This is a genomic window from Hansschlegelia zhihuaiae (genome assembly GCF_004103825.1).
GTDB lineage: Bacteria > Pseudomonadota > Alphaproteobacteria > Rhizobiales > Methylopilaceae > Methylopila > Methylopila zhihuaiae.
In genome coordinates, this window is the sequence record NZ_RYFI01000004.1 from 57359 (window position 1) to 105152 (window position 47794).

The 47794-nt window shown below is 67.3% G+C and carries 41 protein-coding genes and 2 tRNA genes; 15 read left to right on the forward strand and 28 right to left on the reverse strand.

Annotated elements, in window-relative coordinates; genetic code table 11:
• Together EK403_RS05640 and EK403_RS05645 are read right to left on the reverse strand one after the other, a co-directional pair.
• On the reverse strand, positions 1-408 hold a 408-nt coding region (locus tag EK403_RS05640), incomplete at its 3' end, for an AAA family ATPase (protein WP_164919507.1).
• Between the two features lie 5 nt (positions 409-413).
• A complete protein-coding gene (locus EK403_RS05645; protein WP_128776534.1) occupies positions 414-1646 on the reverse strand; it encodes a metallophosphoesterase family protein in 1233 nt (410 codons plus the stop codon).
• 106 nt (positions 1647-1752) lie between these two features.
• Between EK403_RS05645 and EK403_RS05650 the strand changes: the two genes are divergently transcribed.
• The 3 genes from EK403_RS05650 (at position 1753) to EK403_RS05660 (ending at position 3435) form a co-directional block, all read left to right on the forward strand.
• Entirely contained in the window at positions 1753-2190 is a 438-nt protein-coding gene (locus EK403_RS05650) for a PaaI family thioesterase (protein WP_128776535.1), read from the forward strand.
• Between the two features lie 93 nt (positions 2191-2283).
• Positions 2284-2733: an RrF2 family transcriptional regulator gene (locus tag EK403_RS05655; RefSeq protein WP_128776536.1), complete on the forward strand. Its 450-nt coding sequence runs from the start codon at positions 2284-2286 to the stop codon at positions 2731-2733.
• 27 nt (positions 2734-2760) lie between these two features.
• Positions 2761-3435 (forward strand): Crp/Fnr family transcriptional regulator, encoded by a 675-nt coding sequence (locus EK403_RS05660; protein ID WP_128776537.1) that lies wholly within the window; start codon positions 2761-2763, stop codon positions 3433-3435.
• A gap of 150 nt (positions 3436-3585) precedes the next feature.
• On the opposite strand, the gene EK403_RS05665 is transcribed toward EK403_RS05660, so the two are convergent.
• Both EK403_RS05665 and EK403_RS05670 read right to left on the reverse strand, forming a co-directional pair.
• Positions 3586-5460: an ABC transporter ATP-binding protein gene (locus EK403_RS05665; protein ID WP_245479530.1), complete on the reverse strand. Its 1875-nt coding sequence runs from the start codon at positions 5458-5460 to the stop codon at positions 3586-3588.
• Positions 5457-6641 carry a glycoside hydrolase family 1 protein gene (locus EK403_RS05670; RefSeq protein ID WP_245479531.1) on the reverse strand — a complete coding sequence of 395 codons (1185 nt, stop codon included), beginning with the start codon at positions 6639-6641 and terminating at the stop codon, positions 5457-5459. Before EK403_RS05670 ends, EK403_RS05665 begins: the two co-directional genes overlap by 4 nt.
• Positions 6642-7074: 433 nt before the next feature.
• Here EK403_RS05670 and EK403_RS05675 point away from each other — a divergent pair, with 433 nt between their 5' ends.
• Positions 7075-8100 carry a glycosyltransferase gene (locus tag EK403_RS05675; protein ID WP_245479532.1) on the forward strand — a complete coding sequence of 342 codons (1026 nt, stop codon included), beginning with the start codon at positions 7075-7077 and terminating at the stop codon, positions 8098-8100.
• The gene (glf, locus tag EK403_RS05680) at positions 8093-9280 is read left to right on the forward strand and encodes a UDP-galactopyranose mutase (protein WP_128776539.1); all 1188 of its coding nucleotides are present in this window, start codon (positions 8093-8095) and stop codon (positions 9278-9280) included. Before EK403_RS05675 ends, glf begins: the two co-directional genes overlap by 8 nt.
• Positions 9281-9367: 87 nt before the next feature.
• Here glf and EK403_RS05685 read toward each other — a convergent pair whose 3' ends face one another.
• Positions 9368-9682: a hypothetical protein gene (locus tag EK403_RS05685; protein WP_128776540.1), complete on the reverse strand. Its 315-nt coding sequence runs from the start codon at positions 9680-9682 to the stop codon at positions 9368-9370.
• A 160-nt stretch (positions 9683-9842) separates the two neighbouring features.
• Between EK403_RS05685 and EK403_RS05690 the strand changes: the two genes are divergently transcribed.
• From EK403_RS05690 to EK403_RS05705, 4 genes are all read left to right on the forward strand, one after another.
• Positions 9843-11528 carry a carboxylesterase/lipase family protein gene (locus EK403_RS05690; RefSeq protein WP_128776541.1) on the forward strand — a complete coding sequence of 562 codons (1686 nt, stop codon included), beginning with the start codon at positions 9843-9845 and terminating at the stop codon, positions 11526-11528.
• Positions 11529-11926: 398 nt separating this feature from the next.
• Positions 11927-12607 (forward strand): FkbM family methyltransferase, encoded by a 681-nt coding sequence (locus EK403_RS05695; protein WP_128776542.1) that lies wholly within the window; start codon positions 11927-11929, stop codon positions 12605-12607.
• Between the two features lie 118 nt (positions 12608-12725).
• Positions 12726-13391, forward strand: coding sequence for a hypothetical protein (locus tag EK403_RS05700; protein ID WP_128776543.1), 666 nt, complete (start codon positions 12726-12728; stop codon positions 13389-13391).
• 865 nt (positions 13392-14256) lie between these two features.
• Positions 14257-15267 (forward strand): GSCFA domain-containing protein, encoded by a 1011-nt coding sequence (locus tag EK403_RS05705; protein WP_128776544.1) that lies wholly within the window; start codon positions 14257-14259, stop codon positions 15265-15267.
• 358 nt (positions 15268-15625) lie between these two features.
• Here the strand turns inward: EK403_RS05705 and EK403_RS05710 are convergent.
• Positions 15626-15702 (reverse strand) — tRNA-Pro (locus EK403_RS05710).
• Positions 15703-15854: 152 nt separating this feature from the next.
• Here EK403_RS05710 and EK403_RS05715 point away from each other — a divergent pair.
• Both EK403_RS05715 and EK403_RS05720 read left to right on the forward strand, forming a co-directional pair.
• Entirely contained in the window at positions 15855-16163 is a 309-nt protein-coding gene (locus EK403_RS05715) for a hypothetical protein (protein ID WP_128776545.1), read from the forward strand.
• A 30-nt stretch (positions 16164-16193) separates the two neighbouring features.
• Entirely contained in the window at positions 16194-16376 is a 183-nt protein-coding gene (locus EK403_RS05720; protein WP_128776546.1) for a CsbD family protein, read from the forward strand.
• 48 nt (positions 16377-16424) lie between these two features.
• On the opposite strand, the gene EK403_RS05725 is transcribed toward EK403_RS05720, so the two are convergent.
• The 3 genes from EK403_RS05725 to EK403_RS05735 all read right to left on the reverse strand — a co-directional run bounded on the left by EK403_RS05725 (position 16425) and on the right by EK403_RS05735 (position 22057).
• Positions 16425-19955: an ATP-binding protein gene (locus EK403_RS05725; protein ID WP_128776547.1), complete on the reverse strand. Its 3531-nt coding sequence runs from the start codon at positions 19953-19955 to the stop codon at positions 16425-16427.
• 78 nt (positions 19956-20033) lie between these two features.
• Positions 20034-20801 carry a hypothetical protein gene (locus EK403_RS05730; RefSeq protein WP_128776548.1) on the reverse strand — a complete coding sequence of 256 codons (768 nt, stop codon included), beginning with the start codon at positions 20799-20801 and terminating at the stop codon, positions 20034-20036.
• Positions 20798-22057: a GSCFA domain-containing protein gene (locus EK403_RS05735; protein ID WP_245479533.1), complete on the reverse strand. Its 1260-nt coding sequence runs from the start codon at positions 22055-22057 to the stop codon at positions 20798-20800. The genes EK403_RS05730 and EK403_RS05735 overlap by 4 nt, the downstream gene beginning before the upstream one ends.
• 276 nt (positions 22058-22333) lie before the next feature.
• On the opposite strand from EK403_RS05735, the gene EK403_RS05740 reads away from it, so the two are divergent.
• Positions 22334-22765, forward strand: a complete 432-nt coding sequence (locus tag EK403_RS05740; protein WP_128776549.1) for a cupin domain-containing protein — start codon at positions 22334-22336, stop codon at positions 22763-22765.
• Positions 22766-23035: 270 nt separating this feature from the next.
• On the opposite strand, the gene EK403_RS05745 is transcribed toward EK403_RS05740, so the two are convergent.
• From EK403_RS05745 to EK403_RS05800, 12 genes are all read right to left on the reverse strand, one after another.
• Positions 23036-23111 (reverse strand) — tRNA-Lys (locus tag EK403_RS05745).
• Positions 23112-23191: 80 nt separating this feature from the next.
• The gene (locus tag EK403_RS05750; RefSeq protein ID WP_128776550.1) at positions 23192-24697 is read right to left on the reverse strand and encodes a tripartite tricarboxylate transporter permease; all 1506 of its coding nucleotides are present in this window, start codon (positions 24695-24697) and stop codon (positions 23192-23194) included.
• Between the two features lie 12 nt (positions 24698-24709).
• Positions 24710-25177, reverse strand: a complete 468-nt coding sequence (locus tag EK403_RS05755; RefSeq protein WP_128776551.1) for a tripartite tricarboxylate transporter TctB family protein — start codon at positions 25175-25177, stop codon at positions 24710-24712.
• 73 nt (positions 25178-25250) lie between these two features.
• Positions 25251-26225 carry a tripartite tricarboxylate transporter substrate binding protein BugD gene (locus EK403_RS05760; protein WP_128776552.1) on the reverse strand — a complete coding sequence of 325 codons (975 nt, stop codon included), beginning with the start codon at positions 26223-26225 and terminating at the stop codon, positions 25251-25253.
• 195 nt (positions 26226-26420) lie between these two features.
• Positions 26421-27314, reverse strand: a complete 894-nt coding sequence (locus tag EK403_RS05765) for an amidohydrolase family protein (RefSeq protein ID WP_128776553.1) — start codon at positions 27312-27314, stop codon at positions 26421-26423.
• Entirely contained in the window at positions 27304-28614 is a 1311-nt protein-coding gene (locus tag EK403_RS05770; protein ID WP_128776554.1) for an MFS transporter, read from the reverse strand. The genes EK403_RS05765 and EK403_RS05770 overlap by 11 nt, the downstream gene beginning before the upstream one ends.
• 93 nt (positions 28615-28707) lie before the next feature.
• Positions 28708-30525 carry a calcium-binding protein gene (locus tag EK403_RS05775; RefSeq protein WP_128776555.1) on the reverse strand — a complete coding sequence of 606 codons (1818 nt, stop codon included), beginning with the start codon at positions 30523-30525 and terminating at the stop codon, positions 28708-28710.
• Positions 30526-30692: 167 nt separating this feature from the next.
• On the reverse strand, positions 30693-32243 hold the full coding sequence (locus tag EK403_RS05780; RefSeq protein WP_128776556.1) for a 2-isopropylmalate synthase: 1551 nt from the start codon (positions 32241-32243) through the stop codon (positions 30693-30695).
• A 313-nt stretch (positions 32244-32556) separates the two neighbouring features.
• Positions 32557-33261, reverse strand: coding sequence for an NUDIX hydrolase (locus EK403_RS05785; RefSeq protein ID WP_128776557.1), 705 nt, complete (start codon positions 33259-33261; stop codon positions 32557-32559).
• Positions 33258-34106, reverse strand: a complete 849-nt coding sequence (pdxY, locus tag EK403_RS05790; RefSeq protein ID WP_128776558.1) for a pyridoxal kinase PdxY — start codon at positions 34104-34106, stop codon at positions 33258-33260. Before pdxY ends, EK403_RS05785 begins: the two co-directional genes overlap by 4 nt.
• 101 nt (positions 34107-34207) lie before the next feature.
• Positions 34208-34729 (reverse strand): DedA family protein, encoded by a 522-nt coding sequence (locus EK403_RS05795; protein ID WP_128776559.1) that lies wholly within the window; start codon positions 34727-34729, stop codon positions 34208-34210.
• Between the two features lie 170 nt (positions 34730-34899).
• Positions 34900-37950, reverse strand: a complete 3051-nt coding sequence (locus EK403_RS05800) for a beta strand repeat-containing protein (protein WP_128776560.1) — start codon at positions 37948-37950, stop codon at positions 34900-34902.
• A gap of 361 nt (positions 37951-38311) precedes the next feature.
• On the opposite strand from EK403_RS05800, the gene EK403_RS05805 reads away from it, so the two are divergent.
• Together EK403_RS05805 and EK403_RS23575 are read left to right on the forward strand one after the other, a co-directional pair.
• Positions 38312-39568, forward strand: coding sequence for a M10 family metallopeptidase C-terminal domain-containing protein (locus EK403_RS05805; RefSeq protein WP_128776561.1), 1257 nt, complete (start codon positions 38312-38314; stop codon positions 39566-39568).
• 176 nt (positions 39569-39744) lie between these two features.
• Positions 39745-41025 carry a M10 family metallopeptidase C-terminal domain-containing protein gene (locus EK403_RS23575; RefSeq protein WP_128776562.1) on the forward strand — a complete coding sequence of 427 codons (1281 nt, stop codon included), beginning with the start codon at positions 39745-39747 and terminating at the stop codon, positions 41023-41025.
• Positions 41026-41067: 42 nt separating this feature from the next.
• Here EK403_RS23575 and EK403_RS05815 read toward each other — a convergent pair whose 3' ends face one another.
• Positions 41068-41607, reverse strand: a complete 540-nt coding sequence (locus EK403_RS05815; RefSeq protein WP_128776563.1) for a hypothetical protein — start codon at positions 41605-41607, stop codon at positions 41068-41070.
• Between the two features lie 228 nt (positions 41608-41835).
• Here EK403_RS05815 and EK403_RS05820 point away from each other — a divergent pair, with 228 nt between their 5' ends.
• On the forward strand, positions 41836-42735 hold the full coding sequence (locus EK403_RS05820; protein WP_128776564.1) for an AraC family transcriptional regulator: 900 nt from the start codon (positions 41836-41838) through the stop codon (positions 42733-42735).
• A 71-nt stretch (positions 42736-42806) separates the two neighbouring features.
• On the opposite strand, the gene ilvC is transcribed toward EK403_RS05820, so the two are convergent.
• From ilvC to ilvN, 6 genes are all read right to left on the reverse strand, one after another.
• A complete protein-coding gene (ilvC, locus tag EK403_RS05825) occupies positions 42807-43826 on the reverse strand; it encodes a ketol-acid reductoisomerase (RefSeq protein ID WP_128776565.1) in 1020 nt (339 codons plus the stop codon).
• A 37-nt stretch (positions 43827-43863) separates the two neighbouring features.
• The gene (locus EK403_RS05830) at positions 43864-44511 is read right to left on the reverse strand and encodes a TetR/AcrR family transcriptional regulator (RefSeq protein WP_128776566.1); all 648 of its coding nucleotides are present in this window, start codon (positions 44509-44511) and stop codon (positions 43864-43866) included.
• 101 nt (positions 44512-44612) lie between these two features.
• Complete coding sequence (locus EK403_RS05835; protein ID WP_128776567.1) at positions 44613-45161, reverse strand: disulfide bond formation protein B; 549 nt, start codon at positions 45159-45161, stop codon at positions 44613-44615.
• A gap of 12 nt (positions 45162-45173) precedes the next feature.
• Complete coding sequence (locus tag EK403_RS22235) at positions 45174-45329, reverse strand: DUF5993 family protein (protein WP_164919508.1); 156 nt, start codon at positions 45327-45329, stop codon at positions 45174-45176.
• 101 nt (positions 45330-45430) lie between these two features.
• A complete protein-coding gene (locus EK403_RS05840) occupies positions 45431-46969 on the reverse strand; it encodes a M20/M25/M40 family metallo-hydrolase (protein WP_128776568.1) in 1539 nt (512 codons plus the stop codon).
• Positions 46970-47137: 168 nt separating this feature from the next.
• The gene (gene ilvN, locus EK403_RS05845) at positions 47138-47689 is read right to left on the reverse strand and encodes an acetolactate synthase small subunit (RefSeq protein ID WP_128776569.1); all 552 of its coding nucleotides are present in this window, start codon (positions 47687-47689) and stop codon (positions 47138-47140) included.
• Between the last annotated feature and the right edge of the window lie 105 nt (positions 47690-47794).

Here is a 47794-nt window from a genome sequence, read left to right on the forward strand (position 1 = left end):
CAAGGCCTCGCCGCCTTCGCGCAGCGCGCGCGTCGTCAGGCCGAAGGCGCGTTCGAAGACCTCGCGCGAAAGCCCGCCGAGGAAAGGCGCGAGCAGATCGTCTGGAAGCGCCTTGTCGTCGGAGTCGAGGATTGTGCCGGCGCGTCCCTTTCGCCGGCGGAAAGTCGCCTCTCGGCCATCGGCCGCCACGATGTGCGCGCCAAGCCTGAGATTTCCCGTCGCATGCCGAAAAGCGAAATCGGTTCGCTCCGGAAAACCGAACAGAAGGTCGGAGACCGCCGCGAGCGCCGAGCTCTTGCCCGCCTCGTTCGGCCCGAAGACGACGTGGAGCTTCGCGTCCGGCCTAAAGTCGAGCGACCGGCCTTCGAAGACGCCGTATTTCTCGAGGTCGAGACGAAGCAGACGCATGGGCCTCAGGCCCCGAGCCGGCCGAGCGCCAGTGCGCGCGCCTCGGCGATCAGACCGTCGAGTTCCTCGGCGAGGCCGGCGGCGTCTATGCCCGACGGCAGCCGGTTCGCGACAGCCGCGACCGCGTCGGCGACCCGCGCCCTGATCTCCGCATCGTCGTCGAGCCCGGCCATCAACGCGGACAGGTCGAGCGATTTGAGCTCCGGAGCGGCTTCGGAGGCGCGGGCCGGGGGCCCAGTCCGGAGCTTCAGCTCCTCGAGCCAGAGATCGGCCTCGACGCGATGAGCGGCCGCCTGCGCCTCGGCGGCGAGGCGGCGCGGATCGGCGGCGAAGCGGCCATGAAGCGGCGTCGCGCCAGAGAGCGTCAGGCGCAGCGCCACCGTGCGGCCCTCCGCGGCGGCCGCGACCGGCTCGACGGCCCGCTCCACCAGCCTCAGCGCCTCCGGCTCGTCCCCGACGCCCGACAGGTCGACCTCGACGCTCGCCCAGCGCGCGCGGTCGACCAGCAGGCGCTCGACCGCCCTCACCCGGCCGTCCTCGACCTCGACGAGCGCCGCGCCCTTCGGGCCGCATTCGCGGACGTTGCGGCCCTGCAGGCAGCCCGGGAACACGATCCAGGGGTCGCGCGCCAGCACCTCGTGCTCGTGCACATGGCCGAGCGCCCAGTAGTCGTAGCCCTTGAGCATGAGGTCATCGAGCGAGCATGGCGCATAGGGCTCGTGCGCCGCATAGCCCGCGCAGGAGGTGTGCAGCACGCCGATGTTGAAGCAGCCCGCGACCGGCGCCGGATAGGCGCGCGCGAGATTGTCGGGCGCCGCGCGCTCCGCGAAGCTCTGGCCGTGCAGCGCGACGTCGAGCCCGTCGAGCCGGAGCGTCGAGGGCTTCCGCGAGGCGAATTGCAGCACGCTTTCGGGCAGCGAGATGGTCCTGGTCACCACGCTGTCGGCGTCGTGGTTGCCCTTGAGCAGCACGACCCGGATCCCCGCGCGGTCGAGCCGCGCCAGCTCGCGGGCGAAGAACAGGCCGATGGAGTTGTCCTTCCACTCGCCGTCATAGACGTCGCCCGCGATGACGAGGAACGCCGCCTCGAGCTCGATCGTCCGGCGGACGAGTTCGGAGAACGCTTCGCGCGTGGCGAGCGCGAAGCGCTCGGCGCTCTCGGCGTCGGCGCGCGCGAGCCCCGCGAACGGGCTGCCGAGATGCAGATCGGCGGCGTGAATGAAGCGGAACGTGCTCAAGCGTCCTCCGGACGCGACCATCGCAGCCGCGACCCCGATTCGCCATTGCGGACATTGCGCGCCGGCGGCCGCTGGGGTGAGATCGGCTGATGATCATGGTCTCCGCATGAACGATCGGCCCGCCGCCGCGCCGGCCCCCGAGTCGCTCGGCTGGGAGCGCTTCGAGGACAAGGGCTTCATCGACCATGTCGGCCCGCTCTATGTCCGCCGCAGAGCCGACGGTCTGCGCGCCTTCGCGTTCACCGCGCAGCCCAAGCACGCGAACCTCATCGGCGTCGTTCATGGCGGCATGCTGATGACGCTCGCCGACCGCGCGCTTGGCGTCGCGGCCTGGGATGCGGCGGGGGGGGGGGCCTGCGTCACCATCCAGTTCGACATGCAGTTCCTGTCGGCGGTCCGGATGGGCGAATTCGCCGAGATGGCGCCCGAGATCGTGCGCGCGACCCGCTCGCTGGTGTTCCTGCGCGGCGCGCTGATGGTCGGCGACCGGGCGGCCGCCGCGGCGACCGGCGTCTGGAAGATCCTCAAGGGCGCGTCGGACTGACGGACCGCTATCCCCCCAGCTTTGTCGAGTGGCTATATTGTGGCCGGAGCGCCGATCGCATATCGGTCGCACAGTTTCTGGTAAAGCACGGCGATGCTGACGAAAAAGGCCAAATACGGCTTGAAGGCGATGGTGGATCTCGCGCGGCTCGACCCCGGCCAATCGACCTTCGTGGCCGACGTCGCGGGCCGCAACGCGATCCCGAAGAAGTTTCTGGACGCGATCCTCGGCGAGTTGCGCAACGCCGGCATGCTGACCAGCAAGAAGGGCAAGGCCGGTGGCTACATGCTGGCGCGGCCGGCCGAGAAAATCACGATCGGCTCGATCATCCGCACGCTCGACGGCCCGCTCGCGCCGATCTCCTGCGCCAGCCGCTCGGCCTATGTGCCGTGCGAGGACTGCCAGGACGTCAGGACCTGCCAGGTGCGCCTGTTGATGCTCGACGTGCGGGACGCGATGTCGCGAATCCTCGACGAACACACGCTCGCCGAGATGCGCGACATCGGCGACAATGCGATGGCGGGCTTCGTCTACCAGATCTGACGGAGCGCATGGCGGGGGGGCGGACGCATGCAGCGCCGGACGCTCGATGTCACGGTCGACGGACGTCCTTCCGCGCTCACGGCCGCCGATCTCGGGCTCGCAGGCGCCGAGCCGCGGGCCTTCGCGCTGCCGCGCGGCGCGAGGCTGTTCGCGCGGGGCGACGCGCTCTCGACCGCGCATCTCATCACGGACGGGCTGGTCGCGATGATCGCGCGCACGCCGGGGGGCGGATCGGCGGAGGCGGGGCTGATCGGTCCCGGCGGGCTGGTCGGCCACACAGTGTCGTTCGGCGCTGAATATGCGACCGCCGACGCGCTCGCGCTGACCGCGGTGCGGGGCCTTGCGCTCGAGGCCTCCGCGCTGGTCGCGCTCGCGCAGGAGCGGCCCCGGCTGCGCCGCGAACTGGACGACTATGCGCTCGCGCGCTTCACCGAGGCCGAGCGGCTCTGCGCCTGCTCCGCCCTGCACATGGTCGAGCAGCGACTCGCGCGCTGGCTCCTCCAGGCGGCGCGGCTGCTCGGCGACCGGCCGATCGAGATCACCCACAACCAGTTCGCGGAACTGCTTGGCGTGCGCCGGGCGAGCGTCACCACGGGCCTCCACATGCTCGAGGGCGAGCAGGCGGTCCGCTGCCAGCGCGGACGCATCGAAATCCGCGACGCCGCGCGGCTCGAAGCGGCGTCCTGCGGGTGCCATTCATAGTGGCTGCACGGCGATAGCCGCCAACGAGATTGGTCACGCCCTCCACCGCTGCCGCGGGTGAGGCGCTGACGGCGCCGCTTCCGATCCTCCTCCGCAAGCAAGCGGAGGAGGGGAACCATGCGAAGCATGGTGGAGGAGGCAGCGCTATCCTCAGGAATCGTCGTGCTGCTGCTCGAGCGCCACGTCGACCGAGATGCCGCGGATCTGCAGGCCCCACATCCGAGCGAAGACGCCCTTCTCCTTCTTGAGCAGTTCCTCGATCGAGCCGTCCTCGGCGACCCGCCCGTTCATCAAGACGACGATCCGGTCGAAGCTCGTCAGCGTCGACAGCCGGTGCGCCACGGCGATGACGGTGCGGTCCTTGGTCAGCCGGTCGAGGGCCTTCTGGACCTCGATCTCCGACTCGGTGTCGAGCGCCGACGTCGCCTCGTCGAGGATCACGATCGGCGCGTTCTTAAGGATCGCGCGCGCGATGCCGACGCGCTGGCGCTGGCCGCCCGAAAGCTTCGCGCCGCGGTCGCCCACGATCGTCTCGTAGCCTTGCGGCAGGTCGTCGATGAAGTGGCAGTGGGCCGCGGCCGCCGCCTCGCGGACCTCCTCGTCGGTCGCCTCCGGGCGGCCGAAGCGGATGTTCTCCATCACGGTCCGGTGGAACAGCGAGATCTCCTGCGGCACCACCGCGATCGCGAAGCGCAGCGATTCCTGGGTCAGCGTCCTCGCGTCCTGGCCGTCGATCAGCACCCGCCCCGCCTGGATGTCATGAAGCCGCTGGACAAGGTGGATGATGGTGGACTTGCCGGCGCCCGACGGGCCGACGACGCCGACCTTCTGGCCGGCGGGGATGTCGAGCGTGAAGTTCCGGAGGACCGGCTTCGTCTCGGCGTATCCGAAGGTCACGTTCTCGAAGCGGATCGCGCCGCCGCCTCGTTTGAAGGCTTTGGCGTCCTCATCGTCCACCACCTCGTGGGGCACGCCCACGACCCGCAGCGTCTCGCCGAGATAGTTGACATGCTGCTCGATCTCGACGAGCGCGACCGCGAGATCGCGGGAGCCGTGCAGGATGCGGAACACCAGCGTCGACACCACCACGACGTCGCCCGCGGTCACCGATCCCGCCTTCCAGAGCAGGAGCGCCCAGACCAGCATGGAGCCGGCCATGATCCAAAGCAGCACGTCGTGGATGACGCGCGCCTTCTCGGTGAACATCCAGCTGCGGCGCTGGGCCGTGGCTTCGGTGTCGAAGGTGTAGCGGAGCCGCGTGCGCTCCCGCGCGCCAGCTGCGAACGCCTTCACCGCCCAGATGTTGGTGAGAACGTCGATCATCTCGCCGCCGGTCGTGCCGGCGAGTTCGGCGTATTTGCGGTGCAGCGGACGCCCGCGCACGCTGTAGAAATAGAGTCCCGCCGTGATCGCGACCGCGAAGCCGGCCAGCGCCAGCGCCATCCAGACATTGATCGTTAGGAAGATCGCGAAGGCGCCGATGAAGTTCACGATCGGCGGCGCGAAATTCCAGGTCAGCTTGTTGATCATCGCCGAGAAATCGCCGGCCGTCGCCGTAATGCGATGACCGAGCGACCCCGCCCGCTGCTCCTGGAAGAAGCGCATTGGGTGGCCGGTGGCGTAGTTCAGCAGGTCGAGGCGGATGTCGACGCCGACGCCGACCGAGGTGCGGCAGCCGAGCCAGCCGGAAACCCGCCAGAGCGCCGCCTCGAGGGCGAACAGGCCTACGAAGAAGGCGAGCGCGAACCACACCGCCGTGTTGCCGGCCGGCGGCTTCTCCATCGCGTCGACCAGCAGCTTCATGCCGTATTGCGAGGCGATGCCGCTGAGCGAAGCACCGACCACGACGGCCGAGAGCCCGATGAAGTGCCCAGGCCAGATCTTGACGTAGCGCCAGAGGAAGGCGAGCGGCGACCGCATCGACCTCGCGAGGTCGTCGTCCTCCCTCATCCGCTCAGGTTCGTAAGGAAGCTCGATCCCACGGAGCTCCTGCCGGACGTCCTGGCCTAAGGTCGCATCCGTCATGAGGCCTCGCGCCGCAGCGGCGTCATGCGCTCGTCATTGGCCGCCGCGAACTCGCCCTCGAACCGGACGCGCTGGCGCCTGAGCTCCTCGGCGAGCGGGGCGTAGACGCAGCGGTCGCCATTGGCGTCTGCGTCGCCGAACAGGCCGACATCGCAACAGCGGTCGTTCTCCCAGCCCGGATAGTCGAGCACCGGATAGAAGCACATGCCCTCGACCGGCGCGCCGGCCTCGCGGGCTGCGGCGACCTCCTGGGCGACGTAATAGAGCCAAGCCGGCCGCGCGGTGTTCTCGGCGCCGAACTCCGAGACGATCACGGGGCGGCCGTAGCGCTCGCAGGTCTCCTTCAGCATCTCGCGGAAGGGCCGGTAGTTGTACTGGCCGAGCGGGATCGGCGGGCCGCCGAGGACCCACTGATTGTCCGGATAGAAATTGACGCCGACGATGTCGAGCTTGTCGGGCGAGCCGCCGAGCTCGGGGTTGAGGCGGCCGACCAGCATGTCGTGGGCGGCGAACTGGACCTCGCAATAGTTCGCCGCGTCGGCAATCGCCTGCTCGCTGTCGCCGTTCGGCGCGACATTGATCGACGGCTCCGCGACGATGAACCGCGCCCGGGCGTCGACCTCGCGGACGGCGTCGACCGCCGCGATCGTCGCCCGCGCGAGCTGACGCTTCAGTTCGTCGCCCCGGCCGCGCGCGGTCGGGTTGAAGCGGCCCATGTCGCCGCCGGCCCAGGCCCAGAACGACATCTCGTTCACCGGACAGAAATACCGGACCTCATCCCCCTGCTCGGCCAGGAACCTCGCGGCCGCTTTGGAGAAACGAGCGAATCGCTCGGGAAACGCCGGACTCCAGATGTCAAGCCCATCCGGGTAGCCGTAATGGCAGAGATCCCAGATCACCTGCACGCCGGCTTCCGCGGCGGCCGAGGCCATCGGCGCGACGCTCGACCAGTCATAGAAGCCCGGCGCCGTCTCGATCAGGTGCCAGCGCATGCCGTCGCGCGCCGCCCGCATGCCGTGCTCTCGGATCCGCGCATAGTCCTTCGCGACATGCGCGTCGTGGCGGGTGGAAGCCAAGAGATCCAGACGCTTTCCGTCGGCGCGGCGCTGCGTGGCGCATTCGAACCCGGCCAGGAAAAAGCTCCGGAGGCCGGCCTCCTGAGGCAGGACGCTGGTGGTCAAATTGATCTCCTCGAATTCCCCTCGCAGGCGCCGTCCAATATGGGGCTCCACGGCCATCCGCACGATGCGCCGCATATAATGTGCGGTTCCGTACATAAATTCGGCCGCGGGGAACCGCGTCTCACGATCAATTGTTTCGGATGCGTCGCCCGGCCGAGCGGGGCCAGCTCGAGCATCGCCATTCAGTTTCGGTTCACACCGCGTTTGATATCGATCGGGCGTCATTCACTAACGCGTGGGAGACGCAATGCAAACGACGGCAAACCTTGCGCCGAATATCGGATCGGATGATCCCCTACTAGTAGAAGACGCGACCGTCGTGTGTTTTTCCCATCTTAGGTGGGATTTTGTCTATCAGCGTCCGCAACACCTGCTGAGTCGGTTCGCAAAGCGGCATAAGGTCGTCTTCATTGAAGAGCCGATTTTCGAGGACGTGACAGAATCCGAGCTGCGGCTGACACCGCGCAGCGACGGAATCGAGGTCGGCGTGCCCGTGCTGCCCCATGGCTTGAGCGACAGCGGCAAGGTGCTCGCCCAGCGCCAGCTCGTCGACAAACACCTCGCCGGGCTCACGACCAAGCGTCGGATCTTCTGGTACTATACGCCAATGGCGCTGCTGTTCAGCCGCCACCTCGACGCCGACGTCATCGCCTTCGACTCGATGGACGAGCTCTCGGCCTTCAAGGGCGCGCCCCCCGAGCTGCTCGCCCTCGAAGACGAGATGATGGGCCGGGCCGATGTCGTGTTCACCGGCGGCCACAGCCTGTTCGAGGCCAAGAAGCACCGCCACCACGACATTCACGCCTTTCCGAGCTCGATCGACACCAGCCATTTCGGCCGAGGCCGCTCGCCCGACCGGAAGGAGCCCGACGACCAGGCCTCGATCCCGCATCCGCGGCTCGGTTTCTTCGGCGTGATCGACGAGCGCTTCGACGTCGACCTGCTGCGTGAGGTCGCCTCCGCGAAGCCGGACTGGCAATTCATCATGATCGGGCCGGTCGTGAAGATCGACCCGGCTGACCTGCCGAAAGCCGACAATATCCACTGGCTCGGCAGTCGAGACTACAAGGGCCTGCCGGATTATATCGGCGGGTGGGACATCGGCTTCATGCCGTTCGCGCTAAACGAATCCACGCGGTTCATCAGCCCCACCAAGACGCCCGAATTCCTCGCGGCCGGCGTGCCGGTCGTGTCGACGCCGATCCACGACGTGATCCGTTCCTACGGGGACGAGAAATATGTCGAGATCGCGAAAGACGCCGCCTCCGTCGTGAAATCGGCCGAAGAGCTGATGGCGATGCAGCGCGGTCCCTGGCTCGAGCGGGTCGATCAGAAGCTCGCGGAGTCCTCGTGGGATCAAACGTTCGAAAGGATCTACGAGCTTGTGGTGAAGGCGCATGACCGTCGTCACGCACGTTCCGAAGGGGCTAATCCGGGAAAGGAAACCTTCCGTGTATGATTGGCTGATCGTCGGCGCAGGCTTCGCAGGCAGCGTCCTGGCGGAAAGGATCGCGTCCGAACGCGACCAGTCCGTCCTCATCATCGACCGCAGGCCCCATATCGGCGGCAACGCGTACGACCGGCATGACGACGCCGGCGTGCTGATGCACCAGTACGGGCCGCACATTTTCCACACCAACTCCGACGCGATCTTCGACCACCTGTCGAAGTTCACGGAGTGGCGCCCTTATGAGCATCGCGTGCTCGGGCGGATCGACGACAAGCTCGTCCCGATCCCGATCAACCGCACGACGATCAACGCGCTCTACGATCTCGACCTGAAGACCGATGAGGAGGCGCAGGCTTTCCTCGACTCGCGCGCCGAGCCGGTCGAGGAGATCCGGACCTCCGAGGACGTCGTCGTGTCCAAGATCGGGCGCGAGCTCTATGAGAAGTTCTTCCGCGGCTACACCACCAAGCAGTGGGGGCTCGACCCGTCGGAGCTCGACAAGTCCGTGACCTCGCGCGTTCCGACGCGCACCAACACGGACGACCGCTACTTCACGGACACGCATCAGTTCATGCCGAAGCATGGCTACACGCGGATGTTCGAGAGGATGCTCGACCACCCGAACATCAAGATCATGCTGAATGCGGACTATCGCGAAATCCGCGACGAGATCCCGCATCGCCGGCTGATCTTCACGGGTCCGATCGACGAGTTCTTCGACTTCCGCTTCGGCCGCCTGCCCTACCGGTCGCTGAAGTTCAAGCACGTCACACTCGACCAGGAGCAGTACCAGCCGGTCGGCACCGTGAACTATCCGATGACCGAGGACTACACCCGGATCTCGGAATACAAGCACCTGACCGGCCAGGAGCACCATAAGACGACCATCACCTACGAATATCCGTCGGCGACGGGCGATCCCTACTACCCGATCCCCCGCCCGGAGAACCAGGCGCTGTACAAGAAATACCAGGCGCTCGCGATGGAGACCGAGAACGTCCACTTCGTGGGCCGTCTCGCGACCTACCGCTACTACAATATGGACCAGGTGGTCGGTCAGGCGCTCGCGGAGTTCCGCCGCATCCAGGAGACGGTCCCGCTCTGGAGCGCGCTCAACGGCAAGTCGCACGCCAACGCAGACGAGCGGCTGGTGGGCGCGCAGTTGGAAAACGGCCGGCTGCTGAACTAATCGCCTGCAGCCAGGCCGCCTAGTGGATCGGGCGCCGCCTTCAAAGGGCGGCGCCCTTTTCGTTTGGGGAGGAGACGGCTGCTCGCCTCAGCCGGTCGCCCTCGGCCGTTGGTCAAAACCCGCCTGCCGCTCCGCGCGCTCCATGAGCTCGAGGCGTTCGGTCGGGACCACTATGCCCTCGGTCGACACCACACGGATCGCGCCGGCGCCGTCGGCGGTGAGTTTGCGGACCATTTCGGCCGCCTCCGCGGCGGACATGCAGTAGGCGGTGCGAGGGCGATCGCCTGTTCGACTCAGTACGTTGTACGGCACTTTCTCCTCCCGGAAGGTCTTTTCCCAGAGATGGGGCGCGACAAGGCCGAGCGTTACGTCTTTTGACGAATCAGCCGGAATTTTTTCCATCGTCAGGTTTGCGCCCCTGCCCGCCAGTTCTCTGAATGCGAAGATCGAGTTCGCTCACCGCCGAGCGTTCGCACCGACGCGGCTGGAAAATCGCCGCGGCGAACGCTCGCGCGCGTCCGCTCTGACGCGGCCCCAAGACAAGAAAGAACAGGGGGAGGAAATGACGAAAATCGGTGGTTCTCGAGGTGGGCCGAAGGCCATCCTCGCCGCGGCGCTGCTCGGCTTGGCGACGACGCTCGCCGCGGCGGCGTCCGCCGCGCCGCAGCCCGCCCCGGCGCTCGGACCCAGGGTCGCGACCGACAAGGGAGACGTGCGCGGCTTCGTCGAAGACGGCGTCGCCAAGTTCTTCGGCATCCCCTACGCCAAGCCGCCGGTCGGCGCGCTGCGCTGGACGCCGCCGCAGGAGCCGGAGCCGTGGAGCAAGCCGCTTGAGGCGACCAGCTTCGGCCCGCAATGCCTCCAGGTGACGACGCTTGGGCCGTTCGCGGGCCCGCAGAACACCAATGAGGACTGCCTCTACCTCAACGTCTTCGCGCCCGACGCGCATCTGCGCGGCGGCGGCAAGCTGCCGGTGATCGTGTGGATCTATGGCGGCGGCAATGTCGACGGGGCGAGCGACGGCTATGACGGCTCGAAGCTCGCGCGCGACGGCAAGACCATCGTGGTCACCATGAACTACCGCATGAACCTGGTGGGCTTCTTCGCCCATCCGGCGCTCAAGGCGGAAGGTCATCCGATCGGCAATTACGGCATCCTGGACCAGCTCGCCGTGCTGAAATGGGTCCAGGCCAACATCGCGAAGTTCGGCGGCGATAAAAGCAACGTCTCGCTGGGCGGGCAGTCGGCAGGCTCGATCGACGCCGTGATCGGCATGACCTCGCCGCTGTTCAAGGGACTGTTCCACCGCGCGATCCTCCAGAGCGGCATCTTCGCCAGCATTCCGCTGGCGACCGCGGAGACCAGAGCCGTCAACATGGCCGCGGCCGCGGGTTGCGGAAACGGCGCGGACGCCCAGACCGCGAAATGCCTGCGCAAGCTGAGCGCCCAGCAGATCTTCGACCTCGCCGGAACGGCGAGCGCGAACAGCGCCTATGTCGCCGGGCCGATCGAGGACGGCGAGATCATTCCGGGCCCGATGCTCGCCAGGGTCGCGTCCGGCGACTTCAACAAGATGCCGGTTCTGAGCGGGGGCGTGTATGACGACGGCGCCTTCGGCCTCGGCGTCGCGCAATATTTCCGCCCCGGCCAGACGCCGGCGACGGAAGCCGACTACGACGCGCGGATCGCGGGCTTTGGCGGCGCCCAGTACTCTTCGGGGACGCAGCAGAAAGTCAAGAAGCGCTATCCGCTCTCGGCCTATGAGTCGCCGTATTTCGCGCTCAACGCGATCGGCAGCGACATCACGCTCTGCACCAAGCGGAACGACAACCGGGTGCTGGCGAGCCAGACGCCGCTTTTCATGTACCAGTTCGCCGACCGGACGGCGCCGACCTTCTTCCCCAAAATGCCGGGCTTCCGAGCCCTCGCCTATCACACCGCCGAACTGCCTTACCTGTTCCCGGGCTGGCATGGCGGCGACCAGGGCATCCAACGCGAGCTCACCAAGAAGCAGCACAAGCTGTCGGACGAGATGGTCGAGGCCTGGTCAAACTTCGCCTGGACCGGCAATCCGAACGGCCGCGGCGAAAGCCCCTGGCCGCGCTACAGGGGCGCGCCCAACCGGCTCGGCATCATGGAGCTGAACATCCCGTTCTCGACGGTGATCAGCGACGCCGAGTTCAAGGCCCAGCACAAATGCGACCTGTGGGACTCCGTCCTCACCTATGTCGCGACCGTGCCGAAATAAGCGCTGCGACGGAGCCGGCGGGGGCGCATGCCCCGCCGGCTTCGCTCCGGGCCTTGCTCACCAAGTCTCACTTACTCCGCGGATTTCGGGGACGCGGCCGGCGAGTGCGTGTCCGAAGCGAGCCGTCACGCGGCACGGCCCCAATGAAATCGAATCTGACGCTCGACCGACGCCGACCGCTGCCGTCGCGCCGCTCCATGATGCGGGCAGGTCGGGCGCTCCTGTTTCGGGAGGGCGAGTTTAACCACGGTCGACAATCCGCAGGGGCGGAGGCGACTTGAGACCGAGGGCTGGCTCACTTGGCTCGTCCGGGGTGGGGAGCTATCATTTGAGCCCCAAGGGGGACCGTGTCTGATAGGTCGTGCAGCCTAACACACGATCTTTGATCGGAGGTTCGCTTGTCTGTCGTAGATCACGCCAGCCTGCTAAGAAGATTAAGCGAGAACGGCTGGGAGTTGAACGTCCTATATGACGTCGGCGCCAACATTGGCCGCTGGTCCATCGAAGCCCAAAGGGTGCTGCCCGGCGCGCGTTTTGAGTTGTTTGAACCATTGGTCGGGAGGTACAAACCCGTCGACGACGCTGTACGCTTTTCTCAAATACGCGACTATGGCTTGCACCCAGTGGCCCTGTCTGACGAGAATAAGACAGACAATATCAAGCTGTTAGGAAACATGGGCGTCGGAAGCAGCATCCTGTTGCTGGACGCGGATCGGCGGAAAGATATTCCGCTCATTGAGTGCGACTATGCTCGAATGGACGATATTGTAGCAGCAAAGGGGCTACGCGCTCCGGATTTCATAAAACTCGACACTCAAGCGTCAGAACTCAGGATCCTGAAGGGAGCCGTCGAAACCCTTAAAAAGAACAAATTCGTCCTGGTGGAAACGTGGATGCGGCGATCTTATGGTCCTGAAACGCCGCTGTTTCATGAATTGGCGAACTTTATGTACGAGCAAGACTATATTCTGTACGAGATAATCCTCAGTGAGGGCCGCGACCCGGACGGAACGCTACGCTGGTTTGACGCGGTCTTCCAGAACAAGGCGTTCAGCAGGTTTGATGCGGCTCAGCTCTAGCAAGACAAGTAACGTGTCGCACCGGGCGCAGCGTCGGACAAAGTCGAGACCAGCATTGCGCCTTCAGCCGACATATGCCCGTTAGTCGCACAACCATGTAGCCAAGGGCGCAGCCGCGATGGCCGGGAAATCGATTGTTGCAGGAACCGCGGCTGTCGGTTTCACGGCCGGCCTCCTGATCGGGAGCATGCTTGTCGGTTCCTCTCTGCCGCCCGTAGCGACCGAACCTTATCTCGCGACCTATGGAAGCTTGATCGCCGCGGTGGCGGCCGTCGCCGTGGCGAGCGCTCTCATATGGCAAATTCTGAGCAGCAGCGCGCAGCACAAGAGCGCGATGTTAACAGCGAAAGAGCGCTCTCAAGCCGAGTGGGAGGCCGCCGACGGCGAGCTGGCTGTTCTGGCCGAACGGGTTGCGGCTGATCTCTCACCGCGTATCGAGGCGATGCTTGAGCGCAACCCTGATCTTGCTCCCGCTTTGGAGGCGGGCGAAGCGCCTGCCAGCATCTCCTTTCCCGAAATGTGCCGCTTTGCCCTGGAGCCTCCGAATCACACCGCCGTTTTGACCTCTCGATCGTCGCCAAACACGGCAAGACAGTTCTTCAAGATGATCGACGAGCTTAGGAAGCTACTTGGCATTATCGCGCCGTATCAAATCGCGCTGCCTCCGGAAGAGAACCGGAACGTGGTGGGGCGGCTTGGAGCGGAGTATGTCCAGGTGGCGCGCCATGTCCTTTCACTCTGCGCCAAAGTCCGAGTCGAGGCCGAGCGCTGGCGCCCGAGGTGAGCGCGCAGACGGCCCGAAGGCCCGAGACGGCGGGACTATGTCCTGTGGCGGTCGAATGAGAGACGGGCTCACTGAGGAGATCCGGCGACCCTATCGGCAAGATCCGGCGCTCATGGGCGACCTCGCGGGAGGCGGCCAACGATAGAAAGGGGCTTGAAGACCAAGCGGCCAAGGTAACGATCCGCCGGAGGATTCTTCCGCGCCCGAAGCGCCACATTGGGGTGATCTGCAGAGCGCCACGGCCATCACCCGTCCGGACTTCCAGAGGGCGTCGCCATGCGGTCTGAACAGGTCTTCGGGCGGTTTCGGGGGCGCTCGCGAAAGCCCCGTCTCCTAACCCTTTGAGCCGACTGGTCGGAGTGGCAGGATTCGAACCTGCGACCTCTCGTCCCGAACAAACAGTTTTGGATACGCTCCTGTTTCTCCTCGGCAAAAACGAGAACACGATGGCGAACGTCGTGATCGGTTCGCGCCAAAGCGTCTCCTTTTCGGCGTCCTCGTTGGCCTGCGCATCGATCCCGATAGGTGTCCGCAGGGCCGGGCTTTGGGGATCGCCGGCCTGACGTAGCCGTCCCACGGATTGCCAGTCACCGCCGGCTTCCAGTCGCCGCCAGGATCGCTGAGGTCTTGGACGCGGGATGTCCCGACTCTGCCGCGCGTGACAATCAAAAGATCGTGACTTGGGCGGAGACAGTCGAACCGAACAGCAAAGCCGACTTCAAGATCAAGGCCCGGCGAGGGTCGGGCTCGTGTCTTTGATGCAAGCGATTTTGTTGCAACCGTGGAGCGGCTATGGGTAGGCTAGACACTAATGACGCGAACTAGAGGTTGAACCAACCCGAAATGTCGAAGGGGGTGGCTTTCCATGGTTGGCAAGGTGATCTCGAGCACGGAATACGCAGCCAATTTCAAGAGCAACCCGAACTGGCGCTGGGGCAAGGGAGACGCCGGCGACTCGCCCACGGACGCCTGCCAGCGCATCGGCCGCGCCACTCTTCCCATCTGGCGGCCCCGCACCGACGTGAAGGTCCCGGCCGGTGCGAGCGTCTCCGCAATGGGCTCCTGTTTTGCGCGCCGGATCGAAACCGTCTTCCAGGAGGAAGGGTTCACGGTCCTGAGCCGACCGCAGGAGCTGCCCGAGCTCGACCAAGGGGTGTACGAATCCCAGCTCACGAACCGCTTCAACACGGCGTCGATGTTGCTCGAGTTCCGACGCATCCTGGAAGGCCCCGAAGTTCTTCCTGACGACGCCCTGCTGATCCCGCAGAAGGGCGGGACCTTCATGGACGGGCATCATCACAGCGTTTACAGCGGCACCGTCGAGGCGATCATCGGCCGCCGACGGCGTTTCTATGACGACTTCCAGTCGGTCAAGCAGGCCGACGCGATCGTGCTCACGCTCGGCCTGACCGAGGCTGCCTTCGACCCCGCCTCCGGTCTCTACCGCAACGCCTCGCCGACGCCGCGAGAGGTCGCGAGAAAGGCGCCGATCGAGATCCACGTCCTCGACTTCAAGCAGAACATGGACAACGTCGAGGGCATCTACCGCCTCATTCGGACCCACTGCGTCAGGAACCCGAAGATATTCCTGACCGTGTCTCCTGTCCCCCTCGGCGGCACCTTCCAGTCCGAGGATGTGCTGGTGGCGAACGCCGCGTCGAAGGCGACGCTCAGGACGGTCGCCCACGAGATCACATCGGCTTACGACGACATCATTTATTTCCCGAGCTACGAGATCGCCACGAACGTCGACCAGAAGACGGCATGGCGCGCCGACATGCGCCATGTCCTGCATCCCGTCGTTCAGCAGATCGTGGCGCAGTTCAAGGCCGCGCATATGGGCGACCCGCAGCAAAGCGCGATAGCCGCCGAGTAGTCCTCCGGAGACGGCGAACGTCGGCGCCTGAATTTCGATCTCCGGGACACGCACATCTGCGGTCTGAGCACGTGAGGTTTTTCACCTTGACGCCCGGTCAAGGTGGGACTGTCGTAGGCGTAGCGGTTTAGGCCGAAGTTGGCCTGAGCTGCGGCTCGTCGATCGACGAATCCTCGATGCAGAACGGAGTGGATCTATGGGAGGCGTCGTCGGGCTCTACAACATCACGGATGAGGCGCTGCAGTCCGTCCGCGACGCCACCACCGGGACTTCCAGAAGAAGCCGCCGAAGGCTTTTTGGTGCCCCGTTATCGTAACGGCTTCCGTAACATTAGGCACGGAACACATACTGAGCCGACTGGTCGGAGTGGCAGGATTCGAACCTGCGACCCCCTCGTCCCGAACGAGGTGCGCTACCAAGCTGCGCCACACTCCGAGCCGGCGGCGGCCCTTATAGGATCGCGGCTCGCGCTCCGCAAGCGACCTCATGGCGCTCACGGGCGGCCGCGCGGAACCGCCGCGCGCAGCGGACGTTGATTTTTTCGAAGGCGGTCAAGAAGACCGTGATTTTTGACGGAAGGCGGCCCAATGGAGACGCGCAGAACCACCGGCAAGGCGGATGAGATGACGGAAGCCGTCGGATCGACCGGCCGTCGCGCCGCGTCGCAGGCGCGTAAGGCCGGCGCCGACATCGGAGACGCGATCGACCGGAACTCGGCGTCCGGCGCGGCCCATGTCAGGCGCGCCTCCCGCAAGAGCTCGGCCGCCTACGAGGCCGCGACCGACGAGTTCGACGATCGCATGGGCTCCCTCGAAGCGCAGATTCGCCGCAACCCGCTCGCGGCCGCCGGCGCAGCTCTGCTGGTCGGGGTCGTTCTTGGACGCTTCGTGCTCTGACTTCGGCCTCGACCCGGAAGATCGCTCGAGATGGTCAACAAGAATACGGTCAAGGGCGCGGCCAAGGAGGTCGCGGGGAAGACGAAGGCGGCCGCCGGCAAGGCGACCGGCGAGAAGGCCGTGCAGGCCCGCGGCAAGGCGCTCGAAGCCGAAGGAAAGGCTCAGAAGACGATCGGCAAAGCGACGACCAGGGCCCGCTCGGCCCTGAAATGAACCTCACGCGCGCCGTAGGCGTCGGTCTCCAGAGCGGCGGGCGGGAGATCAGCCATAGGACCGTTTCGGCGGAGATTCGGCCGCCTCGGCTTCGCCCACCACCCTGCGGACCGCATCGACCAGGGCGCCGAGCGACGTTCGGGACTTGGTGAGAGCCGCCTCGGCCTGGGCGACGACCTCGCGCTCCGCGTCGCGCGCCGAAAAGATGATGATCGGCGTCCGGCGCGCGCCGTCGGCGCCGTTCAGAAGTCGCAGCAGTTCGAGGCCAGAACCGTCCTCGAGGGCGACGTCAAGGATGGCGAGGTCGAACTCTCCGGCCTGGAGCTCGCGGCGCGCCCCCGCCACGCTGGTGACCGACACGACCTCCGCGATCGGCGCGATCGCGGCGGAGACGACGTTGCAGAGGTCGCGGTCGTCCTCGACATGCAGGATGCGCGGCCGCGGAGCAGCGCCGACGCGCTGGCGCAGCAGTCTCAGAAGGCGTCCCGTGTCGACCGGCTTCTCGAGCCATGCCTTGACGTCGAGATCGGCCGCCCGCACGTCGCGCCGCCCCCGCTCCGCATCCGCCGACACCACGAACACCGGGAGGTTTCGACCCTTCGGCAGTGCGCGCAGCGCGCGGATCAGGCTGAGGCCGTCGCCGTCCGGCAGGCTGAGATCGATCAGCGCCGCCTCGAACTCGTCGCGGCCCACGGCCTGGACGGCGGCGCGCATGGTGTCGGCGGTGACGCCCTCGAAGCCGACGTCGCGCATCTGCTCGGCGAGAATCGCGGCGATCAGCGCATCGTCCTCGCAGATCAGGATCTTCGGACGGGCGGGGTGTTCTGGGAGAACCGGCGGCGCTGTTCGGTCCCGCATCACGTGGCGGGGCAGCCGGACCTCGAACTCGGTCCCGAGGCCCGCTTCGGTCCGATAGGTCACCGCGCCGGCGTGGCGCTCGACGATCTCGCGCACGATCGCGAGGCCGAGCCCCGTGCCGCCCTTGCGGCGGCTGTCGGAGCCGTCCGCCTGCGCGAACTTCGTGAAGAGCCTGCCGCGGAACGCCTCCGGAATGCCCGGACCGCAGTCCTTGACCACGATCGCGACCGCATCCCGTTCGGCGAAGATCGACGCCGTGACCAGCCCGCCGCGCGGCGAATATTTGATGGCGTTCGACAGCAGGTTGGTGACCACCTGGGTGAGCCGGTCCTCGTCGCCATAGACCATGAGCTCGTCGCCGCGCGGCGCCAGCTCGACCTCGACCCCGTACTCGTCGGCGTAGGATTTGAGGCCTCCGATCGCCTGCGCCACGACATCGGTCACGACCAGCGACCTGAGGTCGAAGGTCATCCGGCCGGCCTCGATCTTCTCGATGTCGAGGATGTCGTTGATGAGCCGGACCAATCTCAGGCTGTTCGAGTGCGCGATCGTGATGAGGTGGCGGGCCCGGTCGCTCAGCGGGCCGGCCGCGCCGCCCGACAGCAGCCCGAGCGAGCCCGCGATCGAGGTGAGCGGCGTGCGGAGCTCGTGGCTGACGGTCGAGACGAACTCGTTCTTCAGGCGCTCCACGCGCTTGCGCTCGCTGATGTCGCGCGCGCTGAGGAAAATCCGCTCGATCGAGCCGTCCGCGCCGCGCAGCGGCACCTGCACCATCTCGAAGACGGTGGGCAGTCCCTGCACGACGGGCTCGCGCTCGATGGTCGTGACGCGCCCAAGCGCGAGCGTACGCCTCAAATCATGCTCGATCGCCTCGCCGCGGGAGCCCGGGAACACCTCGTGCGGCGAGCGACCCACCACTTCGCCGGGCGACAGCCCGGTGGCGGCGGCGGCCGCCGCGTTCCAGGTCTCAACCCGGAACCCGCCATCGGACTCGACCCGGATCACGGCCTTGGAATCCGGCGAATGGTCGAACAGCCCCCTGAACAGCGCCTCGGCCTCGGCGAGACGCCGTTCGCGGTCTTCGATGGCGGCGGCCGAGACGGCGAGCGCCCGGCCGAGGGCCCCGACCTCGCCGGTCGCCCTGACATCGGGACGCGCGGCGAGGTCGCCGTCCTCCAGTCGGCCCGCATAGGCGGTCAGACGCCGCAGGGGGCGCAGCACGAGCGTTTCGCTGCCCAGCACCCCGAGCGCGAGCGACGCCGCCAGGATGCCGCTGATGAGCAGCAGCCGGTGGTTGAGCCGCTTGTCGACCGGCCGGACGACCTCGCGTCTCGGCATGCCGACGATCAGCGTGCCCTCGCCGTCCAGCACCCTGCTTGCGTAGTAGACCGTCGCCTCGCCGCCGAGCTCGGCGGCCTCGAATGGCTGACCGGGATTGGCGAGCGCCTGCGTCACGAAGGTCGCATCGGCGAGATTGACGCCGATGAGGTTGTCGTCGCGCGGCTCGCGCGCGATGACCACGCCGCCCCTGTCCACCAGCGTCACCGTCTCGCCCCGCTCCTCGCCGTGGCCGATGCCCGCGAGCGGGCCGGCGAGCGCCTCGAGATCTAGGAAAGCCACCACCAGGAATTCGGCCGCGTCGCCCTCGGGGGCGGGCAGTGCGGCGGCGATGCGCGGCATGCCGTTCGCGCGCGAGATGATGAAGCCGCTCACGGTGAACCGCCCCGTTCCGAAGGCGTCCCGGACATAGTCGCGGTCGGCGACCTGCAGCGGCAGCTTGGACGCCTGGTCGGCGCAGCGCACCACGCCGGCGCGGTCGATCACCGAAAGCGAGCGGACGAAGGGAATCTGCGTCAGGTTCTCGGCCAGTTCGCGATTGCACGTCGGTCCGAAGGACCGGATCGCGCTCGACCGCGCCAGAAAGGACAGCATCTGGCGCGTCTGGGCGATCACGGCGTCCTGGCGTTCGGCGCCGATGCGCGCGGTCGCGGCGAGCCGTTCGCTCGCGGCCGCGAGCGCGCTCTCCCGCTCGGCGCTCGCGAAATGCACGGTCAGCGCGACCAGCGGCGCGACCGTGACGACGCCAATGCTCGCGATCTGCCATCTTAGGCTCGCCGCCGCTCTGTCGAAGCCGACGGCGAGCAGCAGGAGGGTGAGCGCAAGCGACGTGCTGAGCGCCGTCTGCTCGAAGCCGTCGATCACGTCGAGCGCCGCCGGATCGTAAAGCTGCAGCGCCAACGCGAAGAGCGGCGGGGCGAGGCCGGCGATCCGCGCGAACTGCCGGAGCTCCTCGACGAGGGCCGAGCGGAAGCGGGTCAACGCGATAGAGATCGCCGCGAGCAGGAGCGACACTCCGACGGCGGCGCTCGGTCGACCAGGATGTCCGGTGGCCGGACTCATGAGCTCGCGCCCGATCAGCGTGTCGACGCCGAGATCGATCCGCGCGACGTGCTGGACCAGGGTCGCGATCGAGATCGCGGCGGCGACGGAGACGAGCGCGTAACCGCCGATCGTCGCGGCCCGGGATCGCCGCTGCAGCGCAAACCAGCCGCCGCACGCCGCGAGGATCGCGATCCCGGCGTTCGGCGTCATGGCGGACGGTCCAAGCCCCGCGGCGCCCGCCGACACCGCAAACCCCCAAACCGCGATGGCCGCCGCGGCGAGCGCCAGGCAAATCCCGACGATCATCCGGTGCGACGAGGTCTGGTCTGGCGTCGTCATCGACCCGCCGGTCAGCTATGAGGGCGCGGCGAGATTAGCCCCCGGCGGCGCGCAGTCAAAACGCCGGGCGCCGCCGGCTCAGGCCGCGGAGCCGAAATGCGGCATCACATCCTGCAAGACCAAAGCGCCGTAGTCGGCGTTCATGTGGCGGAACTCCTCCTCGACGCGCTCCGTCATGCCGCGCAGACGCACCGATCCGACAGAAAATCGCCGCTCGGTGAAGTAGCGCCCGTCGAGCGTCTCCTCGCGCTGCTCGACGAAGGCGACGCCGCAGGCCCGGATGAAGTCCTCCAGCTGCTCGCGCCAGGGCTGTTCCGCCCGCGCGCTCAGCAGTTCGGCGTCCGCCCAGAACTGGTTCGAGCGCCCGGTGATGCCGCGCGAGGCGTGCGGCGTCGGCACTGCGGCGATCGGGACCTTCTGGTCGACCGACCGGATCATCTCGGCGATGCGCCGGGACGACGCGGCGTCGAACTGCCGTTTCACCGCGAGGTCGAAGGCGCCGTCCGAGCAGAGATGCCCGAAGGGCGCCTTGCCGACGGTCGCGACCGTCCGATGGTCCTGGCCGACGCGCAGCACGTTGACGAGGCCAAGATTGAGCCCGACCAGCACGAAGCCATCATAGCGGTCGACGTCGATCGAGGTCCTGCCGCCCGAGGTGGCCTTGAGCTGGTCGACGACCGACGGATTATCGCTCACGAGCGACCGGCCGCGCAGCTCGAGCCCGTTCATCTTGGAGCCAGACGCCGCGAAGAACTCGCCCTCGAGGTCGGCATGCGACTTGGCGAACTCGTCCCACGCGGACTTCACCATGACGATGTGGGAATTGCCGATGAAGCAGAGCCTCATTTGGCGAAGGCCTCGAGCAGCATCTCCTCGCAGACCACGTCGTCCTTGGAGCGCTTGCCGCCGCCCTTGCGGCGTCCGCCCCCTTCCCTGTCGCCCTTCGGGCGCGGCTCGGCGGCCGCCCGCGGCGCGGCCTCGATGCCATGCGCCTCGAAGAAGGCGCGCATCACGACGTCGACGCCGGCGTTCGCGACCGCGCGCATATTGGGCTCGTAGAAGAAGCCGCGCGACGGATGCCCTGCGACCATCTCGTAGGACGGGAAATAGTCGACGTCGTCGAAGCGGTGGTAGAGCTCGCCAGCGACGCCCCGCAGCACCGATTTCGAATAGATGGTCGCCGGCAGCACATGTTCGCCGCTCGCGGTCGCGGTCAGCGGCACCGGCGAGACGGTCAGCAGGAACTTCACCGTCGGATTGACCTCGCGCACGCGCTTGCGGAAGGCCAGGAAGTCGGCCAGCACCTCGGAATGGGTGAGGTTGCGGAAGGCGAAGACCGCCGGGTCATAGCGACCCGCGATCGTGCCCGGGGCGGTCGGATAGACGGTGCCGCTCGCGCGGTGCTCCCAGGTCTCGGTCAGGCCGAAGGTGAAGATGATCACGTCGGCCTGCTTCAGCATGCCCCGGACATGCTTCAGATGCGCGGCGCGGTGGGCCGTGACCTCCTCCGCGCTGGCGAGGCCCTCGGGCTCGACCGAAGGGCGGAGCGCGTCGAAGAAGCGCTCGCCCTTGCGCCACACCGGCACGGCCGGCTCGAACTCGCGGAACGCCTCGCGGGCGAGCTGCAGCAGCTGGCGGGCCGTGTAGATGTTGCCGTAGCGAGCGGAATAGAGCCCGTAGCCGTAGAGCTGGGCGTCCGCGGCGTCGAATCCGAGCGGTGCGGGCTCGCGGTCGACGATCGAATAGCCGGCGCCCTTCAGCCGCCGCGCGATATGCTGCGCGAAGCAGCTGCCGGCGGTCGCGATCTGGTGGCTCGGCGAGAGCGCGAACTTCTTGCGGTAAAGATCCGCGACCCGGAGAGGGTGCTGCTCCGTGACGCCCGACCGCCAGAAGGCGCGGGCCGGCAGGCCCTCATAGGGCGACCGCGGAACGGGCTTCGGCGCGTCCGGGGCGGCGTCCGCCACTGTCACGGCCTGCGGCTCCTCCGCCGGCGCGGCGCTCGGAAGGGCGGCGATCCGCCCCGACCGCTCGGCGTTGAGCTTCCGGCGACGCTTGCCGCCACCCATCGAGCGAATCTTGTTCCAGGATCGTGCGAGAGTCATGCGTCTGCCCCAACCCGTGTCGGTCGGCGGACTTTATCCGTTTGACGACGGGGATGCATCAAGTGTCGCCCCGGGCCGGGCCCGCGCAGCGATGGATCGCAGCGCTGCAGCGCCTCGATCCGAACGCCGCGAGACGGCAGATTCCAGAGCGCGTGTCACGGGACATTAAGAACTGGCCGCGTGTCCTGTCGGAGGCGTCTCAAGACCTCCGAACGAACGAAAGTTTGTCCGTTCGGACATTGGCCCAGCACACTTCACACATATTCGGAGATAGAGATGCGACTTATCAAGAATGTGTCGATCTTTGCGAGCCTTATTCTAGTCGTGACGCCTGCTGCGGCGTTGGATCAGACTCCAGCTGTGGTTGTGACGCCCCTCTTTGAGACGTCGGCGACGTCGAGCGGACAGCCGATTGTCCTGCCTCAGCAAAACGTCCAGGTCATCGTGTCGACTTATGAAATCCAGGCCGGCGCAACACTTCCAGTCCACAAGCATCCTTTCCAGCGTTACGCTTACGTCCTCGCCGGAACGCTCGGCGTCTCAAACGAGGTCACCGGTAAGACGGCGATCTTCAAAACTGGCGATTTCATCCTGGAGGCTGTCGAACAGTGGCACAAAGGAGCAAATGTTGGTCCCGACGTGGTCAAGCTCCTCGTGATTGACCAGATCGAAAAAGGCCAGACGAACGTCGTGATCAAAGATCGGTAGAACGACCCAGCTCTGGCCAATCGTGAGCGAGTCGCGGGTCGGGATGAACATGGCGGCGTCCGCGAGGCGCCGACGGAGAAATCGAGGGCGCAGACGCCAGAAATGACTCATGCGCAGGCTGCGCGCGCTCGGCTCCGCCAAGACAGCCCGGATGCTGCAGATTTACGCCGGGACGCCGAGCAGGCGTCCGAAAGCGCCTCGCCCGGAGGACGAAACAGGGCGGTTTGTCGGAATGTCGCCCTGGGCCGGGACGTGTCACCAAGAGGATCTTGGTGGGCGCACTAGGGCTCGAACCTAGGACCCGCTGATTAAGAGTCAGCTGCTCTACCAACTGAGCTATGCGCCCGGAAAACCGGAGGGTTTTGGCGGCCGCTCGGCGGCCGCGGCGGGGATGTAACAAAGCCGGCCCCGGCTGTCCAGCCGGCTTCAGTCCTCCTCGACGAAAACCTCCTCGCGCTTCTTCCTGACGGACGGCAGGAAGACGACCAGCAGCACCAGGACGGAGATCACGAGCAGCGTGGCGCTCAGCGGACGGGTGAAGAACACAGTCCAGTCGCCGCGCGAGATCGTCATGGCGCGCCGGAGGTTCTCCTCGATCATCGGGCCGAGCACGAAGCCGAGCAGCAGCGGCGCCGGCTCGCAGCCGAGCTTGACCAGCACGTAACCGATGAAGCCGAAGAACGCGACCGTGTAGAGGTCGAACACGTTCGAGTTCACCGAGAACACGCCGATCGAGCAGAACACCAGGATCGCCGGGAACAGGATCGTGTAGGGGATCGTCAGCAGCCTGACCCACAGCCCGATCAGCGGCAGGTTGAGCAGCACCAGCATCAGATTGCCGATCCACATTGAGGTGATGACGCCCCAGAACAGCGACGGCTGCTCTACGGCGACGTTCGGCCCCGGCTGGATGCCCTGGATGATCATCGCCCCGACCATGAGCGCCATCACGGCGTTGGCCGGGATGCCGAGCGTCAGCATCGGGATGAACGAGGTCTGGGCGCCGGCGTTGTTGGCCGACTCGGGTCCGGCGACGCCCTCGATCGCGCCCTTGCCGAACCTCTCCGGATGCTTGGAGATCTTTTTCTCGACCGTGTAGGCCGCAAACGACGACAGGATCGCGCCGCCGCCGGGCAGGATGCCGAGCGCGGAGCCGAGCGCCGTGCCGCGCAGCACCGGTCCGACCATCGCCTTGAAGTCTTCCTTCGAAGGCAGAAGGCCGGTGATCTTCGTCACCATGACGTCGCGGTCATGCTCGTTCTCGAGGTTCCTCAGGATCTCCGCGAGGCCGAACACGCCGATCGCGACCGCGACGAATTCAAGCTTGTCGGAGATCTCGGGGATGCCCAGCGTGAAGCGCTGGGCGCCGGAGGTCACGTCGGTGCCGACCAGGCCGAACAGCAGGCCGAGGACGATCATGGCGAGCGCCTTGATCACCGAGCCATGGGCGAGCGCGACCGACGAGATCAGGCCGAGGAAGATCAGCGAGAAATACTCGGCCGGCCCGAACTGCAGCGCGATCTCGGTGAGCGGCCCGGCGAACACCGCGACCAGCACGGTCGCGACCGAGCCCGCGAAGAACGAGCCGAGGGCCGCGGTGGCGAGCGCCGGCCCGGCCCTGCCCTGCTTGGCCATCTGGTAGCCGTCGATCGCCGTGACGGCCGACGAGCTTTCGCCCGGCAGGTTGATCAGAATCGCGGTGGTCGAGCCGCCATACTGGGCGCCGTAATAGATGCCGGCCAGCATGATCAGCGAGGTCTCGGGCTTCAGTCCGAAGGTGATCGGCAGCAGCATCGCGATCGTCGCGGTCGGGCCGATCCCCGGCAGCACGCCGATCAGCGTGCCGAGCAGCACGCCGAGAAAGCAGTAGAACAGGTTGACGGGCGCAAGCGACGCCTGGAACCCGATGTAGAGATTGTCGAGCAGCTCCATGGGGCTCTCCTCTCAGACGCCGGGGACCAGCGGAGCGACCCACGGTCCGATCAGGGCGTAGGGCAGGCCGAGCCCGTAACTGAAGACGATGACGCAGAAGGCCACGAGGCCGACCACGATCGCGGCGATGAGCACAGGCGTGGCCTTGCTGCTCGCAAGCGTGGCGATCGCCGCGACGAGGGCGATCGCCGGCGCGAGGCCGAGGCCCCGGACCGTCAGGCCGAAGATGATCGGCCCCGCCAGGATGAAGAGGAGGCCGCGCCATGGAATCCCGCCGATCGGCGACTGCTCGCGCCCGAAGCCTTTCAGCAGGATCACGAAGCCGAGGACGCCGAGGATCGCGGCGAGCATCAGCGGGAAATACCCTGGCCCCATGCGGATCGACGAGCCCATCGGCAAGTCGACCGTCCCATAGGCGAAGAGCGCCGCGGTGACGACGAAGATCGCGCCGCAGGCGACCTCGCGGGTGTCCATCTGCATGGGAGCGGCCTCTTCGCTGAAGCGGAACGGACGAGGAAGGAACGCCGCGCGAGGCCGCGGCGTCAGGCCGTCGTCAATCGGCGTAGACGCCGGCGGCCTTGATCACGGGCGCCCAGCGGTCGATCTCGGAGGTGAGCTTCGCCTTGAGAGCCTCGGGCGTGGCGTCCGCGTCGGAGACCGGCGTTGTGCCGAGATCCGCGAAGCGCTTCACGACGAGCGGGTCCTTCAGCGCCTTCTGGAGCGACGCCGACAGCTTCTTGACGATCTCGGGCGAGGTGCCCTTCGGGGCGTAGATGCCGTGCCAGATGCTGACCTCGAAGCCAGGCAGGCCGGCCTCGGCGGCCGTCGGCACGTCCGGCAGCGACGAGACGCGCGTGGTCGTGGTCGTGGCGTAGGCCTTGATCTTGCCGCCCTTGATCTGGTTCGTCGTGTTGGTGGTCTGGTCGCACATCGTGTCGACCTGCTTGCCGACCAGATCAGTCATCGCCGGCCCCGTGCCCTTGTAGGGGACGGTGGTCATCTGGGTCTCGATCTTCGACATGAAGAGCAGGCCGCAGAGATGGCTCGCCGCGCCGACGCCGGCGTTGGCGTAGGTCACCTTGTCCTTGTTGGCCTTCACATAATCGATGAAAGCCTTGAGGTCCTTCGGCTCGAAGTCCGAGCGCGCCACCAGCGTCATCGGCACCTCGGTGACGAGGCCGACATATTCGAAGCCGCCAAGCGTGTCATAGGGCAGCTTGCGGTAGAGCGTGGCGCTGGTCGCCATGCTGATGTGGTGAAGCAGGAGCGTGTAGCCGTCCGGCTCGGACTTCGCGACCCGGCCCGCGCCCAGCGTTCCGCCGGCGCCGCCGATGTTCTCGACGACGATCTGCTGGCCGAGATCCTTCGACATAGACTCCGCGACGAGACGCGTCACGGTGTCGGTCGGGCCGCCGGCCGCGAACGGCACGATCATCGTCACGGGGCGGGTCGGATAGTCCGCGGCCGAAGCCGAACCAAAGCCGATAGCGGCTAACACGGCCGCCGCGGCGGCGAACGACTTCAGCATTCAACGTCCTCCCAAGACTCACGGCCGGCGAGGCGGTTGACCGCTTCGTTGGCGGTATTTGACTTTCCGCCGGCTGAACGCAGCCGCGGCTGAATCCGCGGACCTTTCCGTCGCTTATGTTTCATCGTCCGCGCCGACGCAACATGTCGCGTGGCGAAATTGTCGTCATACGAACAACTACGTACGCCGATCGGCTCATAGCGGCTCGAAGCCGTAGAGCCGCCGGGCGTTGTCGACCAGAACGCGCCGCCGACGATCCTTGTCGGGCAGCCAGTCGTAGAGCCCGTCGAGAAGATCGCCTGCGTTGAGGGTCGCGGCCCAGTGCGCGACATGCGGCCAGTCCGATCCCCACACGCAGCGCTCCGGGGCCGCGTCGGCGAGCGCGCGGGCGAAGGGAATCACGTCGGCGTAGTGCGCGCCGTCGACGGAGGTGCGGTAGGCGCCGGAGAGCTTCACCCAGCCGCCTTCCGCGACGAGCGCCAGCAGCGCGCGGAAGCCGGGATCGTCGAAGCCGCGGCTCGTCGGAAAGTGGCCCATATGGTCGATGACGAAATCGACCGGCAGTCGCCGAAGCCTCGCCCAGAGCTCCGGCAGGACGGCGGCGTCGAGCAGAAACTCGAGATGCCAGCCCATCTCGCGGGCCATCGCGCCGTAGCGCTCGATGTTGCCGAGCCCGACGCCGCCGCCGAACAGCACGTTCAGCCGAAGCGCGCGCACGCCGGCCGCGTGGAGCTCGCGGAGCGTCGCCTCGCCGGCGTCCGGCTCGACGACGGCGACGCCCCTGAGACGCTCCGGATGGGCGCGCAAAGTCTCGATCATCCGCCGGTTGTCGGTCCCATGGACGCTGACCTGGATCAGCACCCCGGCCGACATGCCGGTCGCGTCCAGCATCGCGAGATAGGCCGCCTCCGTGGCCTCCGGGGGCGTGTAGGTGCGCTCCGGCACGAACGGATAGGCGGGCGGCAGGCCGATGACATGGGCGTGGCAGTCGACGGCGCCCGGCGGAACCGTGAAACGGGTCGCTCCGCGGACGCGCGGGTCGGGGCCGGGACAGGCAGGAGGTTCGCCCGGCGCCGCGCTAATCGGCATGCAGCACCTTGCCCTTGGTCTCGGGCAGCGCGAAGGCCGCAAGGAAGAACAGGCCGTAGGCCGCCGCCGCGAAGATCGCGATGGCGCTTGCGAGCGACGCTCCCGCGGACAGGTAGCCCACGAGCGCCGGAAACAGGGCGCCGACGCCGCGGCCGAAATTGTAGCAAAAGCCCTGTCCCGAGCCGCGCAGCCGGGTCGGGTAGAGCTCGGTCAGGAACGGCCCCATCCCCGAGAAATAGCCCGAGGCGAAAAAGCCGAGCGGCAGGCCCAGCAGCCACAGCACGCTGTTCGACAGCGGCAGCTGGGTGTAGGCGAGCACGACCACGACGGCGCCAAGCGAGAACACGAGGAACAGGTTCCGCCGGCCGATCTTGTCGGCGAGCCAGGCGCCCGTGAGGTAGCCCGCGAACGAGCCGACGATGAGCGCCGCGAGATAGCCGGTCGAGCCGACGATCGACAGTCCGCGGTCGGAGGTCAGGAACTTCGGCAGCCAGGTGGTGATGGCGTAGTAGCCGCCCTGCGCGCCGGTCGACAGCAGAGAGGCCAGGATCGTGGTCTTGAGGATGGGACCGGAAAAGATTTCCCAGATCGCGGGGCGAGCGGCGCCCGAGGCCTGGCTTGCTCTGGATTTCTCTGCGATCTCAGGCTCCTTGACGTACATCCTGAGATAGAGCGCGAGCAACGCCGGCAGCGCGCCGACGGCGAACATCCAGCGCCAAGCCGTCTCGGCCGGCAGGATCGAGAACAGGATCGCCTGCGACAGAACGGCGAGCCCCCAGCCGACCGCCCAGCCCGACTGGACGGAGCCGACCGCGCGGCCGCGATACTGGGCGCGGATGGTCTCGCCCATCAGCACGGCGCCCGCCGCCCATTCGCCGCCGAAGCCGAGGCCGAGCAACGCGCGGGCGACCAGCAACTGATCGAAGTTCTGCGCGAAGGCGCAGGCGAGCGAAAAGAACGAGAACCACAGCACGGTGATCTGGAGCGTGAGGACGCGGCCGATCCGGTCTGCGAGGTATCCGGCGCCCCAGCCGCCGATTGCGGAAGCGAGCAGCGTGACGGTGGCGGCGAGCCCGGCCTGGCCCGGCGGCACGTGCCAGAGCGCGGTGATCGTGCCGATCACCAGCGGGTAGATCATGTAGTCCATGCCGTCGAGCGCCCAGCCGACGCCGCACGCCCAGAAGGTGCGCCGCTCCGGCGGGGTCATGTCGCGATAGAAGGCCGCGAGGCTCGCGTCCTCGATCGCGACCGCAGACTGGCGGCCGCGCGCTTCTGCGACCGGGACCTCTCCGTGCGACATCCGACTTCCCTTCCGCCGCTGGGCTTGGGGGAGAGATGGCGCAGCGTCCCGCAAGGGCGAGCCGCTCCGTCGCCGGACGCCCGAATGCGGCCGCTATCCCAGAAGGTCTTCGCCCGAGACCACGAAATAGCCCTTCTCGGGGGTGATCGTCCCGGTGATGTCGACGCCTTCAAAGACGATCACCGTGTCGCCTTCGCCGCGCGTCGCGCCGCCGGAGAAGGTGACGATGCTGTCGCCCCCGACATGCTCGATCGTCACCTCGGTGGCGGCCGACATATAAAGAAAGGCGAGGCTGTCCTCTACGGAGAAATCCGTGATGGTCGGGGTCTGGCCCTCGCCGTGAAGGATCTCGAACTGGTCCGACCCAGCGCCGCCGGTCAGGATGTCGGCGCCGACGCCCCCATTCAGCGTGTCGTCGCCGGCTTCGCCGAGGACCGTGTCGTCCTTGCCTCCAGCGTAGAAGCTGTCGTTCCCGTCGCCGCCGAACATCTGGTCGACGGCCTTTCGGCTGTAGAAGTCGTCGTCGCCGTCGCCGCCGAAGGATATGTCCTCGCCGCTATAGGCGGAGAGGTAGTCGTTCCCCGCCCCGCCCTCCAGCGTCGACGCGCCGCGCTCGCCATAAAGGCTGTCGTTTCCGCCATCCCCGTGGAGGTCCCGCCCCGACACGCTGTCGTCGCCGGCGCCGCCATATCCCGTCGGCGCCCTGATGGCGTCGTCGCCGTCGCCGCCGTGAGCGACGCCCCCACGGAGCTGATCGTCGCCGCCGCCGCCGAACACCTCGGAGCGCGCGCCGCCGTCGATCGAGTCGGCGCCTTTGCCGCCGTCGATCGTGTCGTCCTCGCCCATGATGGTGTCGGCACCGTCGCCGCCGGACACGTCGTCGGCGCCCTCTCCGGCGCTGATGAAGTCGTCGCCGGCGCCGCCGTCGATCGTGTCGTCGCCGCGCGAGCCGGTGACGCTGTCATTTCCGTCCCCGCCCTGGATGGCGAGAGCGTCCAGTCCGCCTCGGACGACGTCGTCGCCTGCGCCGCCGTCGAGCGTGTCGGCGCCGAAGAAGCTGAGGATCCGGTCGTTCCCGTCCCCGCCCGACAGCCAATCCGCGCCGACGCCGCCGTTGATCGTGTCGTCGCCAGCGTCGCCAAGGATCGTGTCGGCGCCGTCCGCCCCGGTCTGCGAATCGTTCCCCTCGCCGCCCGCGATGGAGTCGGCGCCGTCGCCGCCGTCGATCGTATCGGCGCCGCGCCCGCCCGAAATGGTGTCGTCGCCCCCGAGGCCCGCGATCGAATTGTTTCCGGAATTGCCCTCGATGGAGTCGGGGCCTTCGGTCCCGGCGGGCGTCTCGACGCCGAGCAGATCGTATCCCGAAAGCTCGAACGAGCTGGGCCGCTCGTCCGAGAACTCGATCTCGCCGACGAGGTTCACGCCCTCGAACAGGACCACAAGGCCGAGCTCGTCGGCCGCGTCGGTGAAGACGACATAGCTGTCGTCGCCGACATGCTCGACGCTTGCACGCGTATAGCCGCGCATCTCCTCGCCGACGAAAAAGTCCTCGGCGGTGAAATCCGTGATGGTGATCAGCGGCGTCCGGGCGTCGGAGGACGCGATGACCTCAAACCAGTCCTCGCCGCCTCCGCCGGTCATGTCGTCATCGCCGCTCGCGACCGCGAACGGATTTTCGATTTCCTTCGCCGACAACGTGTCGTCGCCCGCCCCGCCGAGCAGGGTGTCATCGCCGCCGCCGCCGCCGACCACGTCGTTTCCGTCACCGCCATCGAGCGAATCCGCGCCGCCACGCCCGTCGATCGTGTCGTCGCCGGTCCCGCCGACCAGCGTGTCCGGACGGTTCTTGCCGGTGATCACCTCCGGCGGCGGAGGCGGCGTGAGGTCCCGCGCTCTGGATACGCTCAACATCGACGTTCCCCCTGTCGGCGTCTGATCGCGCCCTATTCTCGGCAGAAGTCCGCGCCTGGCGATCTGCGGTTGCAGCGGCCGGCCGCCGCAACAAACATGCCCCGTTCACGGGAGGATGACGTCGCGGCCCGCTCCGCGACGCCGTCACATTTTTGCGAACGCCCGCCTCAGGCGCTGATCGCGGCCTGCGCGTTAAGCTGGCCGCGCTTGGCCGAGAGCTTGTTCAGCGCCGCCACATAGGCCTTGGCGGACGCCACCAGCGTGTCGGGATCGGCGACCTTGGCGGTCACGGTCTTGTCGCCCTCCTCCAGCCGCACCGACACCTCGGCCTGCGCGTCGGTGCCTTCGGTGACGGCGTGGACCTGGTAGAGCGCGAGCCGCGCCTCGTGCGGCACGACGCGGCGGATCGCGTTGAAGATCGCGTCCACGGGCCCGTTGCCCGAGGACTGGACCGTCGTATGCACGCCGTCGATGTCGAGCGTCAGCGTCGCCGACTGCGGGCCCATCGTGCCGGCGATGACGGTGAGCGACAGCACCTTGATGCGGTCGTGCGCCGAGGCGATCTGGTTGTCGACGATCGCCTCGATGTCCTCGTCATAGACGTGCTTTTTCCGGTCAGCGAGGTCCTTGAAGCGCTGGAAGGCGTCCTGCAGCGCGTTCTCGCCGAGCTCGTAGCCGAGCGCCTTCAGCTTGTCCTTGAAGGCCGCGCGGCCGGAATGCTTGCCCATGACCAGCGAGGTCTTGGTCAGGCCGACGGACGCCGGCGTCATGATCTCGTAGGTCTCGTTGTGCTTCAGCATGCCGTCTTGGTGGATGCCGCTCTCATGGCTGAAGGCGTTCTTGCCGACGATCGCCTTGTTGTACTGGACCGGGAACGAGGTCGCGGCCGAGACAAGCCGCGACGCGCGGGTCAGCAGCGTCGACTCGACACCCGTCTCGTAAGGCAGCACGTCGCCGCGCGTCCGGAGCGCCATCACGATCTCCTCCAGCGCCGCGTTGCCGGCGCGCTCGCCGATGCCGTTGATGGTGCACTCGATCTGCCGCGCGCCGCCCGCGAGCCCCGCGAGCGAGTTCGCGACCGCGAGGCCGAGGTCGTTATGACAGTGGGTCGAAAAGATCACCTTGTCGGCGCCTGGCACCCGTTCGCGGACCTGACGGAACATGTCGCCATATTCCTCGGGCGTCGCGTAGCCGACGGTGTCCGGCAGGTTGATGGTGGTCGCGCCGGCCTTGATCGCGGTCTCGACCGCCCGGCAGAGATAGTCGATCGACGTCCGCGTGGCGTCCATCGCCGACCACTCGACGTCCTCGACGAGATTGCGGGCCTGGGCGACCGTCGCCTGGATGATCTCGATCACTTGGTCTTCCGTCTTGCGCATCTGGTGCGCGAGGTGGATCGGCGAGGTCGAGACGAAGGTGTGGATGCGGCCGCGTCGCGCGTGGCGCACGGCCTCGCCCGCCCGGGCGATGTCGCCCGGTATGGCGCGGGCGAGGCCCGCGACCGTGGCGTTCTCGGTGCGGCGCGCGATCTCGGCCACGGCTTCGAAATCGCCGTTCGAGGCGATCGGGAAGCCGGCCTCGATGATGTCGACGCCCATGCGGTCGAGCAGCGCCGCGACTTCGAGCTTCTCCTCGAACGTCATGGTGGCGCCGGGGCATTGCTCGCCGTCGCGCAGCGTCGTGTCGAAGATCACGACGCGATCGGAGGATGCGGTCATTTCGAATGGTCCTTCGGTCGGACGTCGGCCGCGGGCCGCTGGCTGGGCGCTGCGCAAGGCCGGAAGTGTCTTGATCGGTTCGGTACTTCGCAACCCCTGAGCGCCAGGGCGATCACGCCCGGCCGGCCCTCAGGGGCGGGTAAGGAGGAGGCCAAGACGCGCGCGCGCGTCCGCGGCGGCCGGCAGGGCCTCCGTCAGGATCGCGGTGAAAGCGTCGCGCGCGGGCATCAACTTAGTCCAGATGTCGGAGGCCATCGGCCGAACCGTTGCGAAGTTTACGTGGAGCGGCCGTTTCGATCAATCCGCGAATGCGTCAGGCGGGAAGCAACGCCGCAAGGGCCGCATGCACATAAGGCGGCGACGAGGAGTCGAGCTCCGCCGCGGAACGGGCGAGGACCACCTCCTCCAGCTCGGCGTCGGGGTCGCGCGCGAGCCAATTGCCGACGCGGGCATGGATGGCGTCGGCGTCGAGCGTGCAGTCGAAGCGGCGGAAATAACCGACGAGCGACCCGTCGAAGACCGCGACGGCGCGCTGCGTCGGCGAGACGAGCGGAGGCGCGAGACCGGTTTCCTCCTCGAGCTCGCGCAGCATGGCGCCCTCGATGTCGACCTCGTCTCCCCGAACGTCGTCGCGGTCCGGCGTGCCGCAGGGGAAGTAGAGAAGCCCGGCGTTCGCGGTGTGGCGCGCCATCCGTCCGAGCAACGCCGCGCCGTCGGCCGAGACGACCACCGCCGCCCCGAACGCGTTGATCACCCGCCGCTCCTCCGGCCGCGTGCGGAGCCAGACCAGAGTGGAGAAACCCGTCTCCCGGCAGGCGAGCTCGAGCTGGCCGCCCGAAATGGCCACGTCCTCGCCGAGCAGAACGCGGCCGTCGAACATTTGCGGCTTCTCGGCGAGCGCGCGGCTCCAGACGGACGCGATCGCCTCGCGTTCGAGCGCCTCGACCGGATGCGCGCCAGGCCGAAGCCGCGCCGACACGCCGCAGACGCGCGCGACGCGCAGGCGTTGCGCGCTCATGCAGGCTCCGCGGCGAACATAAGGCTTGGGCGCACGAACTCCTCCTGCGCGGCGACGGTCAGGATCTCGCGTGAACCAGCCTCGGCCGTGGCCTTCAGGAGTCCGAAGACCGACGAGGCGGCGCGCGACAAGGCCTCGGCGCTGGAGCGCGTCGTCAGCAAATGGACGAAGAACAGCGCCGCGATGGCGTCGCCGGCGCCGTTGACCGAGAGCGGCAGCAGCGGGGTGCGGACACGCCACGCGCCGGCGCCGTCGACGGCGAGCATCTCGATCGCGCCGTCCGGCGTCTCGGATGTCTGGAGGCTCGTGACGAGCACCACGTCCGGACCAGCGGCCCTCAGCGCGCCGGCCGCCGCCTTGGCGGCTTCGACGCCGTCCACGGCGCGATCGGCCAGGAATTCGAGCTCGAACTGGTTGGGGGTCACGACATCCGTCGCCGGCAGCGCGCGGTCGCGCATGAATTCGGGGATGCCCGGCCGAACGAAGACGCCCCGCCCCACGTCGCCGATCACAGGATCGCAGCAATACCGCGCGGCGGAGTTGGCGCGCTTCACGCGGGCCACGGCGTCGAGGATCGCCTCGCCGATTTCGGCGTCGCCCATATAGCCCGACAGCACGCCGTCGCAGCGCGAGAGCGCGCCGCGCTCCTCGACGCCGAGCACGACCTCGCGGATCGCGTCCGCCGGGAACACGGGACCGCGCCACGCCCCGTAGCCGGTGTGGTTCGAGAACTGGACGGTGTGGACGCCCCAGACCTCGTGGCCGAGCCGCTGCAAGGGAAACATCGCCGAGGCGTTGCCCACATGGCCGTAGGCGACGTGGCTCTGGATCGAAAGGATGTTCACGAGGCGCGGCCAGGTGCTGAAAGCCCGAAGCCTTCTACCGCCGCCGCTCCGCGCCCGTCGAGTTCGAACCCGTCATCGGAGCGATCGCGGCGCGCGATGGGTCAGCCGACATAGTCGCGCAGCAGCGCCGCGCCCGGCGCGAGCAGCACATAGGCCCACACCGCCGCCGACGAGGCGTTTGCGATCTGGAAGAGCCAGAACGGCATCTGGAACATGCCCGCAACGAACGGCACGAAGGAACGGATCGGGCTGACGAAGCGGCCGAGGAAGACGCCCGCCATGCCCCATTTCTCGACGAAGGCCTTGGTTCGTTCGATGAGCTGCGGCTTCGACTTCACCGTCTTCCACTCCATCACCCTGTCCTTAAGATGGATGCCGAGCCAGTAGGACGCCCAGTCCCCGATGAAGCCGCCGAGCGCGACGCCGGCGAAGATCGGCCAGAAGGCGAGATTGCTGGCGCCGATCAGCGCCCCCACGCCGACGAAGAGCGGCGTCGACGGCACGGCGAGCGACAGGCCGACGATCGATTCCAGGAACGCCATCACGAACACGATGACGGGCGCCCAGGCCTCGTGCTCGCGCACGAAGTCGAGCACTGGCTGGATGATGGCGTCGAAATTCATGGGGAGCCGGCGTCTCTGAGAGGAGACGCCTTGTTCACGCATTTCATGAAAAGCGCAATGGACCGAGGGTGCGGCGGCCGGAGCCCTCGGCGGGCCGAAAACGTCTGAAAAAGCAGGGGCCGGCCCCGGCGAGCGGGACCGGCCCTCGGAAGAGCCAGCGCGTTCGCGCTTCAGATCACCGTGAAGTCGTCCGCGGTCAGCAGGTGCCCGGCGCCGATCCTGGCGAACTGCACCGCCCGGCCGGAGCCCGACCCGTCGGCGTCGAACAGCAGCGCGCCGCTCGAGCTGTTGTAGATGATGCGATCGTCGGCTTCCGCGGCCGACGAGCCGATCACGAAGGCGCCTGCGGCCAGCGCGCCCGCCGTCAGCCCGCTGAAGACCGCATCGTCGAGCAGGAACGTGTCGTCGGCGACGACGAAGTCGGAGACCGTGTCGACGTTCGAAGACTTGAGCTCGGTCGAGAACGTGAAGCTGTCGGCGCCGTCGCCGCCGGTCAGGATGTCGGAGCCGAGCTTGCCGTCGATCACGTTGGCGCCCGAGTTGCCGACGATGGTGTTCACGACCCCGTTGCCGGTTCCGTCGATCCCCGAAGACCCCGTCAGAGTAAGCTTCTCGACATTGGCGCCCAGCGTGTAGGTCCTGTTCGCCTGGACCGTGTCCGTGCCGCCGAGGGCGAGCTCGGTCACCACGTCGTCGGCGTCGTCGACGACATAGGTGTCGCTGCCCGACCCGCCGATCATAGTGTCGGCGCCGCCGCGGCCGTCGATGACGTTGTTGCCGCCGACCGCCGTGATGACGTTGGCGAGGTTGTTGCCCGTCGCCTGGATCGCGAGGCTCGAGGTCAGCGTCAGGTTCTCGACGCCGCCGCCAAGCGTGAAGCTCACGGAGGACTGGACGGTGTCGACGCCGGCGTTCCCGGCCTCCGTGACCACGTCGCCCGTGTCGTCGACGATGTAGGTGTCGTCGCCCGCGCCGCCCGCCATCGTGTCGACGCCGCGTTCGCCGTCGAGCACGTTGGCGCCGGAGTTGCCGTTCAGCGTGTTGGCGGAGCTGTTGCCGCTGGCGTCGATCGCGGCTGAACCCGTGAGGGTCAGGGTCTCGAGATTGGCGGCGAGCGAGTAGCTGACCGAGGACTGCACCGTGTCGGCGCCGCTGTTGGCGAGCTCGGTGACGACGTCGCCGGCGTCGTCGACCACATAGGTGTCGTCGCCCGCGCCGCCGGACATCCGGTCCGCGCCGCCGCTGCCGTCCAGCACGTTGGCGGCCGCGGTGCCGATCAGGATGTTGGCGAGGTTGTTGCCGGTCGCGTCGATGGCGCCGCCGCCCGTGAGGGTGAGGTTGTCGACCGCTCCCGAGAGCGTGTAGGAGACCGAAGCCTCGACCAGGTCCACGCCGCCGCCGGCCGCTTCGACCACGACGTCGCCCGCGTTGTCGACCACGAAGGTGTCGTCGCCGCCGCCGCCGATCATCGTGTCTGCGCCGACGCCGCCGTCGAGCACGTCGTTGCCGCCGCCGCCGTCGACGCTGTCCGCCGCCTGCGAGCCGAAGAACTTGTCTGCGCCAGCGAGCATCGACACGACCTTGTTCGACACGATGGTCGTCACGCCGCTGAGGTCGAAGGTGTTGCCCGCGGTGGTGCCCGACAAGCTGCCGACCGTGTAGTCGAGGCGCTCGATCCCGGCGGCCGCGTCGAGCTTCAGGTTGACGATCGTCGTGTCGTCGCCGCCGAGCTTGATGAAGGCCAGCGTGTCGGCGCCGTCCCCGCCCGAGAAGGTCGAGGTCTTCTCGACGCCGGCGCTGTAGAGCAGATCGTCGCCGTCGCCTCCCGACAGCTCGTCGGCGGCGGCGCCGCCGTCGAGCGTGTCGTTGCCCGCGCCGCCGATCAGCGTGTCGAAGTCGTCGCCGCCGGAGAGCGAGTCGTTTCCAAGGCCGCCGTCGAACCTGTCGCTTCCCTTGCCGCCGATCACACTATCGGCCACCTGGGTGCCGATGAAGCGGTCGGCGCCGGCGCCCATATCGATCGCGCCGCCGTTGACCACGGCGGCGACGCCGCTGAGATCAAAATTGTCGCCGCGCTTGGTGCCCGAAAGCCCTCCGCCGGTCTCGAAGCGGATCGTCTCGATCGAAGCGGCTGCGTCGAGCTTGAGGCCCTGGGTCGAGGTGATCCCGTCGGCCGACTGAACGAGGGCGAGCGTGTCGGCGCCCGCGCCGCCGGAGAATGTGGTCCCGGTGTCGACGCCGGAGGACACGAACCTGTCGTCCCCGTCGCCGCCGTCGAGCGAGTCGGTCCCGGCGCCGCCATCGAGCGTGTCGGCGCCCGCGCCGCCGTTCAGCCTGTCGTTGCCGTTGCCGCCAAGGACGTTGTCGCCGGCCTGCGTGCCCGTGAAGCGGTCATTGCCGGCGCGAAGGTCGATGAGGCCGCTGCCGACCAGCGTCGTGACGCCGCTGAGGTCGAAGATGTCGGACTTGGCCGTGCCCGAAAGGCCGCCGCCGGTCTCGAACGCAATGGTCTCTACCGAGGCGGCCGCATCAAGCGTCAGGCGCGAGATCGACGTGACGCCGTCGGCCGAGGTGACGAGCGCCAGCGTGTCGTTCCCCGTGCCGCCGACGAAGACCGTGGAGAGTTCGAGGCCCGTCGAGACGAGACGGTCGTCGCCCGCGCCGCCCACCACGCTGTCGGAGCCCGCGCCGCCGATCAGCGTGTCGTTGCCCGAGCCGCCTTCGAGCGTGTCGTCGTCGGCCCCGCCGGAAACGCTGTCGGCGGCCTGCGAGCCGATGAAATCGTCGGAGCCCGCGCCGAGATCGATCAGTGAGCGATTGTTCACCGTGACGACGCCGGAGAAGTCGAACGCGTCGTCGCCGGCGGTGCCGGAGAGAGTTGCGTTCGACATGTTGATGGTCTCGACGCTCGCCGCCGAGGTCAGGCTGATGGCCGAGGTTGTGGCGGAGCCCGAGAACACGACGGTGTCGGCGCCGGTTCCGCCGGTGATCACGTCGACCCCGAAAGCGCCGCTCTGGATGAACGTGTCGTTGTCGGCGCCGCCGTCGAGCGTGTCGTCGTCCGCGCCGCCGATGATGGTGTCGACGCCTGCGTCGCCGGTGATGGAGTCGGCGCCTGCGAGGCCGCTCAGGGAATCGTTTCCGGCGGCGCCGGTGATGGTGTCTTCAGTGTCGGTGCCCGTCAGCGTGTCGGGGCCGGTCGTGCCAGGAATCACGGACATCGCGCAAAAGCCTCGTTGGGTGCTGTCGGCTTTCTCGCGCGCGCTCCTAAAGATTGTGTTTCGTCGCTTGATGAAACTCAGGCAAATAGTCGTTCTTTTATAGTCAAACAAAAATTAATTGTCGCGAAATCCTAAGAAAATGAGCGCTCTCAGCACTTCTACGTACAACTACTTAGAATGTCGAATGACTCACGACACACGGCGTTACCGCCGTCGGCCTCCTGTCCGATCCCGGAAGGCGCCCCGCGCATGCGCCAAACGCGAGGCGAACCACGTTGAGGATCGCGACACTCTAGTATAGATCAGCGCAAGGTCGCCGCCTCATCAGTTTATAACTATATAAACTCAAGGATTTTCTGCTATGATGAAGAAGGATCCGTCGTTCGACAACCTCGTCGACTACATCGCGTTCGGCGAGCACGTGGAGCCGGCGCAGTCCTGGGCCAAGACCTCGCTGACCGTCGACCTCGGCGTGTTCGTCGACGAGCCCGGCATGCTGGCCTGCGCGCGCCGCTCTCTGGAGGTCTGGACGCGTAGCGCCGGCTTCGAGTTCACGGAAGTGTCGGGCGGCGCCGACATCGTCTTCACCGCCGATCCCGGCGGCGCGTACACTGGCACTGATTACACAGGAGACGGCGAGATTCTCGGTGCGACCATCAATGTCGCGCTGGACTGGAGAGACGGCGACCCCAGGGGCGAGCGCTGGGGTCTCGGCGATTACGGCATGCAGACCTTCGTGCACGAGATCGGCCATGCGCTCGGCCTCGGCCATCCCGGCCGCTATTTCGGGAACGTCACCTACGAGGACAATGCGAGGTTCACCAAGGACACGTGGCAGCACACGATCATGTCCTATTTCGACCAGAGCAACCTCGACGGCCATGAGCGATACATCGTCTCGTCGCCGAGGCTGGCCGACCTCGCGGCGATCCGCGCGCTCTATGGCGAGATCGAGCTCCGGCCGGAGGACTCGGTCTATTCGCTGTCGACGATGGAGATCCGGCGCGGCGCCGGCACCTTCACGATCGCGGACACGCGCGGAAGCGACCTGATCGATCTCCGCGGGACCGGCGGCGCGAAGGTCGATCTCCGGGAAGGCGGCTTCTCGACGTTCGGCCTCCACGACGACAATGTCGCGATCGCGTTCGGCTCGGTGATCGAGGACGTCCGCGGCTCCGGCGGGGCGGACGCCGTGAGAGGCAACGACGCCGCCAACGTGATCTTCGGTGCGCGCGGCGACGACACGATCGAGGGAAGCGGCGGCGACGACACGCTGCGCGGCGGGCTCGGCTCCGACGAACTCGCCGGCGGCCGAGGCCGCGACGTCTTTACGTACCGCCGCGTCGAGCAGATCGACGGCGACCTGGTGCGCGACTTTCAGTCGGGACTCGACGTCATCGGTCTCGCGCGCGTCGACGCCGACGAGACCCAGGTCAGCGACCAGTCCTTCGCCCTCATCGGCGCCGACAGGTTCGGCGGAACGGCGGGCGAACTCAGATACCAGTTCCGAAACGACGCGACGATCGTGACCGGAGACGTCGACGGCGACGGCCGCGCGGATTTCAGGCTGACGCTGCTGTCCGAGATCGAGCTTTCCGCCAAGGACTTCATCCTCTGACGCCTTGGGTCAGCGGGGCACCCTCCCGACGGCGGCGCACTGATGCCGTTCCGCCGCAGACGGCGTGAAACCTCGGCAAGCTGGACGATCGCCATTGTGATCATACGCCGATGAGCGGATGACGTCGTTCCGGAAGCGGTATTGAATTAGAGCCGGCTCACGGAAGCGTCGCACTCATGTCCAAAGATCCCTCGCTCGCCCATCTCGTTGATTATCTCGCGCATGGCGACGGTTCGACACCGGCGCTGCGGTGGGCGGACACGTCGCTGACGGTCAGTCTGAAGGGACTGTCGGACGATGCTCGCATGCTGGCGGCGGCGCGCGCAGCGCTCGACATCTGGACCGAGGCGACCGGCATAACCTTCGAACAGGTGAGGACGAACGCTGACATCAGCTTCGGCAACGGCGAGGGCGGAGCTTTCGCGGAACTGAATTACACGGCGCGTGGCGAGATGATCCACGCCCATGTCAATGTGGCCGAGAACTGGATGAACGGCTTTCCGGCGGATCAACGCTGGGGCGTCGGCGACTATGGCCTCCAGACCTTCATTCACGAGATTGGCCATGCGCTCGGCCTCAACCACGCCGGCTCGTACAACGGCCAAGGGTCCTACGAGCAGGACGCGATTTTTGCCAAGGACACCTGGAAATGGTCGATCATGTCGTATTTCGATCAGAGGTCCGACGGCTCGCAGATCGACTATTTCATCTCCTTCCCCGCCGTCGCCGACGTGGCGGCGATCGATCAACTCTACGGCCCCGCCAAGATCAGGGAGGGTCACGACGTCTATACGATGGAGACGCTGCTCGACCTTCAGAACAAGGGCACTTTCACGCTTGTCGACACCGGCGGCGTGGACCGCTTCGACTTCCGCGGCTTCAAGGACGGCGCCTTCATCGACATGCGAGGCGGCGGCTTCTCCACTCTGGGAGGCAAGCCGAACGACTTCGCGGTCGCGCTCGGCACGAAGATCGAGAACGCCATCGGATCGGACGCGACCGACAGCTTCACCGGCAACACGGCCGACAATCTCCTGAACGGCGGCGGGTACAACGACTATCTGATCGGCGGCGACGGGAACGACACCCTGATCGGGGGCGGCGGCAATTTCATGCCGGGCCTCAAGATCGGCGACGATCTGACGGGCGGGGCGGGCGAAGACGTGTTCGTTTTCGTCAAGGCGCATCACCTCGACGCCGACCGGATTCGAGACTTCGAAGCCGGAGTCGACATCATCAAGCTCAAGAAGATCGACGCCGACACGACCGCCGTGGGGCGGCAGGCCTTCGACTTCATCGGGACCGACGGCTTCGGCGGGAACGCCGGCGAGTTGCGCTACGAGATCGCCAAGGGCGGCACGCTCGTCACCGGCGACATCGACGGCGACGGAGCGGCCGATTTCCGTCTCGAGTTGATGCGAAAGATGGACCTCAGCGCGGCGGACTTCGTCCTTTGAGCCGACGTCCGCTGCGGCGTCGGAACGACGCCATCCCGGAAATTACGCCGCCTGGGCGAGTGGCCGCAGGAAGAGCGATCCAACCTCGACCTCGCTAGGGCCTGCGAGCGCGAAGACGACGGCGTCCGCCACAGACTCCGGACTCGCGGTCGCGCCGTCCGTGCGAGTCACGATAGTGGTGACGCGTTGGTTCTCCCCGGCGCAGACGACGTCGCGACGCTCGCTTGCGACGGCCAGTCGAATGAAACGTCGCGCAGGACACGCCTTCGGAGAGAGCAGCCTCGGAGCGGGGCCTGCGTCCAGGCGAAGCGCCCCGCCGCTCACGATCGCCTCGATCGCTCCGAAGGCGCTCTCGGCATAGTCCGCCAGTTCGCCAAGCGCCGCGGGATCGTGCGGGTCCATGGGACGCCACAGAATCGTGGCGCATTCCCATCTCAGCTCGGCGAGCGTTTCGTTCAACTCGTCGGACCGAGGAGAACCGAGGACGATGAGCGCGCCCTCCTTGGCCAGTCGACGGGCGAGCGCCGCGGCGACCTCGCAATCGGCCGCCACCGCGACCGTCTTCCCGCGGAGATTCGGCATCGGACCCTCCAACAGCTATGACGCATCCATACGGAGACGCCATGTGAAGGATGACGGGCGCGGCCGCGAAGTGATAGCCAGATGCTCCAAACCTCTTGCACGATCCTCCTGAAGTCGCGCCCCACCCCTCCCGCTCCGGTCGTCGTCGGCCTAGCTTGCGGCCACGACGCCGATCCGGCGGGCGCTCATTTTCGAGCCGCTTCGCCGCCCCGACTGCCGAGGCCCCCTATGCCCGAGTTCGACGCCCTCGCCGCCGTGATTGCGCGATACGCCCCGACGGACGGCAGTCACGAGACCCCGATCCCGAACCTTTTCGTCTATCGCGCCTCGCATCCGACCGAGCCCGCCCATGTCCTGCATGAGCCGGCCTTCTGCATCGTGGCGCAGGGCCGCAAGGAGGTGGAGCTCAACGGCGTCACCTATCCCTACGACTCCTCCACGGCTCTCGTGCTCTCGGTGGATCTTCCGATCGTCGGCCGGGTCATCGAGGCGACGCCCGAAAAGCCCTATCTCGGCGCGAAGCTCAGCCTCTGCCCGAGGGCGCTGAACGCGATGCTGATCGAGCATCGGCTCGACCAGCGGGAAGGCCCGTCGGACGTCGCTCTGTCGGTCGCGCCGACGCCGGCCGAGGTCTCCGACGCGTTCGCCCGTCTCGTCGGCCTGCTCGACGCGCCGAACGACATCGCGGCGCTCGCCCCCCTGGCGGAGCGCGAGATCCTCTACCGCCTGCTGACCGGCGCGTTCGCGGCGCGCATCCGGCAGATCGCGCTCGCCGACGGCAGGATCAATCAGGTCAGCCGCGCCATCGACTGGATCAAACGGAACTTCAACCAGCCGTTCCGGATCGACGCCGTGTGCTCGGCCGCGAATATGAGCCCGTCGTCGCTGCACGCGCATTTTAAATCGGTCACGTCGATGAGCCCGCTGCAGTATCAGAAGCAGTTGCGGCTGCAGGAGGCGCGACGGCTGATCGTGAGCAACGCGCGGGACGCCGCGACGGCTGGGCACGACGTGGGCTATGACAGCCCCTCGCAGTTCAGCCGGGAATATCGCCGCCTGTTCGGCGCGCCGCCGATCCGCGACGCCGCCCGCCTGCGCGAAGGTCCGGCGGAGCTGTCGATCGGCTGAGCGGCGCAATCCAATGGCAAACGGCCGGACTTCCGCCCGGCCGTTCAGTCATCTGGCGCAGCTAAGGCCGCTCAGTTCTTGGTCTTGTCGACCAGGGCCTTGGCCTTGATCCACGGCATCATGCCGCGCAGCGTCTCGCCGACCTGCTCGATCTGATGGGCGTTGTTCTTCGCCCGGGTCGCCTTGAACGAGGTCTGGTTGACCTTGTTCTCGAGCATCCAGTTGCGGGTGAAGACGCCGGACTGGATGTCGGTCAGCACGCGCTTCATCTCGGCCTTGGTCTCGGGCGTGACGATGCGTGGGCCGGAGACGTATTCGCCATATTCGGCGGTGTTGGAGATCGAGTAGTTCATGTTGGCGATGCCGCCCTCATAGATGAGGTCGACGATCAGCTTCACCTCGTGCAGGCACTCGAAATAGGCCATCTCGGGCGCGTAGCCGGCCTCGACCAGCGTCTCGAAGCCGGCGCGGATCAGCTCCACCAGGCCGCCGCAAAGCACGACCTGCTCGCCGAACAGGTCGGTCTCGCACTCCTCGCGGAACGAGGTCTCGATGACGCCCGCGCGCCCGCCGCCGATCGCGGAGGCGTAAGAGAGGCCGAGGTCGTGGGCGTTGCCCGAGGCGTCCTGTGCGATCGCGATCAGGCAGGGCACGCCGCCGCCGCGCAGATATTCTCCGCGGACGGTGTGGCCCGGGCCCTTCGGGGCGACCAGCAGCACGTCGAGGTCCTTGCGCGGCTCGATCAGGTTGAAGTGGACGTTGAGGCCGTGCGCGAACATGAGGGCCGCGCCCTGCTTCATGTTCGTCTCAAGGCTCTCCTTGTAGATGTCGGCCTGGAGCTCGTCGGGGGTGAGCAGCATCACCACATCGGCTTCCTTGGCGGCCTCGGCCGGCGACATGACCTTGAAGCCCTCGGCCTCGGCCTTCTTGGCCGTGGCGGAGCCCGGACGCAGCCCGATGATGACGTTCTTGACGCCGCTGTCGCGCATGTTGAGCGCGTGCGCGTGGCCCTGGCTGCCATAGCCGATCACGGCGACGGACTTGCCCTTGATGAGATTGAGATCGGCGTCGCGATCGTAATAGACGCGCATGTTTCGGGTTCCTTCCCTTGGAGTCGTCGTTTCGAGGTCAGCCGGCCTTCGCCGGCTGTTGCTTCGCCCCGTAGAGGGCGAGGAACTGGTTTGCGGCGCGGGCGGCGTCGTCCGCGATGGTCGAGCCGTCGAGCGGCGGCCTGTCGCCGAGCAGCAGGCGGATCTGCACGTCGCGCCCGACAAGCCCGAAGAAGGTGCGGAATGCTTCCTCCGCGTCGTCGAAGGCGATGAGGCCCGCCGCGCGGGCGTCGAGCAGCAGGGGCTTGAGCCGCTCGCCGATGGCGAACCGCCCATTGGCGAGCACGAGGCCGCCGAGCGCCTCCGCCTGTCCGATGGCGACGCGGTTGAGCGCGACGGAGGTCTGCGAGGAGATCACGCTCAGCCAGTTGGCCGCGAACGCCTCGAGGCTCTCGCGCAGCGCGCCGGCGTCGAGATGTTGGCGGTCATAGGCCCCCGCCCTCACCTTCGAGGCCTGCCAGCGCACGGTCTCCGAAAGAAGCCCGTCGCGGTCGCCGAACCATTTGTAGAGCGTCTCTTTCGAGCAGCGCGCGCGCTGCGCCACCGCCGTCATGGTGAGGGCCGCGGCCCCCTTCTCGACGAGCAAAGCGAGCACGGCGTCGAGCACGGCGGCGCGACGCTCCGTGATCTCTTCCTCGCCCGCGATCGTGATGGCCTCGACCTGCATATCCGCCGTACCGTACGTTACGGTTCAGCCATATGCCCGATCGGCGCGTCGGGTTCAATCCCCCTCGATGGTCTGTTCCGGGCGGCGCGGCGCTTCCGGGGTCAGCGGCTCAGCAACTGATATTCGGTCGGGTTGTCGGGACACATGCCGCCGCCGCATTCGGCGAAGGTCGAGATCCCGTTCGCCGCCACGAGGAACAGGAACAGGGCGACGGCCCCCTTGCCGAGCGCGGGGGCGGCGGGGGTCCCGGGGCCCTCCGCCGCGAACTGGCGGTCCGCCAGCAACATGGCGGCGGAGCCGACCACGATCGCCACGAACAGCATCAGCGCCCAGCTGTAGAAATGAATTCCCAGGAAAGGCGACCCGTAGGAGCCGCTGCCGGGCGTGATGTGGAGCAGCACCTGGCGCGCCGCCACGCCTGCGCCCGCCACGGCGCTGAGGATCGTCATGGCGTAGTGGCTCGGCCGCGGGCCGAGACAGACGTTCAGCGCGAGGCCGACCCCGGCCGCCGCGAAGGCGGCGCGCTGAAGCAGGCACAGCGGGCAGGGCAATTCGCCGAGCGCGAACTGGTAGCCGAACGCGACGGCCAGAACGGCGGTCAGAGCCAGCAGCCCGCAGGCGTTGAGCACGACAGAGAGCGAGCGCGTCATGGCCCGGCGTCCTCAGAAGGCGAGCGGGAGGGCGTCGGTGGCGTGATGCCGGAACAGGAAGAGAGTGAGAGCCAGCCCGATCCCCCAGGCGCCGAGCGCAAGGCCGCGCCTCCCGGCGAGCGCGCAGCCCGTCGCGGCGGCGAAGATCACGAAGGGCAGAGCCATCATGACAAGCACTACCTCAGTTCCGCGATCCCATGGCGACCGGGACCGTCGGCCACCCGTCACAGTCTAGCAGAGTCGCGGCGCCCGGGAGTCCAGCGCAGGGCTCAGCGAACCAGCCTGGGGCCGCGATAGGGCGCGTTGCGGGCGGCCGCCGCCATATCGGCCCGCGCCATCTGCGCGGAAGCGGCGGCGCGGACGTCTTCCCTGGTCTGGGCGAAGGTGTAGACCGCGTGTGCCGCCGCCGGACCGAACTGCTCGAGCGCCTCCCGGCTCACATTCCCGATGTCGTCGCAGGCCTTGTGGTAGCAGGGGTCGAGGGCCTCGCCGGCCTCGCCGCCGAACAGCTTCGCTTGTCCCTTCGTCTTGATCTCTTCGGCGCCCGAAAACAGGCCGCCGGCCGGGACGCCGTTTTCGATGAAGGCGAAATAGTCCGACCTTCCGTCGAACAGGGTCGGGCGGCTCGGCAGGCCGCGTTGCTCGAAATGGTCGACGAACACCTTCTCGATCACGTCGGAGCCGGCCGGCCCGGCGTCGCCCTCCGAGCCGTCTCCGTCATAGACCAGCGCGGCGAAATTCGGCGAGGCCAGCATGTCGAAATTGAGGTTGAGCGCGATCTTGCGCAGCTCCTTTGCGGGGAGCGTGTCGACATAGTGGGTCGAGCCGACGAGGCCGACCTCCTCGGCGCCCCAGAACGCGAAGCGCACCGTGTTGCGCGGTTTGATCTGCCGCTTCGCGAACCGCTCGGCGATGGCGAGCACCGCAGCGGTCCCACTGCCATTGTCGTTGACTCCCGGCCCCTCCGCCACGGAGTCGAGATGCGCGCCCACCACCACGGTGCGGTCCTTCACCTCGCCTTCGAGGTCGGCCAGCACATTGGTGGTGTCGACCTTCTCAATGTCCGCGCTCACCTTGACGCGCATGCGCACCGAGACGCCAGACTTGACCTGGTCGTAGAGCTCCTCGCCGACAGCATAGGACGCGCCGAGCACCGGAATCTTCACGCCCGGCTCGCGCAGGGAGCCGGACAGCGTCTCCTGGCTGCCCTCCTGCCCCTCGTTGAAGATGATCGCGCCCACGGCCCCGGCGGCCTCCGCGTTGCGCGCCTTGACGACGAAGTCGCAGCCGCCGCGCTGGATGAGCGCAATCTTGCCCTCGACGCGTCTGGAGAAGTCCTTCGGCTTGCAGCCGCTTGTGGACGACGTCGTCGCGGCCGGCGGAATCTCGATCCCGCGCGCGAGAATAAGCCGCGCGCTCACATCGTCCGAGCCGGAAAACTCCATGGTGCGGAAGTCGTCGAGCAGCTCAAAATCCTTGGGCGAGGGCGACAGCCGCGCCATGACAGCCCAGGTCCGCTCGGTGAACTGGAAGGCCGAGAGCTTCTGCAGCTCGACCGCATAGCCCACCGCCCTCAGCCTGTCCTTCACATAGTCCTTGGAGGCGCGGTAGCCGGGCGTGCCGACGGCGCGGTTGCCGCCATTGTCTTTGGCGATGGCGTCGAGCGCCTCTATATGCGGCATGATCTGGTCGGCGCCGAAGCCCTTCACGAACGTGCTGGAATCGACCGGCTCGAAGGCCCTCGCCGCCCCTGCCCCCGCAGTCGCGATCGCCATGGCGAGCGCCGCAATCGTCAGACCGTTGCGCATTGACGTCGCCCCTGCCGTCCCACCTGATCTGACGAGAACCGCCGATGCGCCATAGTCATGCCGCTCCGGCGAAAGGAAACCATCTTTTGGAAGAGCGTGCGCCTCCGCGCAGCCGAAGGTAAACACCGGCTTTCTTCGGTTTCATGAAGGAGCCGGAGCCGATCCCGCTCAGCCCTCCATCGCCTCCGACCCGCGGGCCATGGCGGCGACGCCGGTGCGCGCGACCTCGATCAGGCCGAGCGGGGTCATCAGCAGGATGAACTGGTCGAGCTTGTCGGGCTTGCCCGTGAGCTCGAACACGAAGCTCTCGACCGTGGCGTCGATGACCCGGGCGCGGAACGCCTCGGCGATGCGCAGCGCCTCGACGCGCATCTCGCCCTTGCCCTTCACCTTGATGAGCATGAGCTCGCGCTCGAGCGCGCGGCCCGTCAGCGTCAGGTCGAGCACCGAGTGGACCGGCACCAGTCGGTCGAGCTGGGTCTTGATCTGCTCGACCACGTCGGCCGGGCCGGTGGTGACGACCGTGATGCGCGACAGGTGCCCCTCATGGCTCACCTCCGACACCGTCAGGCTGTCGATGTTGTAACCGCGGCCGGAGAACAGGCCGATGACGCGGGCGAGCACGCCCGGCTCGTTGTCCACCAGGATCGCCAGCGTATGCGGCGTGACGGGCTCGTGGTGCTCTTCCATGAAATAGGCGGAGCCGGTGGGCTGGCGCATGGGATGTCCTGAGGGAGGAGAAGCGTCATCCTGGCCGAGCGAAGCGAGAGCCGGGATCGGTTGAAAAAAGATTGGAGCCCCGCTCCCGTCATCGCCGGGCTTGAC

Bases quoted from the DNA above. Each gene is read 5' to 3' on its own strand.
- EK403_RS05685 (WP_128776540.1), bottom strand. From the start codon at position 9,682: ATGGAAAAAATTCCGGCTGATTCGTCAAAAGACGTAACGCTCGGCCTT.
- EK403_RS05720 (WP_128776546.1), top strand. From the start codon at position 16,194: ATGGTCAACAAGAATACGGTCAAGGGCGCGGCCAAGGAGGTCGCGGGG.
- EK403_RS05815 (WP_128776563.1), bottom strand. From the start codon at position 41,607: ATGCCGAATCTCCGCGGGAAGACGGTCGCGGTGGCGGCCGATTGCGAG.
- EK403_RS05780 (WP_128776556.1), bottom strand. From the start codon at position 32,243: ATGACCGCATCCTCCGATCGCGTCGTGATCTTCGACACGACGCTGCGC.
- EK403_RS05795 (WP_128776559.1), bottom strand. From the start codon at position 34,729: ATGAATTTCGACGCCATCATCCAGCCAGTGCTCGACTTCGTGCGCGAG.
- EK403_RS05755 (WP_128776551.1), bottom strand. From the start codon at position 25,177: ATGCAGATGGACACCCGCGAGGTCGCCTGCGGCGCGATCTTCGTCGTC.
- EK403_RS05770 (WP_128776554.1), bottom strand. From the start codon at position 28,614: ATGTCGCACGGAGAGGTCCCGGTCGCAGAAGCGCGCGGCCGCCAGTCT.
- EK403_RS05800 (WP_128776560.1), bottom strand. From the start codon at position 37,950: ATGTCCGTGATTCCTGGCACGACCGGCCCCGACACGCTGACGGGCACC.
- EK403_RS05785 (WP_128776557.1), bottom strand. From the start codon at position 33,261: ATGAGCGCGCAACGCCTGCGCGTCGCGCGCGTCTGCGGCGTGTCGGCG.
- EK403_RS05665 (WP_245479530.1), bottom strand. From the start codon at position 5,460: ATGACGGATGCGACCTTAGGCCAGGACGTCCGGCAGGAGCTCCGTGGG.
- EK403_RS05840 (WP_128776568.1), bottom strand. From the start codon at position 46,969: ATGCGCAACGGTCTGACGATTGCGGCGCTCGCCATGGCGATCGCGACT.
- EK403_RS05775 (WP_128776555.1), bottom strand. From the start codon at position 30,525: ATGTTGAGCGTATCCAGAGCGCGGGACCTCACGCCGCCTCCGCCGCCG.
- EK403_RS05735 (WP_245479533.1), bottom strand. From the start codon at position 22,057: ATGACTCTCGCACGATCCTGGAACAAGATTCGCTCGATGGGTGGCGGC.
- EK403_RS05690 (WP_128776541.1), top strand. From the start codon at position 9,843: ATGACGAAAATCGGTGGTTCTCGAGGTGGGCCGAAGGCCATCCTCGCC.
- EK403_RS05740 (WP_128776549.1), top strand. From the start codon at position 22,334: ATGCGACTTATCAAGAATGTGTCGATCTTTGCGAGCCTTATTCTAGTC.
- EK403_RS05660 (WP_128776537.1), top strand. From the start codon at position 2,761: ATGCAGCGCCGGACGCTCGATGTCACGGTCGACGGACGTCCTTCCGCG.
- EK403_RS05835 (WP_128776567.1), bottom strand. From the start codon at position 45,161: ATGACGCGCTCGCTCTCTGTCGTGCTCAACGCCTGCGGGCTGCTGGCT.
- EK403_RS05750 (WP_128776550.1), bottom strand. From the start codon at position 24,697: ATGGAGCTGCTCGACAATCTCTACATCGGGTTCCAGGCGTCGCTTGCG.
- EK403_RS05725 (WP_128776547.1), bottom strand. From the start codon at position 19,955: ATGACGACGCCAGACCAGACCTCGTCGCACCGGATGATCGTCGGGATT.
- EK403_RS05765 (WP_128776553.1), bottom strand. From the start codon at position 27,314: ATGCCGATTAGCGCGGCGCCGGGCGAACCTCCTGCCTGTCCCGGCCCC.
- EK403_RS05655 (WP_128776536.1), top strand. From the start codon at position 2,284: ATGCTGACGAAAAAGGCCAAATACGGCTTGAAGGCGATGGTGGATCTC.
- EK403_RS05715 (WP_128776545.1), top strand. From the start codon at position 15,855: ATGGAGACGCGCAGAACCACCGGCAAGGCGGATGAGATGACGGAAGCC.
- EK403_RS05705 (WP_128776544.1), top strand. From the start codon at position 14,257: ATGGTTGGCAAGGTGATCTCGAGCACGGAATACGCAGCCAATTTCAAG.
- EK403_RS05805 (WP_128776561.1), top strand. From the start codon at position 38,312: ATGATGAAGAAGGATCCGTCGTTCGACAACCTCGTCGACTACATCGCG.
- EK403_RS23575 (WP_128776562.1), top strand. From the start codon at position 39,745: ATGTCCAAAGATCCCTCGCTCGCCCATCTCGTTGATTATCTCGCGCAT.
- EK403_RS05700 (WP_128776543.1), top strand. From the start codon at position 12,726: ATGGCCGGGAAATCGATTGTTGCAGGAACCGCGGCTGTCGGTTTCACG.
- EK403_RS05730 (WP_128776548.1), bottom strand. From the start codon at position 20,801: ATGAGGCTCTGCTTCATCGGCAATTCCCACATCGTCATGGTGAAGTCC.
- ilvN (WP_128776569.1), bottom strand. From the start codon at position 47,689: ATGCGCCAGCCCACCGGCTCCGCCTATTTCATGGAAGAGCACCACGAG.
- ilvC (WP_128776565.1), bottom strand. From the start codon at position 43,826: ATGCGCGTCTATTACGATCGCGACGCCGATCTCAATCTCATCAAGGGC.
- EK403_RS22235 (WP_164919508.1), bottom strand. From the start codon at position 45,329: ATGATGGCTCTGCCCTTCGTGATCTTCGCCGCCGCGACGGGCTGCGCG.
- EK403_RS05830 (WP_128776566.1), bottom strand. From the start codon at position 44,511: ATGCAGGTCGAGGCCATCACGATCGCGGGCGAGGAAGAGATCACGGAG.
- EK403_RS05760 (WP_128776552.1), bottom strand. From the start codon at position 26,225: ATGCTGAAGTCGTTCGCCGCCGCGGCGGCCGTGTTAGCCGCTATCGGC.
- EK403_RS05820 (WP_128776564.1), top strand. From the start codon at position 41,836: ATGCCCGAGTTCGACGCCCTCGCCGCCGTGATTGCGCGATACGCCCCG.
- EK403_RS05650 (WP_128776535.1), top strand. From the start codon at position 1,753: ATGAACGATCGGCCCGCCGCCGCGCCGGCCCCCGAGTCGCTCGGCTGG.